Annotated in this window: 39 protein-coding genes and 1 pseudogene (1 of these 40 cut by a window edge); 22 read left to right on the forward strand and 18 right to left on the reverse strand. The window is 63.4% G+C overall.

All coding sequences use genetic code 11. The features are described 5' to 3' along the window. Window positions 1-604 carry the beginning of an alkaline phosphatase family protein gene (locus LB543_RS21895; protein ID WP_224615519.1) on the reverse strand. Its footprint begins 956 nt before the window's first position, so the window shows 604 of its 1,560 coding nt (coding positions 1-604); its start codon is at window positions 602-604; its stop codon lies beyond the left edge, outside the window. 222 nt (window positions 605-826) lie between these two features. Here LB543_RS21895 and LB543_RS21900 point away from each other — a divergent pair, with 222 nt between their 5' ends. The 4 genes from LB543_RS21900 to LB543_RS21915 all read left to right on the forward strand — a co-directional run bounded on the left by LB543_RS21900 (window position 827) and on the right by LB543_RS21915 (window position 3,843). After that, a complete protein-coding gene (locus tag LB543_RS21900) occupies window positions 827-1,759 on the forward strand; it encodes a VOC family protein (protein ID WP_224615520.1) in 933 nt (310 codons plus the stop codon). Window positions 1,760-1,763: 4 nt separating this feature from the next. Continuing rightward, entirely contained in the window at window positions 1,764-2,384 is a 621-nt protein-coding gene (locus LB543_RS21905; RefSeq protein ID WP_224615521.1) for an alpha/beta hydrolase, read from the forward strand. 2 nt (window positions 2,385-2,386) lie between these two features. Next, complete coding sequence (locus LB543_RS21910) at window positions 2,387-2,686, forward strand: GNAT family N-acetyltransferase (protein ID WP_006200562.1); 300 nt, start codon at window positions 2,387-2,389, stop codon at window positions 2,684-2,686. A gap of 98 nt (window positions 2,687-2,784) precedes the next feature. Further along, complete coding sequence (locus LB543_RS21915; RefSeq protein WP_224615522.1) at window positions 2,785-3,843, forward strand: dipeptidase; 1,059 nt, start codon at window positions 2,785-2,787, stop codon at window positions 3,841-3,843. Window positions 3,844-3,950: 107 nt separating this feature from the next. Here the strand turns inward: LB543_RS21915 and LB543_RS21920 are convergent, their stop codons facing one another. The 5 genes from LB543_RS21920 to LB543_RS33930 form a co-directional block, all read right to left on the reverse strand. Further along, complete coding sequence (locus LB543_RS21920) at window positions 3,951-4,211, reverse strand: hypothetical protein (protein WP_224615523.1); 261 nt, start codon at window positions 4,209-4,211, stop codon at window positions 3,951-3,953. 2 nt (window positions 4,212-4,213) lie between these two features. Then, window positions 4,214-5,440: an aminomethyltransferase family protein gene (locus LB543_RS21925; protein WP_224615524.1), complete on the reverse strand. Its 1,227-nt coding sequence runs from the start codon at window positions 5,438-5,440 to the stop codon at window positions 4,214-4,216. A 51-nt stretch (window positions 5,441-5,491) separates the two neighbouring features. Further along, window positions 5,492-7,072, reverse strand: a complete 1,581-nt coding sequence (locus tag LB543_RS21930) for a phytoene desaturase family protein (RefSeq protein WP_224615525.1) — start codon at window positions 7,070-7,072, stop codon at window positions 5,492-5,494. Then, window positions 7,059-8,678, reverse strand: coding sequence for a phytoene desaturase family protein (locus LB543_RS21935; protein WP_224615526.1), 1,620 nt, complete (start codon window positions 8,676-8,678; stop codon window positions 7,059-7,061). Before LB543_RS21935 ends, LB543_RS21930 begins: the two co-directional genes overlap by 14 nt. Window positions 8,679-8,843: 165 nt before the next feature. After that, a complete protein-coding gene (locus LB543_RS33930; protein ID WP_263498789.1) occupies window positions 8,844-9,170 on the reverse strand; it encodes a hypothetical protein in 327 nt (108 codons plus the stop codon). Here LB543_RS33930 and LB543_RS34175 point away from each other — a divergent pair. From LB543_RS34175 to LB543_RS21960, 6 genes and pseudogenes are all read left to right on the forward strand, one after another. Then, window positions 9,120-9,356, forward strand: a complete 237-nt coding sequence (locus tag LB543_RS34175) for a hypothetical protein (protein ID WP_411908774.1) — start codon at window positions 9,120-9,122, stop codon at window positions 9,354-9,356. The two genes, LB543_RS33930 and LB543_RS34175, sit on opposite strands and share 51 nt — an antisense overlap. After that, complete coding sequence (locus LB543_RS21940) at window positions 9,302-9,730, forward strand: hypothetical protein (protein ID WP_411908775.1); 429 nt, start codon at window positions 9,302-9,304, stop codon at window positions 9,728-9,730. Before LB543_RS34175 ends, LB543_RS21940 begins: the two co-directional genes overlap by 55 nt. 6 nt (window positions 9,731-9,736) lie before the next feature. Then, window positions 9,737-10,450: a transcriptional regulator BetI gene (gene betI / locus LB543_RS21945; RefSeq protein WP_224591328.1), complete on the forward strand. Its 714-nt coding sequence runs from the start codon at window positions 9,737-9,739 to the stop codon at window positions 10,448-10,450. A gap of 43 nt (window positions 10,451-10,493) precedes the next feature. Next, entirely contained in the window at window positions 10,494-11,576 is a 1,083-nt protein-coding gene (locus LB543_RS21950) for an ABC transporter substrate-binding protein (protein ID WP_224615527.1), read from the forward strand. A gap of 118 nt (window positions 11,577-11,694) precedes the next feature. Continuing rightward, window positions 11,695-12,770, forward strand: a pseudogene (locus LB543_RS21955) (extracellular solute-binding protein). Further along, window positions 12,767-14,077 (forward strand): flavin monoamine oxidase family protein, encoded by a 1,311-nt coding sequence (locus tag LB543_RS21960; protein WP_224615528.1) that lies wholly within the window; start codon window positions 12,767-12,769, stop codon window positions 14,075-14,077. Before LB543_RS21955 ends, LB543_RS21960 begins: the two are co-directional and overlap by 4 nt. On the opposite strand, the gene LB543_RS21965 is transcribed toward LB543_RS21960, so the two are convergent. Genes LB543_RS21965 through LB543_RS21975 form a run of 3 tightly spaced genes read right to left on the reverse strand, consistent with a single transcriptional unit; the run spans window position 14,041 to window position 16,905 of the window. Next, on the reverse strand, window positions 14,041-15,114 hold the full coding sequence (locus LB543_RS21965; RefSeq protein WP_224615529.1) for an ABC transporter ATP-binding protein: 1,074 nt from the start codon (window positions 15,112-15,114) through the stop codon (window positions 14,041-14,043). The genes LB543_RS21960 and LB543_RS21965 overlap by 37 nt on opposite strands. Window positions 15,115-15,166: 52 nt before the next feature. Next, window positions 15,167-15,988 (reverse strand): ABC transporter permease, encoded by an 822-nt coding sequence (locus LB543_RS21970; RefSeq protein WP_224615530.1) that lies wholly within the window; start codon window positions 15,986-15,988, stop codon window positions 15,167-15,169. Further along, a complete protein-coding gene (locus LB543_RS21975) occupies window positions 15,985-16,905 on the reverse strand; it encodes an ABC transporter permease (protein WP_224615531.1) in 921 nt (306 codons plus the stop codon). Before LB543_RS21975 ends, LB543_RS21970 begins: the two co-directional genes overlap by 4 nt. Window positions 16,906-17,161: 256 nt before the next feature. Between LB543_RS21975 and LB543_RS21980 the strand changes: the two genes are divergently transcribed. Continuing rightward, window positions 17,162-18,580: an aminotransferase gene (locus LB543_RS21980; protein WP_224615532.1), complete on the forward strand. Its 1,419-nt coding sequence runs from the start codon at window positions 17,162-17,164 to the stop codon at window positions 18,578-18,580. Between the two features lie 252 nt (window positions 18,581-18,832). Here LB543_RS21980 and LB543_RS21985 read toward each other — a convergent pair whose 3' ends face one another. Then, entirely contained in the window at window positions 18,833-20,035 is a 1,203-nt protein-coding gene (locus tag LB543_RS21985; RefSeq protein WP_224615533.1) for an aromatic ring-hydroxylating oxygenase subunit alpha, read from the reverse strand. Between the two features lie 457 nt (window positions 20,036-20,492). Between LB543_RS21985 and LB543_RS21990 the strand changes: the two genes are divergently transcribed. Next, entirely contained in the window at window positions 20,493-20,900 is a 408-nt protein-coding gene (locus LB543_RS21990) for a hypothetical protein (protein ID WP_140754475.1), read from the forward strand. Between the two features lie 130 nt (window positions 20,901-21,030). Here LB543_RS21990 and LB543_RS21995 read toward each other — a convergent pair whose 3' ends face one another. Both LB543_RS21995 and LB543_RS22000 read right to left on the reverse strand, forming a co-directional pair. Continuing rightward, a complete protein-coding gene (locus tag LB543_RS21995; RefSeq protein WP_224615534.1) occupies window positions 21,031-23,118 on the reverse strand; it encodes a PAS domain S-box protein in 2,088 nt (695 codons plus the stop codon). 79 nt (window positions 23,119-23,197) lie between these two features. Continuing rightward, window positions 23,198-23,971, reverse strand: coding sequence for a response regulator (locus LB543_RS22000; protein WP_224615535.1), 774 nt, complete (start codon window positions 23,969-23,971; stop codon window positions 23,198-23,200). A 45-nt stretch (window positions 23,972-24,016) separates the two neighbouring features. On the opposite strand from LB543_RS22000, the gene LB543_RS22005 reads away from it, so the two are divergent. After that, the gene (locus tag LB543_RS22005) at window positions 24,017-24,718 is read left to right on the forward strand and encodes a response regulator transcription factor (RefSeq protein ID WP_224591307.1); all 702 of its coding nucleotides are present in this window, start codon (window positions 24,017-24,019) and stop codon (window positions 24,716-24,718) included. Between the two features lie 71 nt (window positions 24,719-24,789). Here LB543_RS22005 and LB543_RS22010 read toward each other — a convergent pair whose 3' ends face one another. Together LB543_RS22010 and LB543_RS22015 are read right to left on the reverse strand one after the other, a co-directional pair. Continuing rightward, window positions 24,790-24,957: a hypothetical protein gene (locus tag LB543_RS22010; protein ID WP_224615536.1), complete on the reverse strand. Its 168-nt coding sequence runs from the start codon at window positions 24,955-24,957 to the stop codon at window positions 24,790-24,792. Between the two features lie 41 nt (window positions 24,958-24,998). Then, complete coding sequence (locus LB543_RS22015; RefSeq protein WP_224615537.1) at window positions 24,999-25,331, reverse strand: hypothetical protein; 333 nt, start codon at window positions 25,329-25,331, stop codon at window positions 24,999-25,001. A 339-nt stretch (window positions 25,332-25,670) separates the two neighbouring features. Between LB543_RS22015 and LB543_RS22020 the strand changes: the two genes are divergently transcribed. After that, window positions 25,671-26,126, forward strand: a complete 456-nt coding sequence (locus LB543_RS22020; RefSeq protein WP_224615538.1) for a L,D-transpeptidase — start codon at window positions 25,671-25,673, stop codon at window positions 26,124-26,126. Window positions 26,127-26,231: 105 nt separating this feature from the next. Here the strand turns inward: LB543_RS22020 and LB543_RS22025 are convergent, their stop codons facing one another. Then, the gene (locus LB543_RS22025; RefSeq protein ID WP_224615539.1) at window positions 26,232-29,315 is read right to left on the reverse strand and encodes an efflux RND transporter permease subunit; all 3,084 of its coding nucleotides are present in this window, start codon (window positions 29,313-29,315) and stop codon (window positions 26,232-26,234) included. Further along, window positions 29,312-30,661: an efflux RND transporter periplasmic adaptor subunit gene (locus tag LB543_RS22030; RefSeq protein WP_140809585.1), complete on the reverse strand. Its 1,350-nt coding sequence runs from the start codon at window positions 30,659-30,661 to the stop codon at window positions 29,312-29,314. The genes LB543_RS22025 and LB543_RS22030 overlap by 4 nt, the downstream gene beginning before the upstream one ends. A gap of 146 nt (window positions 30,662-30,807) precedes the next feature. Here LB543_RS22030 and LB543_RS22035 point away from each other — a divergent pair, with 146 nt between their 5' ends. Both LB543_RS22035 and LB543_RS22040 read left to right on the forward strand, forming a co-directional pair. Further along, window positions 30,808-31,341: a TetR/AcrR family transcriptional regulator gene (locus tag LB543_RS22035; RefSeq protein WP_140809583.1), complete on the forward strand. Its 534-nt coding sequence runs from the start codon at window positions 30,808-30,810 to the stop codon at window positions 31,339-31,341. Between the two features lie 177 nt (window positions 31,342-31,518). Then, window positions 31,519-33,129 carry an inorganic phosphate transporter gene (locus LB543_RS22040; RefSeq protein ID WP_140809582.1) on the forward strand — a complete coding sequence of 537 codons (1,611 nt, stop codon included), beginning with the start codon at window positions 31,519-31,521 and terminating at the stop codon, window positions 33,127-33,129. A gap of 250 nt (window positions 33,130-33,379) precedes the next feature. Here LB543_RS22040 and LB543_RS22045 read toward each other — a convergent pair whose 3' ends face one another. Both LB543_RS22045 and LB543_RS22050 read right to left on the reverse strand, forming a co-directional pair. Continuing rightward, window positions 33,380-34,540 (reverse strand): patatin-like phospholipase family protein, encoded by a 1,161-nt coding sequence (locus LB543_RS22045; protein ID WP_224615540.1) that lies wholly within the window; start codon window positions 34,538-34,540, stop codon window positions 33,380-33,382. Next, entirely contained in the window at window positions 34,533-35,321 is a 789-nt protein-coding gene (locus LB543_RS22050; RefSeq protein WP_140809578.1) for an acetoacetate decarboxylase, read from the reverse strand. The genes LB543_RS22045 and LB543_RS22050 overlap by 8 nt, the downstream gene beginning before the upstream one ends. 220 nt (window positions 35,322-35,541) lie before the next feature. On the opposite strand from LB543_RS22050, the gene LB543_RS22055 reads away from it, so the two are divergent. The 6 genes from LB543_RS22055 to LB543_RS22080 all read left to right on the forward strand — a co-directional run. Further along, window positions 35,542-36,330 carry a 3-hydroxybutyrate dehydrogenase gene (locus tag LB543_RS22055; RefSeq protein WP_140809576.1) on the forward strand — a complete coding sequence of 263 codons (789 nt, stop codon included), beginning with the start codon at window positions 35,542-35,544 and terminating at the stop codon, window positions 36,328-36,330. 69 nt (window positions 36,331-36,399) lie between these two features. Continuing rightward, window positions 36,400-37,161 carry a phosphodiesterase gene (locus LB543_RS22060; protein ID WP_224615541.1) on the forward strand — a complete coding sequence of 254 codons (762 nt, stop codon included), beginning with the start codon at window positions 36,400-36,402 and terminating at the stop codon, window positions 37,159-37,161. Between the two features lie 276 nt (window positions 37,162-37,437). Further along, complete coding sequence (locus tag LB543_RS22065) at window positions 37,438-38,766, forward strand: NAD(P)H-dependent oxidoreductase (protein ID WP_224615542.1); 1,329 nt, start codon at window positions 37,438-37,440, stop codon at window positions 38,764-38,766. 2 nt (window positions 38,767-38,768) lie between these two features. Continuing rightward, window positions 38,769-39,797 carry a thiamine pyrophosphate-dependent dehydrogenase E1 component subunit alpha gene (locus LB543_RS22070; protein ID WP_224591288.1) on the forward strand — a complete coding sequence of 343 codons (1,029 nt, stop codon included), beginning with the start codon at window positions 38,769-38,771 and terminating at the stop codon, window positions 39,795-39,797. Continuing rightward, entirely contained in the window at window positions 39,797-40,795 is a 999-nt protein-coding gene (locus LB543_RS22075; RefSeq protein ID WP_224591285.1) for an alpha-ketoacid dehydrogenase subunit beta, read from the forward strand. The genes LB543_RS22070 and LB543_RS22075 overlap by 1 nt, the downstream gene beginning before the upstream one ends. Before the next feature lie 3 nt (window positions 40,796-40,798). Beyond that, window positions 40,799-41,475, forward strand: a 677-nt coding sequence (locus LB543_RS22080) for a biotin/lipoyl-containing protein (RefSeq protein ID WP_224615543.1), incomplete at its 3' end; no start/stop codon positions are given.

Genomic DNA, 41,475 nt, shown 5'->3' on the forward strand with positions numbered 1-41,475 from the left:
CTTGCTCGCCCAGCCAGCGGATGAATTCGCCGGCAAGGAAGGCCGTCGGCGTCTGGTCCTTCGAGTAGACGGGCGGCGCTTCAGTCACCGCGCTGTCCGCCTCGCCCACGGGACGATGGATGCCAGGACTTCCAGCGCCGGCATCGATGCCCTGCTGCTTCAGCCAGGACAACCACTGCTTCTGATGTTCGGGAAGTAGTTGGCGCACCGTGAAGCCGGGCAGCACGCCTTCATAGCTGTGCAGCCGTGGATCGGCCGGTGCAAGCTGGCGCGGGTCGAGCGACACATCGGTATAGCCGAACAAGGTCGGATCGTAGCCCACGCTGCGCGCCGCAAGCGCAATATTGCCATGGCGGGCATCGAGCGGCGTGCCGTTGCGGCAGACGCGGTTGTTCATCTGGTAGAGGCCTGTGTAGAGGCAGGCACGCGCCGGCGAGCATGGAGCCGAGCCGCCGTAATGGCGCTTGAACAGCACACCTTCGGCGGCCAGCGCATCGGCATTCGGCGTCTTCACCTGGGGATGGCCGGCAGCCGACAGGCAATCGCCGCGCCACTGGTCGCAGGTGATGAGGAGGACATTTGGCCGCCTGCCTTTTCCAGTCACTTTGCTCTCCCCTCCAGTACGTTCGGTGAGCACATGGAACCGATTTCCATCAACCGCGCAAGACCAGGCTGTTGACCGGATGGTGAACAAGAATCCGATTATTGTTCACTTATACAGCACAGTCCATTCTGTGTTTGCCGCCTTTGCCGTGGATGCAGGTATCCTCATATTGGCGTGGACAGCGGCGAGGGCCGCACAAACACCAAGGGAGGAGCAAAGACCATGCTCGACCAGATCAAGGGCCTGCATCACGTCACCTCGATGGCCAGGGATGCACGGCAGAACAATGATTTCTTCACCCACAAGCTCGGCCTGCGCCGGGTCAAGAAGACGGTCAATTTCGACGCGCCGGACGTCTATCACCTCTATTACGGCGACGAGGTCGGAACGCCGGGTTCGGTGATGACCTATTTTCCGTTTCCCAACATCGGTAAGGGCCGCCATGGGGTCGGCGAAGTCGGTACCACGGTCTATTCCGTGCCCGAAGGCACGCTCGCCTATTGGGAAAAACGCTTCACCGACGAAGGCGTAACCAACGTCTCCCGCGAGGAAAGCTTTGGCGAGAAGCGGCTCGGATTTGCCGGTCCGGACGGCGACGGCTTTGCCCTTGTCGAGGACAAGGCCGACAGCAGAGCGCCCTGGGTGAAGGGCGGCATTCCGGCAGACGAGGCGATCCGCGGTTTTCACTCGGTTTCGCTCAGGCTGAAAGATGGTGGCGCCACCGAGGAGCTGCTGAAGTTCATGGGCTACGAGGAGGTCGACAAGTCAGGCAATGTCAGGCGGCTCGCCGTCAAGAACGGCAACGGCGCCGATGTCGTCGACATCGAATCACTGCCTACCGCGCCCTTCGCCGATCTCGGCGCCGGCTCCGTCCACCATGTCGCTTTTGCCGTCGAGAACCGCGCCAAGCAGCTCGAAGTGGGCAAGGCGCTGATGGATACGGGCTATGGCGTGACGCCGGTGATCGACCGCGACTATTTCTGGGCTATCTATTTCCGCACGCCGGGCGGCGTGCTGTTCGAAGTGGCCACCAACGAGCCGGGCTTCGACCGTGACGAGGACACCGCTCATCTCGGTGAGGCGCTGAAGCTGCCCACGCAGCATCAGCACCTGCGGCCCTATCTCGAACAGCATCTGCAAAAGCTGGAGGGCTGAGGCGATGAGCAAGGACGCTTTCATCCACAAGGTGCTACCCGGTTCGCCAGGCGGTCCGCTGCTCTTCGTCTTCCATGGCACGGGCGGCGACGAGAGCCAGCTTGTATCGCTGGGGCGCGATCTCGCGCCCCAGGCGACCATCATCTCGCCGCGCGGCGATGTCTCCGAACAAGGTGCCGCGCGTTTCTTCCGCCGCACCGGCGAGGGCGTCTACGACATGGACGACCTGGCGCGGGCGACGGCCAAGATGGCTAAATTCGTCAAGGCCCATGTCGAGGCGGCGACGCCATCGGCCGTGCTGGGCCTCGGCTATTCCAACGGCGCCAATATCCTGGCTTCGGTGGTGTTCGAAGCCCCTGGTCTGTTCGATGCCACGGTGCTGATGCATCCGCTGATCCCGTTCGAACCTGAGGTCAAAGGCAGCCTTGCCGGCCATCACATCCTGGTGACCGCCGGCAGGCGCGATCCGATCTGCCCGCCGAACCTGACGGCGCGGCTCGAAGCCTATTTGCGTGCCGATGGTGCCGATGTCACAGTGGAGTGGCACGAAGGCGGGCACGAGGTGCGGCCAAACGAAATCGAGGCGGCGCGGCGGCTTTTTGCCGGTGTCGCCCAAGGAGTCTAGAGATGCCCGATCAACTGCCAGAGATCGAACTTGAAGATCGCGGCTCCAAGGGTCGCTACTTCCTGCGCGGCCCCGGCGGCGCCGAGGCCGAGATGACCTTCACCAAGATCGGCGAGCACCAGCTCATCATCGACCACACCGAAGTGCCGGACGCCTTTCGCGGCCAAGGCGCCGGGCTTCGGCTCGTCACCCGCGCCGTCGAGGACGCGAGGGCTGCGGGCAAGAAGATCATCCCGCTCTGCCCGTTCGCCAACGCCCAGTTTCGCCGCCATCCGGAATGGGCCGACGTGCTGAAGCAGTAGGGTCGGACAGGCTTTGTCATTTGCGCGGGTAGCACATCTTGCCTAAGTGGGTATGATGCATCGCTCCCGCGCCGATGAACGAACCGAATGACCCCCCTATGACAGAATCCGACCTCGTCCCCGTCTTCGACGGCCATAATGATACGCTGCTGAGGCTCTATCAGTCCAAGGACAGTGACGTCGAAAAGCTGTTCATCGAAGGGAAATCGGGCGGCCATATCGACCTGCCGCGCGCCAGGGCCGGCGGATTCGCCGGAGGCATGTTCGCCATCTTCCCGCCGCCGGTCGAGAAAGCGCGGCGCAGCGCCGTGCCTTCGGCGCCGAGCGCTAGTGAGCCGCTGCCGCCCGAGGTTCCGCGCGCCGATGCGCTCAACTCGACGATCGCCATGGCGTCCATCCTGTTCCGGCTGGAGCGCGCCGGCGCATTGGCGATCTGCCGCAGTGCCGACGATGTGGGCAACGCCATGGCGCAAGGCACGATTGCCGCGGTGTTCCACATCGAGGGGGTCGAGGCGATCGATCCCGAACTCACCATGCTCGATGTGCTGCATGCCGCGGGCCTGCGTTCGCTCGGCATCGTCTGGAGCCGGCCGAATGCGTTCGGCAATGGCGTGCCGTTCCGCTTTCCGTCCTCGCCCGACACCGGACCTGGCCTGACCGATGCCGGCAAGGCGCTGGTCAAGGCCTGCAATGAACTGAAGATCATGATCGACCTCTCGCATCTCAACGAGAAGGGCTTTCGCGATGTCGCAGCGCTCAGCGATGCGCCGCTGGTCGCCACCCACTCCAACGTGCATACGATCTGCGGCCACTCGCGCAATCTGACCGACTGGCAGCTCGGGGCGATCCGCGAAACCGGCGGCATGGTCGGCCTCAACTTCGCCACCGGCTTCCTGCGCGAGGACGGCCGCATGAATGCCGACACCAGCCTCGACATCATGGTGCGCCATATCGATTCCCTGTTGCAGGCCTTGGGCGAGGACGGCGTCGGTCTCGGTTCGGATTTCGATGGCGCCATGATCCCGGCCGTCATCGGCGACGTCGCCGGCCTGCCGAAACTCATCGATGCGCTGGCAGCGCGCGGTTTCGGCCGGGCGCTGATCGAAAAGATCGCCTACCGCAACTGGCTGAGCATGCTGGAAAGAACGATAGGTTAGAGCAGTTCCAGGAAAAGTGCGTAGCGGTTTTCCGTCCGGAATTGCGTAAAACAAAGAGTTAGACCGGTTCAGCGATTCCACCAATCGCTGAACCGGTCTAAAGTGGCTTATTCGAAGCCCATGCGCTTCAGCCAGTCCTTGCCAACGCCACGATCGCGAATGATCGGCAAGGGGTTTTCCGCATCCAACCGCGCGCAGATGCGATAGACTTCGAGCGTCTCGGCGCTCATCTCGCCCTGCTTGTAGAAGAACATGGCGGCGGCATAACGCGTGCGGCCCGACCATTTCTCGCCGAGCGGCGTGTTGACCAGTTGCCACTGTTCGGCGGCTTCGCCATCTTCCTGCTGCTTGTCCGCTTCCTCGGTCATGCTCAAAAATCCGCCGGCGGGTTGGCGGTGCGGCGGTCGAGCTTTATGAAGGGTCGCGCCACGACCTTGGCCCGTTTCATTAGCTTCTGGTACTGCAGCTCGCGCATGGCGTAGATTTCGACCCAGAGGTCCTCCGTCACAGTATCACCATAGGGCCGCGCCAGCGAGGCGATGGCGATGTTGCGCTTGACCATCGGCGACCACATGGCGGCGCTGACTAGGCCGACCTCCTGGCTCTTCCTGTGGTAGACGATTGCGTGTTCGGCGGGGATGTTGCCCTCGATCTCCAGCCCGACCAGCACATGGCGCAGCTTGCGTTTCGCCCTTGCTTCGAGGATGGCGCGACGGCCGTTGAAATGCTCCTTCTCCAGATCTATCATGAAGCCGAGCCCGATCTCGTCGGGCATGCGTGGGCGGTCGGCGCGGATGGCGTGTTCGGCGGTGGTGAAATCGGCATTGGCGACGATCAGTCCGGCCTCGAGCCGGGCGCGGTTGAGCGCGGTATAGCCGATGGCGCGGATGCCGCGCAGTTCGCCTGCCGCCATCAGCCGATCCCACAGGCTCAGCGCCTTATCGGCCGGAACGAACAGCTCGTAACCGAGATCGCCGGTAAAGCCGGTGCGTGAAATGATGACCGTGCCGCCGTCATGCGGGAACTCCGCAAGGTCGAATATTTTCAGCTTCTCGAGACCGGCGAAACCGGCATCGCGCAGCACTGCGAAGGAGGTTGGGCCCTGCAGGGCGAGCCCGGCGACGGCCTCGGTCTCTTCCTCGACAATGACGTCGAAACCAAGGGCACTGTCCAGCAGCCACGGCAGATGCCGTTCCTGCGAACACAGCCGAAAGCGGGTCGGCGAGAGACGGAACAGCGTGCCGTCGTCCAGCACAAAACCTTCGTCGTCACACCACGCGGTGTAATGAATGCGGCCGGGCCTGAGCCTCGTGACATCGCGCAAGGTGACGCGGTCGAGGAAGGCTTCGGCGTCCGGTCCCTCGATCCGGTATTTGGTCATCGGCGAGATGTCGAACAGTGCTGCCTGGCTGCGGACGGCGAAATATTCCAGCTCCTCGTCCCAAAGCGAATGCGGCGCGCGGTAGCCGGCCCAATTGTACCAGTCCTGGGTCTTGGCCAGCGCATCGAGGCGCGGCTGGAACGGCGTCCCAAGGCGCAGCGTGCGGAAGTGGGATTGCGCCAGGGTGCGGGCCGCGTTGTCGAGCTGACCGGTCATGGCAGCGTTCCTTCGCCGGAGAATGCGGTGTCGGTAAGCTGAAGCATCACGTCACCCTTTCATCGCGATGATGCGCCGCGCGGCGTTCAAGCCGGGCGCACCCGAAACACCACCGCCGGGATGCGAACCGGCGCTGGCCAGGAACAGCCCGTCGAGCGGCGTGTCGTAACCCGACCAGCCGGAGACGGGGCGCGAGATCAGCATCTGATCGGCCTGCAATTCACCATGGTGCCAATGACCGCCCGGCATGCGGTAGCGCTTCTCGATGTCGGCAGGGGTGAGCAGTTCGGCGTGAACCACCGTCTTGCCGATGCCAGCCGCGTAGGCTTCCAACTGAGCCATGATTGCCTCGAGGAATTTCGGCTTGCCGGCATCCCAGCCTTCCTTCAGTGCATAGGGCGCGTATTGCACCACCGCCGACAGCACGCAGGCGCCGCCTGGCGCCAGCGACGGGTCCGCAAGGCTGGGCAGGGTGATCTCCATCACCGGCTCGGGCGAGAACGCGCCATATTTGGATGGATTGAAGGCGCGCTCGACATGGTCGGGGGAGGGCGCAATGACGAGCCGGCCCTTATTGCCGGCGGCATGGACGCCGACAAATTGCGGCGGCCGGTCGAGCGCCAAATGGAGCTTGGCGGCATCGCCCTTCATGCGGATATTTCTGACCTTGCGCATGAAGCCGGTGTCGATCGCGCGCGGTCCGACAAGATCGAGGAAGGTGGTCGCCGGGTTGATGGCGGAGACGATCGTCCTGGCACGAAGCTCCTCGCCATTGTCGAGGACGACGCCGACGGCGCGGTCTTTCTCGACAATGATCCTTGCGACGGGCACCGATGTGCGGATCGTGACGCCAGCCCTTTCGGCAGCAGCGCGGATGGCGGCGACCACAGTGCCCATGCCGCCCTGCGGTAGCAATTGAGCTCCGGCCGTACCGCCGATCTCTCCGGCCAGACGATAGTAAAGGCCGAGCAGCGAGGTCGGCGAGCGCGGGCCAAGATGGCTGCCCAGCGTGGCGTCGAAGGCGAGCAGGCCCTTCAGCCTGTCGTCGGCAAGCTGCTCGTCAAGCAGGTCGGCGACGTTCATCAAAAGCACGCGCAGGAAGTCGCGCATGTCTTCCTTGCCGAGTTTCTTCAGCGCCAGCGCGGTCTGGCCGAGCGAAGCGGCCTCCAGCAGCGACATGCCGCCGAGATCAGGCGGCCGGCGCGACAGGAAGGGCTTCAGGATGCCGGCGTAGCGCAGCAGTTGCGCGCGCAATTCCTTCCAGGCGGACTGTTCAGACGAACTGGCGCCGGTGAGCACCTCGCCATAGGCGCCATGCAGGACAAGCGGCGGTCCATCTTTCGACAATGCGACCGACGGGATGAAGTCGGTGCGAGCGATTTGCAGCCCGTGTTTTTCCAGCTCCAGCGTCTTCATCACATCGGGATGCAGCCGGTTCAGCACATGCGCGACCGACGAGACGCGAAAGCCGGGTGCGAATTCCTCGGTGCGCGAGGCGCCGCCGAGTTCGGCTCCGGCCTCCAGCACCAGTACCTTGCGGCCGGCCTTCGCCAGCGTGCCCGCGGCGACAAGCCCGTTGTGGCCGCCGCCAATGACAAGCACATCCCATTTTGGGGCATCAAATGACGTCATGGGCCGGGCTCATATGCGAGGTGGATTTTGCGAGATCGCGCAGGATTTCAGCCGCGGCGTTGCGTCCGGGCGCACCCATGACACCGCCGCCGGGATGGGTCGAGGAGCCGCACATATAGAGGCCACCGAGCGGTGAACGATACTGCGCATAGCCCGGCACCGGGCGGTTGAACAGCAGCTGGTCGAAGGTGAGTTCGCCCTGAAAGATGTTGCCTTCGGTGAGGCCGACCTCGGCCTCGATTTCGCGCGGCGTGCGCACCTCCATGTGTACGATGCGGTCGCGGAACCCCGGAGAGTATTCTGATATCTGCGCAATCACGCTTTCAGCAAAACCGTCGCGATCGGCGTCCGTCCACTCGCGACCAGCGATCCTGGGCGGCGCGTATTGGACAAAACAGCTCATGAAATGTTTCCCCGGCGGCGCCATGGTCGGGTCGAGCGTGGTCGGGATGACCATGTCGAGGAAGGGATCGGCGGACCAGCGGCCGGCCTTCCAGTCGTCATAGGCGCGCTCCATGCGCTCCATCGAATCGGTGAAATGCATGTCGCCGCGATAGACCGGCGAGTCCTTCGGCAGCGCCGGGAATTCCGGCAGCGAATCGAGTGCGATGTTGACCTTGCCTGAGGAGCCACGGATCTTGAAGTTCTTGACCCGGCGCAGGAAGATGTCGGGCAGTTCCTTCTCCTCGACCAGCTTCAGGAAGGTGCGTTTCACGTCGGCATTGGAGACGACCAGCTTGCCGTAGATCTCCTCGCCGCCGGCCAGCACGACGCCCTTGGCCTTGCCACGGCTCACCAGCACATGGTCGACCTCGGCGCCGGTGCGGATCGTGCCGCCGGACGCCTTGAAGGAGGCTGCCAGCGCCTTGGTTACCGCGCCCATGCCGCCACGCGCATAGCCCCAGGCGCCGACCGAACCGTCGACCTCGCCCATATAGTGGTGGAGCAGGACGTAAGCCGTGCCTGGCGACATCGGCCCGAGTGCCGTGCCGATGATGCCGGACAGCGCGAAATTCGCCTTGATGACGTCGGTCTCGAAATATTCGTCGAGGAATTCCGAGATCGACATGGTCCAGAAGCGCAGCGTCAGCGCCATTTCCTCGGCGGAGAGACCCGCGAATTTCTTGCCGAGATAGAGCAGTTCGCCTAGGTCGCGCGGCTTGAGGCTGGTGGGGTCGGGCGCGGTGCGCATCAACAGCGGCTGGATGAAACGGCACTGCCGCGTCACGTCGCGAGAGTAGCAGCCATAGGCCTCGGCATCCTTTTTGGAGAAACGGGCGAATTCGCGCCGGTGCGCGTCGTGGTCGCGGTAGTTGGCGAGATAATCGCCGTCGCGAGTGAACACCGCGCCGCCCTCATAGGAAATCACCTGCAGGCCGAAGCGCGGCAGCTCGAGATCGCGCATGATCTCGGGGCGGAACAGCGAGCAAACATACGAGCAGTTGGAATAGAGGAAGCCCGGCGTCAGCTCACGACTGGTGGCAGCACCGCCGACCCAGTCGTTCCTCTCCACCACCAGCACGTCGAGACCGGCGCGCTGCAGGTAACAGGCGTTGACCAGGCCGTTGTGTCCGCCGCCGATGATGACCGCATCCCAAGCTTTCATTTTGGCTCAGTCTTCCCTGTTTTGCGCAATTCCGGACGGAAAACCGCTCACACTTTTCCTGGAATTGCTTAGGCGATCCGCTTTTCATTTTTGCGTGATCTGTTCCCAAATGCGTGGAATTTGGCATGGCACCAGCCGTTCTGTCCACTCGTACTGAATGAATGTTCAACAAATGATATTGCGTTTTTTTGAACTTGGGTTACGCTTTGCCGGCGTTCGAAACAGGCATTCGTCGATTGGGGCCGAGGGCTGATGATCGAAACGGTGGAAGCCGAGCCGGAATATGACGATACCGCCATCCGCTTCCTCGAAGCGCTGTGGGGCGATGGCTACCTGTCGCCGGGCGGGCCTGAAGAGGTCGACCGGGTGGTCGAGGGGCTTTCTCTCAAGGACAGGACCGTCCTCGATATCGGCTGTGGCACCGGCGGCATCGCGCTGCATCTGGTCGAACGCCATGGCGCTGCCCACGCCACCGGTTTTGATGTCGAACACCCGGTGATCGTGGCGGCCAGACAGCGTGCCACGGCGCGTGCGCTGGCGGAGAGGACGAGCTTCATCCAAGGGCCGCCGGGCCTCTGCCCTTTACCGATCGCTCCTTCGATGTCGTCTTTTCCAAGGACGCGCTGTTGCATGTACGTGACAAGGACGCCTTGTTCGCCGAGATTTTCCGCGTGCTGAAACCAGGCGGGGTCTTTGCCGCCTCCAACTGGATGATCTCGCATGACGGCGAACCGTCGGCCGAGATGAAGGCGTATGTCGCCGCCGAGGGGCTGTCCTTCGCCATGGCCTCGCCGGCGCGCTATGCCGAGGCGATGCGTGGCGCCGGTTTTACCGATGTCACCGTCAGGGACCGCAATCCCTGGTACCGCGAGGTCGCGCGCGGAGAACTCGAAAGGCTGAAAGGGCCGCTCTATCCGGCCGTTGCCGCCGTGGTGGGCGCGGCCTATGTCGACAAGAACATTCGAACCTGGGAAGCCATGCAGAAGGTGCTTGACAGCGGCGAGCACCGTCCCACTCATCTTCGCGGGTGGAAGCCGGATGCAGAGGGATAGCCGGCGATGCTGGAGACCATCACACGCATGAAAACGGCAGACGCCAGGGACGCGCTCCTTGAATCGGCGCGGAAAGCCGAATCCGACAAGCGCGGGCGCAAGGCCTCGAAGGAGGTCAGGCAGCTTCAGCTCATCGAGGCGACGATCGATTCGCTGGCCAAGCGCGGCTATTCGGAAACGACGATGGCCGATGTCGCCGATGGCGCCGGCCTGTCGCGCGGCATCGTCAACTTCCATTTCGAGAGCAAGGAAAAGCTGCTCATCGCGACCTTGCAGTACATGTATGACGAATACTCGGCGCATTGGCGCAATGCCCTGCAGAAGGCAGGCGATGATCCTGCCGACCAGCTTCAGGCGCTGGTCGCGGCAGATTTCGACCGCTCGATCTGCAACAAGCGCAAGCTTGCCGCCTGGTGCGCCTTCTGGGGCGAGGCCAAGTCGCGGCCGACCTACCAGGCGTTGAGCAGCGCCCGCGATATTGTCTATCAGGACATCTTCATCGAACTCTGCGCGACGCTCAAGCAGAGCGGCGGCTACGGCTATGAGCCGCAGGTCATGGCATTGGCGCTTAGCGCCATGCTGGAAGGGCTTTGGCTGCGGCTGATGATGGGGACCGAGAACACGACCCGCGAGACCTCTTTGCAGGCGGCGAACGAATTCCTGTCGGCGGCTTTCCCGAAGCACTACCCGCGGAAGGCGGCCGGGCCAACAAAATCATAAGAAAAGACGAAGCCATAAGAAAACCGCAGAGGATGGAACAGCAATGAAGACACTGGCAAGACGCCTGACACTGACGCTTGCGCTGACTGGTGCACTGGCGGCTTCGGCCGCGGCACTGGCGATCGCCGCCGACAAGGACCTGATCGTGTTCGACTGGTCCGGGTATGAGGCCCCGGGCTTCCACCCGAAATATGTCGAGAAGAACGGCGATTCGCCGACCTTCGCCTTCTTCGGTGACGAGGACGAGGCGTTCGAGAAGGTCCGTTCCGGCTTCAAGGCCGACCTTGGCCATCCCTGCTCGCAGAGCGTGACGAAGTGGCGCGAGGCTGGCCTGCTGCAGCCGCTCGACACCTCCAGGATCACGGGCTGGAAGGACCTCAATCCCGGCATCATGGCGATGAAAAATCTCGCCACGACCGATGACGGCAAAGCCTGGTTCATGCCCTGGGACTGGGGCAACACGCAGCTAACCTACAATTCCTCCAAGATCGACGAGAAGGACGTGCAGTCGCTGAAGGCGTTCGCCGATCCGAGGTTCAAGGGCCGGGTGTCGATCGGCGACAATGTCGACGATGCCTATGCGCTGGCGAGCCTCGCTATCGGCCTGAAGGACTGGACCAAGATGACCGACGACCAGTTCAAACAGGCGTCCGACTTCCTGCGCCAGGTGCACAAGAATGTCCGCTCCTACTGGACCGACACCACCGACGTCGTCCAGCTTCTGAGCGGCGGCGAGGTCGACCTCGCCTGGGCCTGGAACGATGCGACCGTGCAGTCGGTCGCCGCCGGCGTGCCGATCAAGTCGAAGAAGGACACGGCCGAAGGCATCTCGACCTGGGTCTGCGGCTATGTGCTGTTCAAGGATGCGCCCGGCAATACCGACAAGGCCTATGACTATCTCAATGCGGTCAACGATCCGGAGATCGCCAAGGTGCTTGTCAAGGACTGGGGCTACGGCCAGGCCAATGCCAAGGGCATGGCCGGCGTCGATCAGGCCGTCCTGAAGGAAAAGGGCTATGACGACGTGCAGAAATTCCTCGACAAGACGCTGTTCCAGCAGCCGCTGCCGTCCGATCTCAAGCTCAAGATGATCGCCGAGTTCGAGAAGATCAAGGCGGGCTATTAAGTCTCTGCCTGTCGAGCCCGTCCGTGCGCCGCTGCGGCGGCGGATGGGCTCGCCAAAGCGCGTGAATTTGCCTAACCTCGCTCCCGACATCTTTCGCGATGGGGGAGTTTTTCGCGCCATGAAATCCGTGCTTCGCCGCCTCGTCATCGCCACTGCCTGCACGCTCGGCGCCGGCGCGGTTTACGCACTCGCCGAAGGCGGCGGCGACCTCGTGGTGTTCGACTGGTCGGGCTATGAGGATCCGCTGCTGCACCCGGCCTACACGAGCAAATACGGCGCCGAGCCGACCTTCGCCTTCTTCGGCGACGAGGACGAGGCGTTCGAGAAGATGCGGGCGGGCTTCAAAGCCGATATCGCGCACCCCTGCTCGCAAAGCGTGGTGAAGTGGCGCGAGGCCGGCTGCTGCAGCCGCTCGACACATCCAGGATCGCCGGCTGGAAGGACCTCAATCCCGGGATCATGGCGATGAAGGATCTCGCGGTCACCGCCGACGGCGAGGCCTGGTTCATGCCATTCGACTGGGGCAACACCTCGCTGCTCTACCGTACCGACAAGGTGACGGCCGAACAGGCACAGTCGCTCAGGATTTTCGCCGATCCGCGGTTCAAGGGCCGCGTCACCATCGGCGACAATGTCGACGACGCCTATGCGCTGGCGAGCCTGGTCATCGGTCTCAAGGACTGGACCAGGATGACTGACGACCAGTTCAAGCAGGCTTCCGCTTTCCTGCGCGACGTGCACAAGAACATCCGTTTCTACTGGACCGACGACACCGACCTCAATCAGGCCTTTATCGGCAACGAGGTCGATCTCGTCTGGGGCTGGAACGAGACCTTCGTGACGCTGAAGGGACAGGGCCTGCCGATCGCCATGAACCGCGAGACCAAGGAAGGGATTTCAACCTGGGTGTGCGGCTATGTGCTGATGAAGGATGCGCCAGGCAAGCTCGACGAGGCCTATGATTTCCTCAGCGCCGTCAATGCGCCCGGCGTGTCGGACTATTTGGTCAAGACCTTCGGCTACGGCCACGGCAATGGCGCCGGGATGGCTGATATCGACCACAAGGTGCTGGCCGACCGCGGCTTCGACAATCTCGACAAGTTCCTCGACAAGACCCTGTTCCAGCAGCCGGTACCGCCGGAGCTGAAGAAGCGCATGATCGACGAGTTCGAGAAGATCAAGGCTGGCTATTGAACGACAAGACCGAAAGGACCGACGTCGTCATCGTCGGGGCCGGCTTCACCGGTCTGTCGGCCGCGATTGAATTGAAGCGCGCCGGCGTCGATTTCGTGGTGGTGGAAGCCCGCGATCGTGTCGGCGGCCGCGTCGAGGCCAGGCGAAACGGGCTTGGCGAGCGCATCGACAGCGGTGGCCAGTTCCTGTGCGAGGACATGCCGCAGTTGATGGAACTGGCGCGGGCTCGCGGCAAGACCCTCGTCGAGACTTACGTCGAGGGTCATTTCGTCACCTACCCGTCAATGTCGGTCGGCCGGGCCGAGCGGACCTATCACGCCTCGATGGCAATCCGCGAACGCATGAACAGGATCGAGCCCTACGATCCTGCCATTGCGGGATTGACCGTTGCCGAGTGGCTGGAGAGGCAGGATGACGCGGGCGAGGCAAAGACGGTCTTCCGGTCGATGATCGAGGGCCTGTGGTGCCTGGCGTTGGAGAAGGTGCCGCTGTGGTATCTGATCGACAATGACCGGCGCATCACCAACGAGGTGCCGGAGCTGCAATATTCCCTGCGCGAGACCATGCAGTCGTTGGCCGATGATCTGGCCGAGGACCTCGGCGGCCGGGTGAGGCTCGGTAAACCGGTGACCCGCATCGAATGCGGTCCGCCAGGGGTTCGTGTCGTCTCGAGCAATGGCGTGATCGAAGCGCGCGAAGTTCTGGTCGCCGTGCCACCGGCGACAGCCGCGAAGCTCGATTTTACGCCCGCCTTGCCGGCAGCCCTGGAAACGGCGCTCGGCGCCTGGGAAAGCGGCGCGGTGATCAAGATCCTGGTGCGCTATCCCAAGCCATTCTGGCGCGAGCGGGATTTGAGCGGAATGGTGATGTGGCGGGACCTGCCGGGGCTGTTTGCCTGTGACGCCAGCAGGGATTCCGATCATGCGGCGCTTGTCGTCTTCGTTGGCGGGCCGCTGGCGCTGCGCTGGCACGAACTCGGCGAGGCGGATCTCCGGGCGCAGGTGACGACGAGGCTCGTGGAGGCGCTCGGTCCGGAAGCGGCGGATAGCCTCGATTTCAACCGCCGCGACTGGACGCATGACGGCTGGAGCGGCGGTGCCTATAGCGACCTGATCGTCGATGTGACGGCGAGGGATGCCGAGCGCACCATTCTTGCCGGTGCGCCGCCGGTGCATTTCGCCTCGTCGGAATTGTCGCCGTCATTCCCGGGCTATGTCGAAGGCGCGATCGTGGCCGGACGCATCGCGGCGCGCAGGATCATCGCCGATGTTCAGTCGGCCATCGCGACCAGGGCTTCGGGATCATAGGCGAGGCGGATCGAGGTGCCGACCGGGATATCGTCGGCGCCGAAATCGTTGGTCTCTGTCACCGACAGCGGCTTTTCCAGGCCGGGGATCTCGACGATCAGATGGGTGATCTCGCCGAAATAGTGACGCTCGACCACCTTGCCGGCGACCTCGAAATTGGCTGTCGCATTGTCCCACAGTACGCGCAGGCGCTCCGGCCTGATGCCGAGCGTCGCGCCGCCGCCGTTGCGAATGAAAGCCTTCGGCTTGTCGGTCTTGATGCGACCGAATCCCAGCGTGTCGACGATCAGCGTGGCGCCGTTCTCCTCGACGATCTCTGCCTTGACGAAATTCATGCCGCCAAGGAAGTCGGCGACCTGGCGGTCGACCGGGCGTTGGTAGATCTCCTTGGGGGAGGCGACCTGGGCAATCTTGCCGCCGAACATCACGGCGATGCGGTCGGACATGGCGAGCGCTTCGTACTGGTCGTGGGTGACCAATACGAAGGTGATGCCGACCGCCTGCTGCAGGCGGCGCAACTCGACCTGCATCTGCTCACGCAGCTTCTTGTCAAGCGCCGACAGCGGCTCGTCGAGCAGCAGAACTTTTGGCCGCATCACCAGGGCACGGGCAAGCGCGACACGCTGGCGTTGGCCGCCGGAAAGCTCGGTGGCAAGCCGCTTGCCGAGGCCGGTGAGCGAGACCTGCGCCAGTGCTTCCTCAACCCGGCGCTTCTCCTCGCCGCCCTGCAGCTTCAGCCGCTTCAGCCCGTAGGCGACGTTCTGCTCGACATTGAGGTGCGGGAAGATCGCGTAGCTCTGGAACACCATGTTGGTCGGCCGGCGGTTGGCCGCGATGCCTTCCATGGGCTGGCCGCCGACCGCGATCGAACCGCTGGTCGGATTGTCGAAGCCGGCGATCATGCGCAAAAGCGTGGTCTTGCCGCAGCCGGACGGGCCGAGCAGCGAGAAGAACTCGCCTTCCCTGATGGTCAGGGAGGCGTCGTCGAGTGCCTTGAACGCTCCGTAGCTGCGGGTGACGTTACGGATCTCGATCATCGGTCTTTCGGATTGGATCCTGTCCACGTGAGGGCGCTCGATCCGCGGCTGCTCAGGCATAGAGGCCTCCCTCGCTCTGGGTGCGTCTGGCCGCGCGGCGACGCAGGATTTCGGCGATTGTCATCAGCAGGAATGAGGCAACCAGCAGCAGCGTGCCCAGCGCCAGCACGCCGGGCAGTTTCGACGCGAAGCGCAACTGGCCCCAGATGTAGATCGGTAGCGTCGCCTCGGTGCCGGTCAGGAAGAAGGCGATGATGAATTCGTCCAGAGAGATGGTGAAGCAGACCAGCAGGCTGGAGATGATCGCCGGCGCCACCATCGGCAGCGTCACGCGCCGGAAAGTGCCGAACGCGCTCTCGCCGAGGTCGGCGGAGGCTTCCTCGAGGCTGCGGTCGAAACCCTCGAACCCGGAAGTCAGCACCGTCATCGAATAGGGAATGCAGATCAGGACGTGGCCGAGCACGACGGTGAACAGCGACAGGCTCAAGCCAAGCTGCAGCATCACCAGCAGCATGGAGATGGCAACGATCACTTCGGGCAACACGAGCGGGGCCATGATCAGACCGTTGATGGCGCGGCGGCCGGGATAGCGGTAGCGGGTGATCGAGCGGGCGGCGAGGATGCCGAGCACGGTGGCGAGCAAGGAAGCCGAGACGCCGACGATCAGGCTGTTCCAGGCGGCGTCTAGCAGCGCCGGCGTGCGCGGCAGGTCCTCGTACCATTGCAAGGTGAAGCCGGTCAGCGGGAATTTCGGCGTCGCCGCCGTGTTGATCGAGAAGATCGGCAGGAAGATGACGGGCAGATAGAGGAAGACGATGTAAAGGCACGCATAGGCCGACAGCCAGCCGCCCGGCAGGAAGCGCCGCGCCCTCATCGCGCCATCCTTTGCAAGGTGCGGATGACCAGCACCGTGGCGCCGGCCATCAGGGAGACGATCAGCATGGTGGTGACGGAAAGTGCGGCACCGAGCGGCCAGTTGGCGGCCTTGCCGAACTGCGCCTGGATGGCGTTGGCGATCATGACGCCGTCCTTGCCGCCGACGAGCTTTGGCGTCACATAGTCGCCGACCGTCGGGATCATGACGATCAACGCCGCGGAAATGACGCCCGGCGCCGACAGCGGCAAGGTCACGCGCAGGAACGAGCGCAAGGGACCATCGCCAAGGTCGGTGGCGGCTTCGACCAGTGTGCGGTCGACCTTCTCCAGGGACACGAAGATCGGCAGGATGGCGAAGGCCGCCGCCCAGGCATGAGTAAGCGTGATGATGACGGCGCTCGAATTGTAGAGCAAGGCTGTCGACGGTTCGTCGATGATGCCGAGGCCCATCAGGCCGGAATTCAAGACGCCATTATAGCCCAGGATGACCTTCCACGACATCACGCGCAAGAGATAGCTGGTCCAGAACGGGATGGTGATGAGGAACAGCCACAGGCTCTTGTGACGGCCGCCATGGAAGGAAATGAAGTAGGCGATCGGGTAGGCGAGGACGACGGTGAACAGGCTGACCGTCAGCGAGATGTAGAGCGAGCGCCATAGGAGATCGCGGTAGATCGGCTCGGCCAGCGCGACGCGGTAGTTTTCCAGTGTGAAGGTGCGGTCGATGGTCAGGTAGTGCTGCGTCCAGAAGGAGTGGGCGATGACCACCAGGATCGGCAGGACCAGCAGGATGAGCGCGTAGAGGAAGGTCGGGCTGATCAGGGCAAAGCCCTGTACGGGCTCTGATTGCAGAAGGGCATTTCGTCTGGCCCGCGTCATGCGCAACGGGGGCGACCCTTCCGCAGCCACCGTCATTGGAGGGCTCCGGGTGTGATCTCGGTTGCTGGCCTGGACTGTCCCGCCATACGGCATCCCATTGGGCTGGCGCCGGCTATTGTTCCCCTTGCCGGCTTTCTTTCATCATGCGCGCATCCGCGGATTGAAATCAAGCGCAAATTCTGCAATATTGATTGAACGGACATTCAAAATCATGTGAGCAGGGCGACGATTTTCGCCGTGGCGAACCAGATTGATGCCCGGACAAATTCGATGGGATGATGTGGAGACGACGATGGCGGCTGTGAGAGATCTGAAGGCACGCGAAACGGCTGGCCCTGGCGACGACGATGCGGTCGAACTGGCCAAGCGTCATCTCATCCAGCCTTGGCCTTATGCCGGTTCCGTCGGCACCGAGGCACGCGCGCTGATCGGCGAGGGCGATGGCATCTACATTACCGACAGCACGGGCAAGCGGCTGATCGATGGGCCTGCCGGCATGTGGTGCGTCAATGTTGGCCACCGCCGCGAGGAACTCGCCAGGGTGATGTACGACCAGGCGATGGCGCTGTCCTACAACACGCCCTGGTACACGATGAACGCGCCGTCGGCGGAGCTTGCCAAACGCATAGCCGGCCATGCGCCTGGCGACCTCAGCCACGTCTTCTACACCACCGGCGGTTCCTCGGCCGTCGAGACGGCGCTGCGTTTCATGCAGTTCTACAACAATGTGCGGGGCCGGCCGGAAAAGAAGCTAATCCTGAGCCGCGGCGGCGCCTATCACGGCTCGACCTATCTGTCGGCCTCGCTCAATGGCCGTCCGCGTGACCGCGACTGGATGGATGGCGCCGACGAACTGGTGGTCAAGCTCTCCTCGCCCGACCCGTTCCGCCGGCCGAAAGGCATGACCATCACTGCCTTCACCGATTTCCTCGTCGACCAGTTCCGCGACACGGTCGCGCGCGTCGGCGCCGACAGAATAGGCGCGTTCGTCGGCGAACCCATACAAGCATCCGGTGGCGTCATCATTCCGCCGGACGGCTACCTCAGGCGCATCCGCGAGATCTGCCGTGACAATGATATCCTCTATATCTCCGACGAGGTGGTGACGGGCTTTGGACGCCTGGGCCACGTCTTTGCCTCGGGCGACGTGTTCGGTATCGATCCCGACATGATCACGTTCGCCAAGGGCGTCACCTCAGGCTATTTCCCGCTCGGCGGCGTCATCATTTCCGAGCGGCTGCTGGAGGAATTGCGCCGTTCCAACCATCCCGACGCCATGTTCGGTCATGGCCTGACCTACACCAGCCATCCCGTCGGCTGTGCGGTGGCGCTGAAAAACCTCGACCTGCTGGAAGAAAGCGTGCTTGCCCACGCACAGGCGGTCGCGCCCTATTTCCAGGCGCAGTTGAAGACGCTGGAAGAGCTGCCGCTGGTCGGCGAGGTGCGCGGCGTGGGGCTGATGGGCTGCGTGGAATGCGTCGCCGACCGCGAAAGCAAGGATCCGCTGCAGCTCGACAAAGATGTCGGCAAGCGCATCGACGCCCACTGCCACGAACTTGGCCTGCTCGTGCGGCCGCTGATCAATATGTGTGTGATGTCGCCGCCGCTGATCATCACGCGCGAGCAGATCGACGACGTGGTCGGCATCCTGCGCGAAGGCATTTCGCGCACCATGGACGATCTCAGGAAAGAGGGTGTCTGGCGGGGGTGAGTTTCTTCCTTCTCCCGGTCTTACGGGGAGAAGGTGCCCGGAGGGCGGATGAGGGGCGGCGCTGACATCGGCAGTTGGCGTCCATGCCGGCCGCGTGAAGCGATAACCTTACAAGCTCGGCGCTGCCCCTCACCTGCCTGCCCGTCCTCCGCAGCAGCTGCGCTGCAGCTGCGGAGGGTGGACCGGCATCCTCTCCCCGTAGAACGGGGAGAGGGGCGCTATCATCGGCGGCTTCGCCAATTACCAGCGTTCTTACCCTCGTGACCGCAGCGCGTCGTTCAGGTTCCACATGTCCTTTTCTTCCGGCGCTGTTTCCAGGCCGAGCACCGGAATCTGCTTGCGCAGATGGTCGTGGTGGGTGCGCACGCCATATTCGAGGTCGGAAAGGTAGAAACCCTCGAAGGCCTCGGACAGCATGGATTCGTTCGACCAGACCGAGAGCTGCACATCTTCCGACATGGTTTCACGATCGATGCGGAAGGAGAGATAGCGGGCGGCTGCCTGCTCGCGACTTTCGTCGCGGTAGCGATAGATGGCGCCACGCAGCAGCGTCTCACCCGTCGACAGCGGAAACTCCTGATAGAACTGCACCGATTCCGGCATCACCGACAGAACGGCGTTCGGGAAGATGCCGTAATAGACCCAGGCCTTCCTGAGATGATCCGGCAGATGCGTCGGCTCCGGCGCGATCTTGACGTAGTTCCTGACGCTCCAGCGGCGGCCGGCATGCGGGTTGTAGGTGGCGAAGGAGCGCGAGACGCCGTTGATGAACGGCTCGTCGAAATAGGTGGCGCCGTAGAGATCCTGCAGAGCCGGATGCGCCATGGCGACATGATAGCCTTCATTGTCGACATCGCGCACCGACTTCCAGTTGACCGGTGTCTTCTGGGTCCAGATACCCCAGGACGGCACCATGTCGGCGGCCTTGTAATGCGCGAATTCGGGTTCGATCGGCTTCAACAGTTCGGCGACGGAAGGCTGTGGCCCGCCATTGCGGAAGCGAATGAAGATGAAGCCCATCCAGACTTCGAGATCGAGCGGCATCAAGCCGAACTCGGTCTTGTCGAGGTCGGGGAAGGAGCGCGGGCGGGCGGCGCCGCGCAGCGTACCGTCGAGATTGTAGACCCAGCCATGGAACGGGCAGACTAGCGCGTTCTTGCAATTGCCCTGGCTGTCGGCCACGACGCGGCTACCGCGGTGGCGGCACATGTTGTTGAAGCCGCGCACGACGCCGTCCTTGCCGCGCACGATCAGCGCGCGCTCGCCAATGACATCCATGGTGAGGTAATCGCCGGCGTCAGGTATGTCGCAGACATGCCCGGCAATCTGCCAATGATTGCGGAAGACATGTTCCTTCTCCAGTTCGAGTAGGGCGGTGGAATGGTAACTCCAGCCCGGCAATCCCCGCCGGTCCCAATCGTTCGGGATTGCCACGTCACGGAGGTGCGGGTTCATGAAACGTCTCTTCTTTTTATTGAATATGCATTCAATATAATCATATTTTGCGTTGAAATGCAATGATTTGTGGAAATTGGCAGGTTTCGCGGCGAAAATGTCAGCCCCGGCTCCAGCGGAATCCTGCTGCGCCGCGGACTTTGAAAACCCCGGAAAATCCGGGTGTTAGCCAGAGTTCCATAACCTCCACCCGTCGCCCGTTCACGCTGCAAATCGGGCCCTTCGGACAAGTATTCCGCTGGCAGGAAAAAGCCCTGCCGTTCGCGTCGGCCGCCTGCGGTGTACGCAGGTAACCCGCCACCTCGACGCAAAAGAGTCGATGCCCGATTTTGACCGTTTCTGCCCGCACCGATGTTTCAATCCCGTTACATTGCCGGGTTCTCGTCACCTTTGCACCGTTACAAAGCGCGATTAAATTCGTTTTATCGCAAAAAGAAAATCAACGAAGGGGATGATGATGCATGCGAAAGTCCAGATCACCAGCAGCAACCGCTTTCAGGCTCCGGAGCGCGCTGACCGCCGCCCGAAGCTGGCGCTTCGCCAGCGTGCCAGCGACCACCCGATGGCAATGTTCATGGCGTTGGCTGCTTGCGCCTTCGCCGGCATGGCGTTCACGCCGACGGTCGGCCCAGCCTTCGCTTCGTTGAATCCGCCCGCCAACATCATCGATGGGGCGCCGACCACGACCACGACAGCCCGCCTGCCGATGCCCGCGATCGATTTCGCCTGCAAGGGGCAGGCCTGGGGCGCCGAGAGCGTGGATTGCCTGCGCGCCATTGCCGAGCAGTCCGGAACGCACAAGGCCCGCGCGATCCGGATGATCGCCAACGCCGCGCCGCTGACCAGCACGCCCAACATCTTCTGATTTCTGTCTCTGGATTTGCCTGGCATGATCCCGAAAACCGGTTCGCGTTTGGGGATCATGCCCTGACCTCCCCGAGCGTCCTCCAGCGCTCCTTTCGGCTCCCGCCGCGATGTCGGCCGGGGGCCTCTTTTTATGCTTTCAAAGCGGCCTGCTCGGCAATGGTCGAAAGCACGCTGCGCACGTCCAGCGTGCTGAACGGCTTTTCGAGGATCTGTGGTCGCTGCTGCGCCGGCAAGGCTTCGATTTCAGCCTTCGCGCCGATGAGGTCGCCGGTGACCAGCACGAAGCGCCGCGCCAGGTCGGGCCGCTCGGCGAGCAGTTCGCGGTAGATAGAAATGCCTGATGTGCCGGGCATGCGCAGATCCGAAAAGACGATGTCCGGCGGCATGTGACCGCTCAAGGTGGCGGCGCCCGATTCCCATACCGGCGCGATCCGCGACTTGATGCCCATCAATTCGAGAATGTCGGACAAGGAGCCGGCGACGTCAGGCTCATCATCGATGATCAGCGCATGGCGCAGGCCGCTCGATCGTGGCTGGCTTTCGCCAGCGGCGGCGATGCCCGCCGAGATGGCCGGCAACTGGACGACGAAACGCGCGCCTCTCGGCTGCACTTCCTCGAACCAGACATTGCCGTTGTGCCGCTCGATGATGGATTTCGAAATCGACAGGCCGATCCCGGTGCCCACACCGACCGGCTTGGTGGTGAAATAGGATTCGAAAATGCGCGAACGGATGGCTTCGGGAATGCCGGGCCCGTTGTCCTCGACCGAGAAGCAGGGATTGCCCCGGTCGCCGCGGAAGCTCCGCACCTTGATCAGCCGGTCGCCGGCGATGCCAGCCAGGGCATGCTGGCTGTTGATGAGGAAATTGGCCGCCACCTGCGTCACGTGGTCGGCGTCGGCCATGGCCAGCAGGGGACCCGGCGCGAAATCGGTGTCGATGATGATGCCGCTCGAGCGCGCGCCGTAGGCGGTCACCTCGAGAGCGGCGCGGATCACCTGGTTGAGATCGGTCTCGGTCTGCGCCGCGGGATGGAGGCGGACCATCGACAGGAAGCTCTTGACGATGCGCCCGCAGCGCTCGGCGGCGGCGCGCACTTTTTCGGCACGGACCTTGGTCTGCGGGTCCGAGGCGAATTCATGCAGCAGCGTCGATTGCGCGACCACAACCGCCAGCGGGTTGTTGAGCTCGTGCGAAACGCCCGCGAGCAGCGAGCCCATCGCAGCCATCTTCTCGTTCTGGTGCAGCTTCTCGCGCTGCCGGTTGATCTCCTCCTCGGCGCGCAGCCTCTCGCGCAAGTCGCGGATGGAGCCGAAGATCAGCCGGCGGTCGGCGACCCGCATCTCGGTCGCCGTCAGCTCGATTGGGAAGACCTCGCCGGCGGCATTCTGCGTCACCGTCTCGAGCCGCTGGCCGACCATCGGCGCTCCGCGGCCGGACATGTAGTCGGCGCCTGAGGCATAACCCTTGCGGTAGTATTCCGGAACGACGGTGTCGAGCAGGTCCTTGCCGAGAATGTCGCTGCGCTGGAAGCCGAACATCTTTTCCGCGGCCGGATTGAATTCGATGATCGACCCGGCCTCGTCGATGACGATGATGGCATCGAGCGAGGCCTGCAGCATGGTGCGGCGGATCACCTCGCTGGCGTGGGCGTCGGAGGGGGAGTGTTCGATGGCGTCGCCGATGGCGAGCGCGATGATGTGCAGCGTCGCCTCTTCCTCGTCGGTCCATTCACGCTCCTCGACGCAATCATTGACGGCGAGCGTGCCCCACAGATGGCCGTGCGCGAAGACGGATACCGACAGGAACGACTTGATGTTCTGCTTTTCGAAATCGGCTCTCAGGAACCCTTCGAGATCGCGCGTGTGCCCGGCGAAGACCTTGCCCTGTCGCTCATCCTCGGCCAGCCGCTCCAGCAGCGGATCCGAATTGACGATCGACTGCATGATGACGGTCGGTGAGGCCAGTTCGCCGCCGAAATCGGGGTCGATCCAGTAGGCGGCGACCGACTGGGCGAAACCTTGGCCGGGCAATTCGCGCAGGCGGAACAGGATACCGCGCTGGCACTCCATGGCGTCGCACAGCGTTTCCAGTATGCCGTCCATTTCGCGCTGCCAGTCGCCGGCCTCGCGCAGCCGGCGCACGACACGCACGGCCGCCATGGCCGCGCCTTGCCTGAAGCCCTGCATATCCGTGCTTGCTGTCTCGCCCGTCATTGTCAGCCGTCATTCCAGAGTCACGTCAATTCGATCGGCTGGCGACGGCTGCGGAGTGGAAACCCTGTGGGTCTGACGCTCAGTTGCCGTCGCCGGTCGGCAGCGAGAAGATATAGCCTTCGCCGCGCACCGTGCGCAGGAATTTCGGGTTGGCCGGATCAGTCTCGATCTTCTTGCGCAGCCGCATGATGCGGATATCGACGGCGCGCGATGATTCCGGATCCTCGGTGAAGCCGATCGCCTCGGAGATCGCGGCCCTGGTCAGCAGCCGGTTGGCGCGGGTCAGGAAAACCTCCAGCACGTCGAACTCGCTCTTGGCCATGTCGATCACCGTGCCGTTGGCGCCGGTGACCAGCCTGCCGTCGAGATCGGCCTGGAAGGAACCGAAAGCGACGGAGCGGCGGTCGGTCCTGGCTTTCCCGTCCTGCGGCTCCGTCGGCTGCGGGACACGGCGCAGCACGCTACGCACCCTGGCCAGCACTTCGCGCAGTTCATACGGCTTGACGATATAGTCGTCGGCGCCAAGCTCCAGCCCGACGATGCGGTCGAGCGCGGTGCCGGCGGCGGTCGCATAGATGATGCCGATCGGCATTTTCGAGCGCAGCCAGCGGCCGAGCGACAGGCCATCCTCGCCCGGCATGGCGATGTCGAGGATGGCCAGATGGAAGGGCTGCGTCTCGATCAGGCTGCGCGCGGCGGCCGCGGTTTCCGCGGTCGCCACGTCATAGCCGGCGGCGCCGAGATACTCGGCGACCGCGTCCCTCAGGTCGGGCTCGTCCTCGACGATGACAATTCTTGCCCGCACGATGCTCTCGCTCCCACTTTCAGTGGAAAGTAGATTGGGTATAAACATGATGTCCAGCACTCATATCCGGTTGCCAGGGAACGGTTGGAAAACATGGCCGCACGAGCCGTCATCGCGCTTGTTTCCGTCGCCGACGTCGTGGCGACCGAGCTTGCCGACCATCTCGAGCGGCGCGGTCATGACGTGCGCCAGGCGCGGCAGCCCTGGGAGGCGGAATCGCTGCTGGCGGGCGGAGGCATCGATGTCGTCGTCGTCGGCGACAGCCTCAGCCAGGCGGAAGGGCGGGATCTGCTCAGGCGTTATGGCGGCCAAGGCGGGGGAAGCGCGTATGGACCGGATTTCATCCTGATATGCCGGCCGGCCGATCTCCTCGACAAGGTGCTGGCGCTCGAACTCGGCGCCGCCGACGTCGTCGAAAGTCCACTCAATGTCAGGGAACTCGCCGCGCGTGTCGGCGGCCTGCTTTCGCGGCGCGGCAGGGGCACCCAGGAACTGATCGTGCTGGAGAACGCGACCGTCGATCTGAGATCGGCGATCGTCATGCATCGCTCGGGTACGCAGGAGCAGCTCTCGCCCGGCCAGGTGGCGCTGCTCAGGCTGTTCCTGGCGAGCCCGCGCAAGGTGCTGACGCGTGACGACATTATCGCAGCCGCGCCGGCCGAGAATGCCGACGCCTTCGATCGCTCGATCGACTCGCGTATCGTGCGGCTGCGCCGCAAGCTCGACACCGAGACCATCACCACCATACGCGGCGCCGGCTACAGGTTCGATCCGCCACGGCAGTTCGCCGACTGACGGCTGTCTTTTCCAGCTGGCTCCCCGGATCAGCATCGGACTTTCCATTTCCGCGCCGATGCCCGCGAGATTCAGCGCACCACCAGCAATGACGGGCCCGAGGCCATGTCGCCGCCGGCGGCGAACTCGCTTGCGTGGGCGCGCTCCTTGAGGAGCACGCTGGCGAGCGCGGCAAAGCCGAGCAGGCCCTGCGCATAGAGCAGCGCGGAAAGCACGGAAGCTGCGAATTTTGTTTTCATGATTGGATTTCCCCAAAAAGATGACTGTGTCGCGGGTCGCTTCAGGAAACTCCCGAAGTGCCCGCGCCGCCCACGGAGCCCCCCGTCACGGCGCGGGCCTTCGGTCCTCTCGGCAGCAAGTTGCCGGAGGGGCCGCGCAATGCCAGCAGCCGAAGGCCAACCCGCCAGAGGGCCTTCAACCGGGCGATGCGCAGGCTGGAAACGATCCAGACCGTGGCGCAAAACAGAGCGACGTGCAGGGTCGAAATCTCACTCGAACTCATCGCCGCCAGCTTCGCCACTTGCCCGCCGGCAATGGTGCCGACGCCGCCGATGGCCGCCGCAGCGATGCTGATCCTGAAGAGCCAGGACCGCGTGTTCGTTTTCGTTCCCATGGTCGTTGCCGTCTGTTTTCGTTGCGTCAACTTTTGCCTCCGGTCCGTATCCGGATCATGCCGCCAAATCCGCGCTTTGTTGCAGTTTGGTTTCGAAACCGGCCTGGATCCTTTCATATGGTGGAGTTCGAACTTTCGTTTCGGGGCGAATAACTATGTGCGTCGTTCTCGATCCCTTATTTGGGGTGCGGGCAATGCCGACGATGCGGGTCGGCTTGTTAACCAGAGGAAACAAATTCGAAACACAAACGAGCATTTCGCGAAATCCCGCCGAAACATGCCGCATGGATAAGCCGCTCATCGAATTGGAGCCGGCCGGCCGGCAGAGAGAGGGACGTCATGCGCACCACCATTTCCGCAAAACTCATCAACATCACCGCCGCGGCGCTCATGGGCAGCGCGCTTCTGTTCGGCGCCAACGCCGCTCATGCCGCCAACAGCATCGTGGCGCGCGTTTCGCTGTCGCAGCAGGTCATGGAAGTCTCGGTCGACGGCCGGCCGACGTTCGCCTGGAAGGTTTCCACCGGCGACAGGGCCCATGTCACGCCGACCGGCTCGTTCAAGCCGACGCGCATGCATGAGATGTGGTATTCGAAGAAGTACGACAACGCGCCGATGCCGCATTCGGTCTTTTTCAGCGGCGGCTACGCGGTTCACGCCACCTATGCCATCAAGCGTCTCGGCCAGCCAGCCTCGCATGGCTGCGTACGGCTGCATCCGGACAATGCCGCCGATTTCTACCAGCTCGTCGAGACCTTCGGAGCGGCCAACACCAGCATCGTCATCGTCAAGTAGCAGGCAGGTTGCCGCATTCGGACATGTGCCGGAGTTGCTGGAGCGACCGCCAAAAAAAGAGGCCGGGAAAATCCCGGCCTCTTTTTGTTTCTTGCGCCTTGCGCCTCAGCTCGGCAGTGCCGGCATCAGCTTCGGATCCGGCTTTTCCGCCAGATTCGGCAGGTCCTTGCTGGCGATGAAGGTGTAGAACATGGGCACGACGAAGAGCGTGAACATGGTGCCGACCAGAATGCCGGTGAAGATGACCAGGCCCATCGAATAGCGGGCCGCGGCACCGGCGCCGCTGGAAACGATCAGCGGCACCACGCCCAGCGCCATCGCCGCCGTCGTCATCAGGATCGGCCGCAGGCGCACCTTGGCCGAGGCGATGATGGCATCACGCCGCCGCATGCCGTGGATTTCGCGCTGCTGGTTGGCGAATTCGACCAGCAGGATGCCGTGCTTGGTGATCAGGCCGATCAGCGTGATCAGGCCGACCTGGGTATAGATGTTGAGCGTGCCGAGGCCCAGATTGAGCGGCACGATCGCGCCGAAGATCGACAATGGCACCGCCATCATGATGATCAGCGGATCGCGGAAGCTTTCAAACTGCGCCGCCAGCACCAGGTAGATGACGATGACGGCCGCGCCGAAAGCAATCAGGATCGTGTTGCCCTGTTCCTTCTCCTGCCGGGATTGGCCGGAATAGTCGATGAAGAAGGTATCGGGCAGGCTCTCCCTGGCAATGTCCTCGAGGACTTTCAAACCGTCGCCCGTGGTGACGCCGGGCAATGGCAGCGCCGAGATCGTCGACGAGTTCAACTGGTTGAACTGCTCGATCGCCGCCGGCGAGGCATTGGTCGAAATCTTCACCACGGCCGACAGCGGCACCATCTCGCCCGTTACGCTGCGCACGAAGTATTCGCCGAGCTTTTCGGGGTTGTCGCGGAACTCCTGCGGCACCTGCGGGATGATGTCATAGCTGTTGGAGTCGCGGTCAAACTGCGCCACTTCGGCGCCGCCGACCAAAAGCGTCAGCGTCCGGCCGATATCGGCGATCGGCAGGTTGAGCGCGGCGGCGCGGTCGCGGTCGGTGGTCACCGTTACCTGTGGTGCGTCATAGGCCATCGAATTCTGCACGACGATGAAGCGGCCCGAGGCTTGCGCCTTGTTCTTGATCTTCTCGGCTTCCTCGTACACCTGAGCGGAATCGCCGATCGAGCGCACCACCATGGAGATGGGCAAGCCACCGCCGGAGCCCGGCAACGTCGGCGGCGCGAAGACAAACGCCTGGACGCCCGCCACCTTGGCGATGCGAGCCGTGATGTCGGCCTGCAGCTGCTTCGAATTGCGCTTCCGCTCCGCCCAATCCTTGAAGGCAAAACCGACGAAGGCGCTGTTGGTCGTGCCGCCGAACGCGACGGCCGAGAACTGCGCCCGGGTTTCGGGAATATCCTTCACCAGGCCCAGGATCTGGTTGACATAGGTCTCGGTGTAATCGGAAGTCGCATAGCGCGGCGCCGTCACGAGCGAGAGCAGGAAGCCCTGGTCCTCTTCCGGCGCCAGTTCCGTCGAGGTCTTGGTGAACATGAAGCCGGTCACGCCGACAAGCGCCAGCACGATGAGCAGCGTCAGCGGGCGATAGTTCAGAGACCCGGTGACGGCGCGCTCATAGACGTGCTCGACGCGCGAGAAGGTGCCGTCGACGATACGCTGGAAACGACCGGCATTGCCGGGCTTCAGCAGGCGCGCCGACATCATCGGCGTGATGGTGATGGCGATGACGCCCGACAATACCACCGACCCGGCAAGCGTCACCGCGAATTCGCGGAACAGGGCGCCGGTCAGGCCGCCGGTGAAGGCCAGCGGCGCGAACACCGCCGCCAGCGTCATGGTCATGGCGACGATGGCCGACGCGATCTCACGCATGCCGCTGAAGGCCGCCTGCATGGGCGGCATGTTGTCTTCTTCCATGTGGCGATGGATGTTTTCCACCACCACGATGGCGTCGTCAACGACAAGACCGATCGCCAGCACCATGGCCAGCAGCGACAGAAGGTTGATCGAATAGCCCACCGCGAACAGAAGGAAGCAGACGCCGATCAGCGACAGCGGGATGGTGATGATCGGCATCATCACCGAGCGGAACGAGCCGAGGAACAGGAGGATGACGACGACGACGATGGCAACCGCCTCGGCGATGGTCTTGAACACCTCGTCGATCGAGGCGCTGATCTGCCCGGTCGCGTCGTAGACGACCTCGATCGTCATGCCTTTGGGCAGCGTTTCCTGGATCTGCGGGACGAGCTTGGTGAGCGCCGCCGCAGTGGTCAGCGGGTTGGCCGCCGGGGTCGGGAAGATGGCGAGGAAGGTCCCCGGCTTGCCGTTGAAGGAGACCCTGGTGTCGGTGTTCGCGGCTGCCAGTTCGACACGAGCCACGTCGCGCAGGCGCACGACATTGCCGTCGGTCGAGCGCAATGGCAGCTCGGCGAAGGCCTGCGGTGTCTGCAGCGTCGAGCGCACGGTGATCGAAGAGACAACATATTCGTTCTGGGTGTTGCCCGGCGCCGACAGGAAGTTGGAATTGTTGATCGCCGTCAGCACTTCGGCTGCCGTCACGCCGCGCGCGGCAAGCCTGACCGGGTCGATCCAGACGCGCATCGAGTATTCCTGGGCGCCGAAGATCTGCACATCGGCGACGCCTTCGACGGTCGACATGCGGGGCCTGATGACGCGCTCGATATATTCGGTCAGCTGCTCCTTGGTCATGTTCGGATTCTGCATCGAGATGTACATCATCGCGAACTGCTGACCCGTACCCTTGACGATGACCGGGTCCTTGGAGGCGTCCGGCAAGGTGCCGCGCACGCCCTGGACCTTGGACAGCACTTCGGTCAGCGCCACGTCAGGGTTGGAGCCGAGCTTCATCTGCACCGTCACGGTGCTGGAGGACGGACGGCTGGACGATGTGACGTAGTCGATGTTCTCGGTCGAGGCGACGGCGCGCGCGATCGGGGCGGAAATGAAGCCCTGGATCAGGTCGGCGCTGGCGCCCGGATAGGCCGTCGTGATGGTGATCGCCGTTTCGTCGACCTTCGGATACTGCCGGATCGACAGGTTGAAGATGCCCTGGAAACCGAGCAGCAGGATCATGCAGGCAAGGACTGTCGAAAGAACGGGCCGGCGGATGAAGAGATCGGAAAAGCTCATTGCTGGTCGGCCTGCTTGTTCGCCGATTTGGTCGGGTCGATGGTGTTGTCGACGTTGACGGTCATGCCGTTGAAGAGGCGGTTCTGGCCCGCGGTGACGACCTCGTCTCCGGCCTTCAGCCCTTCGACGATCTCGACCATGCCCTGATTGCGGCGGCCGGGCTTGACGAAGACCTGCGACAGCACCAACACGGGCTTGTCGCCTTCCGCCGCCGGCTTGGCCGGATCGGTCGCTGCTGGCTTGGCTGCGTCTGCCGGCTTGGTGGCATCAGCCGCCGGCTTCATGGCATCGGCCGGCTTCATTGCGTCTGCAGGCTTAGCGTCTGCAGGCTTGGCGTCAGCCGGCTTGTCGGTGGCCGCCGCGGCTGGCTTTCCTTCCGGCTTGGCTGGCTGCGCCGGGGCAGCGCCGGCGGGTTTCGCCGGCTGCACCACGAATATGTAGTCGCCATAGAGACTGGTGGTCAGCGCCGTCTGCGGCAGGGACAGCACGTTCTGCTCCTCCGGCAGTTCGACGCGCACCTGTACGAACTGGCCGGGGGTCAGCTTGCCGTCGGGATTGGCGACTTCCGCCCGGATGTTCACCAGCCGGCTGGAGGGGTCGATCTTGGGGTCGATGCCGCGAATGGCACCGGCAAAGGGCATGTTGTCGCTGCCGCCAAGGCCCAGGCGGACCGTCTGGCCGATCTTGAGCAGCGGCAGCTGCTGTTCGGGAACCGAGAAGTCGACTCGCATCGTGTCGAGGTCCTGCAGCGTCACCACCGCGGTGCCGGGCGACAGGTACTGGCCGAGGTCGATCTTCGGAATGCCGACCGTGCCGGTGAAAGGCGCGGTAAGCTGCTTCTGGTCGAGCACGGCCTGCAGCCTGGTGACCTGGGACGCCGAAGCGGACGCCGCCGCGCGCGCGGTGTCCAGCGTCGAGTCGGAGCCGACACCACGCTTTGTCAGTTCGATGGCGCGGGTCAGCGTGGTCTGATCGAGCGCCGCCTGCGCCTTCTGCGCATCCAGATCGGCGCGCTCGACGGCGTCGTCGAGTTGCAGCAGCACCGCATTGGCCGTCACCTTCTGGTTGGCATGGAAAGGGATTTCCTTGACGATGCCGGCGGTCTCGACCGTCAGGTCGACACCGCGCACGGCCCGCACCGTACCGATCGCCTCGACGCCGGGCGTCCAGCTCGACGGCTTGACGATGGTCGTCGACACGGTCGCCGCCGGCGGCTTCATGGTGGCGAAATACTGCTTGATGCCGTTGTCGCGCAGGAAGTTGAAGCCGACGATGCCGCCGACCACAATGACGAGCACGGCAAGGACCACAATAATGATAAAGATACGGAGTATGCGCTTGAACAAGGAAGTCCCCTCAGTCGAAAATCCGGCGCGTAGCACGGACATCGGGACACATACCGACTGCGGGTCCCGATTTCCAATGGTGGCGGTCTTACTGTACCGTCTGGACGGTCTTGTCAATTGGGCCTAAGCTTGCGATGGGAGGCGCCATGAAAGCCCAAAGACCGAACTCGCGCGAGAAGATTCTCGCTGCGGCGGCTGATGTTGCCCGGGAATCCGGGCCCGGTAGCCTGTCGCTCGATGCCGTCGCCAGCCGCGCCGGCGTGTCGAAGGGTGGGCTGCTCTACAATTTCCCGACCAAGGCCAAATTGATGCAGGGCCTCGTCGAAGACTATCTGCGCGATTTCGAGCAAGCGCTGGAAACCGCGAACAGCAACGACAATGGCAAAAATCCCCTCGCCGTCTATATCAGGCTGTCGGCAGAGGATTGCGAGGAGAAGCAGCCGTCGGCATCCTGGATCTTTTCCGCGATCGCCGAGGATCCCGATTTCATGACGCCGATAAAGACATTCAAGCGGCAGCTTTTCGAGCGCCTGAAGGGCGAGGCGCCGGACCTCAAATCGCTGCTGGTCTGCTATCTCGCCATCGAAGGACTGCGCAGCATGAACCTGTTCGATTCGGACGTGCTGTCGAAGGACGAACGGGAACTCTTGGTATCGTCACTTCTCGACATCGCCAAATAGCGCCAGTCCGAAGACCCCTGGTCGATCGCGCTTGGCGCGGCGATCCTAAAGACACGCTCCGGTCCCGCTTGAAGGAGACCCCCCGCAAGGCAGAGCCTCTCCCGGCGTCACACAGGGTTCATCGTCCGGACATAGCGTCTTTTCCAGTTCTTTGCTGCAATGCAACAGGAGTGGGACATGGTGGACATAGTTTCCAGTGAGGCGGGCATTCCGAGGCCGGATCATCCGCTGGACAGTTCGGGCGGCGCGAAGTGGTTCCTGCCGGCCTTCGGTATGCTGGTGCTGGTCGGCGTGGTCTATGTCGGCTACGCGCTGAGCCAGGATCTAGCGGTGGCCAAGACCGTGCCGTGGATCCTGCTCGGCATCGCCTTGCTGATCGCGCTCGGCTTCGAGTTCGTCAATGGTTTCCACGACACCGCCAATGCGGTGGCGACGGTCATCTACACGCGCTCCCTGCCGGCGGAATTCGCCGTCATGTGGTCCGGCGCCTTCAATTTCCTCGGCGTTCTCACCTCCAGCGGCGCGGTCGCCTTCGGCATCCTGTCGCTGCTGCCGGTCGAACTGATCCTGCAGGTCGGCTCTTCCTCCGGCTTCGCCATGGTGTTCGCACTGCTGGTGGCCGCGATCCTGTGGAACCTCGGCACCTGGTTCCTCGGCCTGCCGGCGTCGAGCTCGCATACCATGGTCGGCTCGATCATCGGCGTCGGCCTTGCCAACCAGTTCATGGCACCTGCCGGCAGCGCCACCAGCGGCGTCGACTGGTCGCAGGCGACCAATGTTGGCGTGACCTTGCTGGTGTCGCCGATCATCGGCTTCTTCGCCGCCGCGATCCTGCTCTATGCGATGAAGCTTCTCGTCCGCAATCCGGCGCTCTACGAGGCGCCGAAGGGCAATGCGCCGCCGCCCTGGTGGATCCGCGCGCTGCTGATCTTCACCTGCACCGGCGTCAGCTTCGCGCATGGCTCCAATGACGGACAAAAGGGCATGGGCCTGATCATGCTGATCCTGATCGGCGTGGTGCCGACCGCCTATGCGCTGAACCGTACCCCCGACATCAACTATCTCGAAGCCTACAAATCGGCTTCGGTCAGCGTGGAGACCGCGCTGGGCAAATATGTGAAGCCCGGTGCCACCGTCGCCGACGCGAAGGATGCCAAGGCAGCCGTGCAGGATGCCGTGCGCACCCGGACCTGGAGCGACAAGACGACCGTCGCGCTGCAGAGCTACATCCATAGTACAACGGCCGAGCTGCAGCCTTACGCTTCGGTCGACACCGTGCCGACCGATCTGGTGAGCAACGCCCGCAACGACATCTATCTGATCGGCGAGGCGCTGAAACTGATCGACAAGAAGCAGTTGCTGCCGATGGAGGCCGCCGATCTCAAGGCGGTCACCGATTATCACAAGGCCGTCGACAATGCGACGAAGTTCATCCCGATATGGGTGAAGGTCGCGGTGGCACTGGCGCTTGGCCTGGGCACCATGGTCGGCTGGAAACGCATCGTCGTCACGGTCGGCGAGAAGATCGGCAAGAGCCACCTGACCTACGGCCAGGGCGCTGCCGCCGAACTCGTCGCGATGGTCACCATCGGCATGGCCGACCGTCTGGGTCTGCCGGTGTCGACGACCCATGTGCTGTCATCCGGCGTCGCCGGTACGATGGCGGCGAACGGCTCGGGCCTGCAATGGTCGACGGTTCGCAATCTGCTGCTCGCCTGGGTGCTGACCCTGCCTTGCTCGATCGCGCTCGCCTTCGTGCTGTTCATCGTCTTGCGTCAAGTGTTCTGAGCGGGCGACTTAAGCGACGACAGTACAGACGGCGCCAAGTTGGCGCCGTCTCGTTTTCCAGGGCTGGGCTATGATCGCTGCAATTCGGATGGCCGTAATGAACGACGCATCGCATCTGATCTTGTTTCGAGCTGGCGCTGCTGATCGTGGGGCGACCGGCCGTTCTACTGGCTCTTGCTGCGGACCGGCGCCAAGCTAAGATTCTGAACCGGGCTCAGTATTCCGAGCCTGCCGTTTCCGGCCTGAAAGTTCAGGTCGGATCTTCGCGATGCAGATCGTGGATGGTGACGCCGTCGGCATTGGTCGGCAGCATCAGCCACTTCTTGTGGCGCAGCGTGCGCTCGGTATCCTCGAGGCCCATCTCCCAATGTTCGCGCATCGAGGTGCCCGAAAACTCGTAGTCCTTGGCGTGGCCCTCATAGCCTTTGTGCTGGTAGATCAGGTGGACGATGTTGACGACGCCGGCGTCGGAATAGTCGGCGATCAGCTCTTGCTCGCCGTCCTTGAGCTGCTCCGGCGGCACGCGCTTCAGCGCATCGAGCAGCTTCATCTTCAGCGCATGGATGCGCTCGAAATTGTCGGTGTTCTGCCGCGTGCGGCTCGAATACATGATGTCCTTGTGGCGCGACAGCACGTCGGCCATGCCGCGCGGCAGCACGCCGCGGGCACTGAACAGATCGACCTGGAAGACCAGCGAGGAACGGTCCTCTTCCTGGTCGAGCAGATATTGCAGCGGGGTGTTGGAGACGATGCCACCATCCCAGTAATATTCGCCCTCGATGCGGATCGAGGGGAAGGCCGGCGGCAGCGCGCCGCTGGCCATGATGTGCTCCGGCTCGATACGCACCTTCTCGGTGTCGAAATAGACGAAGTTGCCGGTCCTGACATTGACCGCGCCAACGCTCAGCCGCTTCCTGCCGTCGTTCAGCACGTCGAAGTCGATCAGGCTCTCCAGCGTGTCCTTCAACTCGGCGGTGTCGTAGAAGCTGGTGGCGCCTTCCGCTCCCGACAGCTGGAACCAGGGATTGGGATTGCGCGGTTTGAAGAAACCAGGCTGGCCCATCGTCATAGTCATCAACGACGAGGTCTGGTTGCGGATATCGCGGTAGATGTCACCTTCGGGCGTGTAGGACCAGATCTTGCGGCCAGAAATCGTCTGCCAGAACTGTTCAAGCCGCTGCAGCCGGCGGCTCGGTTCATTGCCGGCGATGATCGCGGCATTGATGGCGCCGATCGAGACGCCGGATAACCAGCTCGGTTCGCAACCGGCGTCGGCAAGCGCCTGATAGACCCCTGCCTGATAGGCGCCGAGCGCGCCGCCGCCCTGAAACACCAGCGCAATGCGGTCATACTGCGCCGTGATTTCCTCGATGGTGGCGGCGGCTGCCTTGTTGCGGTTACGCTCAAGCACTGACTCTCTCCAGCTGGGTTGCGCTGGCAGCGGAGCGGCCGTGGTCAGCGAGGTAATCATGCACGACTTCGCCCAGGCCGAGCGTCAGATCGGCCTTGAAATGAACCGCCGACACGATGTCGAGCACGGGCAGCTTCGCCACGTCGGCCATGACATGGGGCCGCAGATCGAGCGCCGCCGGTGCCGTCCAGGCTTCCTTCAGCGTGATATCGGTGAGGTAGTAGCGGACCAACTCGCAGATGCGCGGCGTGCCGTCGACATGCGGGATGATCTTGATCAGGAAATTGGGGGTGGCGAGCGAAGCGAGCACCTGGTCATGATCAGCCTCGCGGTGCTTGTAGCCCATCGTGCCGGTGGCGCAGAGCACGCTGCCATAGTGCAGCGTGCCGACGATCACCTCGCCTTCATGGACGATCTTGGGATTGGCGAGCTTTTTCGGGAACCCCCACAGCTCACGGCCGCCGGCGATCGGCGCGTCGTCGTCGAGATACATCGAGTGGACGTAGCCGCCATGCTGGCCCTTGTAGCGTACCGGGATGACCTGGCCGGTCTCGGTGTAGTCGCCGAAGCCCGTGGAGTCCGGCATGCGGATGAACTCGTACTTGACCAGCGGCTCGTCGATCTCCAGCGGCGCCGGCACGACGGCTTCGAGCGCTTCGCGTGTCGTGCGATAGGTGATGATGATATATTCGCGGTCGAAGAAACGATAGGGGCCTGGCGGGAAGGAGGGATTGGTGAGCGGCATCGCATAGGCGCGCTTCACGACATCGGCGATTTCCATCCAGGTGCCCCCAACGGTTCGAAAATGACCCGCGCGAATGCGCTGGCAAATATGTTGCACGGCACCATGACAACGCCGTGTCACCTCGAAGACGCCCTTTCGCGGAGCCGGCAAAGGCCATCGCGGGGCTGTAATCGACCCGACATATGGCCGTGGCATTGTCGTGTTGCGCCGCACAAACTATTCTCAACAGTCCCTCCCACCTCTTGCGAGATCTCCCATGGGTTCCCTGTCTTCGAAGAATGCGCTTGTCACCGGCTCGACCAGCGGCATCGGCCTGGCAATCGCCCGCGCCTTTGCCGCCGAGGGCGCCAACGTCACCATCAACGGTCTTGGCGACGCCGCTGCCATCGAGCAGGAGCGCGCAGGCATCGAGAAGGATTTCGGCGTCAAGTGCCGCTACTCCGATGCCAACATGATGGATGGCGCCGCGGTCACCGCCATGATCCACGACGCCGAAGAGGCGTTCGGCAGCCTCGACATCCTGGTCAACAATGCCGGCATCCAGCATGTGGCGCCGATCGAGGCGTTTCCCGACGACAAATGGGAAGCCATCATCCGCATCAACCTGCTTGCCGCCTTCTACGCCATCAAGGCCGTGGTGCCGGGCATGAAGAGCCGCAAATGGGGCCGCATCATCAACACGGCCTCGGCCCATGCGCTGGTCGCCTCGCCGTTCAAGTCGGCCTATGTCTCGGCCAAGCATGGCATATCGGGCCTGACCAAGACGGTGGCGCTGGAAGTCGCGCAGGACGGCATCACCGTCAACGCGATCGCGCCCGGCTATGTCTGGACGCCGCTGGTCGAAAAGCAGATCCCCGACACGATGAAGGCGCGCGGCATGACCGAGGAACAGGTCAAGCACGACGTGATGCTTGCCGCGCAGCCGACCAAGGAATTCGTCACCGTGGAAGAGCTTGCGGCATTGGCATTGTTCCTGTGTTCGGACGCGGCCAGGCAGATCACCGGCACGACCTTGCCGATGGACGGTGGCTGGACAGCACAGTAGAGCTGGTCGAAACATGTCGCCTTCAGGGCGCCGCCAAGGGGTAACGGCAGGAAGGCAGTGCGCGGACCCATGAAAATCATCCAGCTCTCCGATCCGCATCTGATGACGCCGGGAGGCCTTCTCTACGGCTCCGATCCGCTCGCCCGGCTGGTGGCCTGCCTGGCGGATATCGGCAGGAACCATGCCGATGCCGATCTGGTGGTGATATCAGGCGACCTGACCAATGGTGGCGAGCGCGCCGCTTATACGGCGTTGCGGGAGGCATTGGCGGGGTTCGCGCCGCCTTGCCGGCTGATGCTCGGCAACCACGACGACAGGGCACTTTTTCTCGAGATGTTCCCGCAAGCGCCAGCCGAGCGCGGGTTCGTCCAGAGCGTTTTCGACGGCAGCGACGGCCGCCTGATCCTGCTCGACACGCTGGACAGCGGACATGTCGAGGGCAGGCTGTGCTCGGCACGGCTGGGCTGGCTGGACGAGAAGCTGCAGGAGGCGCGCGACCGGCCGGTCTTCGTCTTCATGCACCACCCACCGTTCCGGATCCACATGCCGGTGCTCGACGAGGTCAGGCTCGCCGACGCCGATGCCTTCGATGACATTCTCCGGCGCCACGGCAATATCGGCCACATTTTCGCTGGCCACGTCCATCGACTGATCGCCGGCAGTTGGCGCGGCATACCCGTCAGCACGCTGCGCAGCACCAACCATCAGAGCGCGCTCGATTTTTCGGACAGCTGGCGGCTGGGTCACGAGCCACCCGCCTATGCCGTGATCTTCATCGAAGCGGAGGGCGTTATCGTGCATTTCCACGATTTCCTGGACGGCAGCGCCTAGCGCAAGCCCGCGCCGCCGGCGCCGCCTGTTCCTGCGTCGGCGCTGCGAGGCGATGCAATTCGTTCCAGCCTGGAGATACCGGTCGGCGCTCGCACATGCCGAGCCCGACAGATTGCGCGGTTGCCGGCTTTCCACATCCTCTTTTCCGCCTCGCCAGGCGCGCCGGGAAAGTGCTGCAAAAGCTCTTGAATTTGGACATTAGTCTTGACAGAAATACAGATGTTCAATACCCGTCAGGCAATTGAACAAGCCTGCATTATGGGAGGATTGAGTGGTATGGCTTCCAATGTTTCGTTGACGGGCCTTGCCCGCGATCTCGAGGAACGCGGCAAATCGGGCAAGCCGATCCGCATCGGTCTGATCGGGTCGGGCGAGATGGGAACCGACATCGTCACCCGTGTCGCCCACATGTCGGGCATCGAGATCGGCGCCATCTCCGAGCTGAACCTGCCCGCCGCCAGCAAAGCGGTGGACATCGCTTTCCAGGAAACCGGCCATGCGCGCGAAGTGTCGAACGCTTCGGCGATGACGGCTGCGATGGAGGCCGGCAAGGTGGCGGTCACCAACGACGCCAGCCTGGTCATCAACAACGATCTCATCGATGTCGTCATCGATGCCACCGGCGTTCCCGCCGTCGGCGCCGAGATCGGCTTGCGCGCCATGGAGCATGGCAAGCATCTGGTGATGATGAATGTCGAGGCCGACGTCACCATCGGCGCTTATCTCAAGAGCGAGGCCGACCGGCTCGGCGTCACCTATTCGCTGGGCGCCGGCGATGAGCCGTCCTCCTGCATGGAACTGATCGAATTCGTTTCGGCCATGGGCCACCCGATCGTCGCCGCCGGCAAGGGCAAGAACAATCCGCTCAACATCGACGCCACGCCGCCAGCCTATGAGGAAGAGGCCCGGCGCCGGCACATGAATGTGCGCATGCTGGTCGAGTTCGTCGACGGCTCCAAGACCATGGTCGAGATGGCGGCGATCGCCAACGCCACCGGCCTGGTGCCCGACAAGGCCGGCATGCATGGCCCGGCCGCGACGCTCGGCGAATTGAACAAGGTGCTGGTGCCGCAGAAGGACGGTGGCGTGCTGTCGAAGGTCGGCGTCGTCGACTATTCGATCGGCAAGGGTGTCGCACCCGGCGTGTTCGTCGTCGCCGACATGTCGCACCCGCGCATCTCGGAGCGCATGGAAGATTTGAAGATGGGCAAGGGCCCGTACTTCACCTTCCACCGCCCCTACCACCTGACCTCGCTCGAAGTGCCGCTGACCTGCGCCCGCGTCGTGCTCTACGGCAAGGCCGACATGGTGCCACTGGCCAAGCCGGTGGCCGAAGTCTGCGCGGTAGCCAAGAAAGACATGCAGCCCGGCGAGAAGCTCGATGCGATCGGCGAATATTGCTACCGCGCCTGGATCATGACGGCGCCGGAAGCGCATGCCGCGAGGGCCATTCCCTGCGGCCTGCTGCAGGGCGGTTCGGTGACGGCGCCGATCAAGAAGGGCGAGTTGATCACCTACGCCAATGCCGCCCCGGCCCCGGGCTCCAAGATCGCCGAATTGCGCGCCCGCCAGGACAAGCTCGTCTACGGAACCGTGGAGGCGTAGTCATGGCTGGAGCCAGCAAAGCCGTCGCGGACAGCCGCGCCAACCTGCCCTTCGTCTATCGCCAGTACAGCGCCGAGCAGCTGAAGCAGGTGCTCTACAAGATGTACCTCATCCGCCGCTTCGAAGAGGGCGCGGAGGAAAGCTACACGCGCGGCCTCATCCACGGCACCATGCATCTGTCGATCGGCCAGGAGGCCAGCGCCATGGGCATATGCATGCCACTTGGCGAGGATGACCAGATCACCTCGACCCATCGCGGCCATGGCCATTGCATCGCCAAGGGTGCCGAGGTCAAGCGCATGTTCGCCGAGTTCTTCGGCAAGACCACCGGCTACTGCAAGGGCCGCGGCGGCTCGATGCACATCGCCGATGTGGCCAAGGGCAATCTCGGCGCCAACGGCATTGTCGGCGGCGGCATTCCGATCGCGGTCGGTGCGGCGCTCTCCTCCAAGATGATGAAGACCGGCAAGGTCGTGGTGTCCTTCTTCGGCGACGGCGCCAACAATGAAGGGGCCTTCCACGAGGCGCTCAACATGGCCGCGGTCTGGAAGTTGCCGGTGATTTTCGTGTGCGAGAACAATGGCTACGGCATGTCGACATCGACGGCCCGCTCCACCGCGGTCAAGAACATCGCCGATCGCGCCGCCGCCTATTCGATGCCGGGCGTCATCGTCAACGGCAACATATTCTCCGAAGTCGCCGAGGCCTCGCACAAGGCTGTCGAGCGCGCCCGTGCGGGCGAGGGGCCGACGCTGATCGAGTCCAAGACCTACCGCCATCGCGGCCATTCCAAGAGCGACCGCAACCGCTACCGCACCAAGGAAGAGATCGAGGACTGGATGTCGAACCGTGACCCGATCACGCTGTTCGAGAACGAGCTGCGGGAATTCGGTTTCATCGACGACAAGGGCATAGAGGCCATCCGCGAGGCGGTGGCGCGGGAGATCGCCGACGGCATCGAATTCGCCAAGGCAAGCCCCTCGCCCGACGTCAGCGAGACCGGAAATTACGTGTATACGGAGCAGGCGTGATGGACGCGATGGTGCGTGAACTGAGCTACGCCCAGGCGATCCAGGAAGCCATGGCGATCGCCATGGACATGGACGAGCGCGTCTTCCTGATGGGCGAGGATATCGGCGTCTATGGCGGCGCCTTCCAGGTGACGGGCGACCTGGTCGAGCGCTACGGCACTGAGCGGGTGATGGACACGCCGATCTCGGAACTGGGCGGCGCTGGCGTCGCCGTCGGGGCGGCCGTCACCGGCATGCGGCCAATCTTCGAATTCCAGTTTTCCGATTTCGCCACGTTGGCCATGGAACAGATTGTCAACCAGGCGGCCAAGATGCGGTTCATGCTGGGCGGCGAGGTTTCGGTCCCCGTCGTGATGCGCTTCCCCGCCGGCTCCGGCACGGGCGCTGCCGCGCAGCACAGCCAGAGCCTGGAAGCCTGGCTCGGCCATGTGCCGGGCCTGAAGGTCATCCAGCCGGCGACGCCCTACGATGCCAAGGGCATGCTCCTGGCGGCCGTCGCCGATCCCGATCCGGTGATGATCTTCGAGCACAAGCTGCTCTACAAGATGAAGGGGCCGGTGCCGGAAGGATATTACACCGTGCCGATCGGAAAGGCCGACATCCGCCGCGAGGGCCGCGACCTCACCATCGTCGCCACCTCGATCATGGTGCGGAAGGCGCTCGACGCCGCCGCCACGCTGGAAGCCGAAGGCATCGACGTCGAAGTCGTCGACCTCAGGACCATCCGGCCGATGGACAGGCAGACCGTCATCGACAGCGTCAAGAAGACGTCGCGGCTGATGTGCGTCTATGAAGCGGTCAAGACCCTGGGCATCGGCGCCGAGGTCAGTGCCATGATCGCCGAGAGCGAGGCGTTCGATTATCTCGATGCGCCGATCGTGCGACTGGGCGGTGCGGAAACGCCGATCCCCTACAATCCGGAGCTGGAAAAGGCCACGGTGCCGCAGGTTCCCGACATCATCACCGCCGCGCGCGACCTCGTCAAAGGGGTTCGCTGAGACATGCCGACCGAAGTCATTCTTCCCAAGGTCGACATGGACATGGCGACCGGACAGATCTCGCGCTGGTTCGCCGAGGAAGGCGCGCACGTCAAGAAGGGCGACGTGCTGTTCGAGATCGAGACCGACAAGGCAGCGATGGAGATCGATGCGCCGGCCAGTGGCGTGCTTCGCGACGTGACCGGCAAGGAAGGCGTCGACATTCCGGTCGGCGCCCCGGTTGCGTGGATCTATGCCGACGGTGAGGTTTATGGGAATAAGGCGCCAATCTCCCCCCTCGCGGGGGAGATGTCGGCCAAGCCGACAGAGGGGGGCGCTGTCCCGCCAACTGCCGGGAGCGAGGCGCCCCCCTCTGGCCTGCCGGCCATCTCCCCCACGAGGGGGGAGATCGGCCAATCACCGGGCGGCCGCGCGACGCCGCTGGCTCGCCGTCTGGCGCGCGAGGCGGGCCTCACCCTTTCAGCCATATCCGGCACCGGCCCGCATGGCCGTGTGGTCAAGGCGGACATCGACGCGGCGATTGCCAAGGGCGGCGCCAAGGAAGTTCCAGCGGTCGCGTCCGAAGCTCCCGTCCCTGCCGCATCCGAGCCGGCGGTGAAGCCGATGTCGGACGACCAGGTGCTGAAGCTGTTCGAGCAGGGCTCTTATGACCTCGTCCCGCATGACGCCATGCGCAAGAC

It is taken from the genome of Mesorhizobium sp. ESP7-2, assembly GCF_020164715.1.
Taxonomy (GTDB): Bacteria; Pseudomonadota; Alphaproteobacteria; order Rhizobiales; family Rhizobiaceae; genus Mesorhizobium.

What these genes read in the sequence shown, in the direction of transcription:
- LB543_RS21900 (WP_224615520.1), top strand. Translation starts at nt 827, where the DNA reads ATGCTCGACCAGATCAAGGGCCTGCATCACGTCACCTCGATGGCCAGG.
- LB543_RS21905 (WP_224615521.1), top strand. Translation starts at nt 1,764, where the DNA reads ATGAGCAAGGACGCTTTCATCCACAAGGTGCTACCCGGTTCGCCAGGC.
- LB543_RS21910 (WP_006200562.1), top strand. Translation starts at nt 2,387, where the DNA reads ATGCCCGATCAACTGCCAGAGATCGAACTTGAAGATCGCGGCTCCAAG.
- LB543_RS21915 (WP_224615522.1), top strand. Translation starts at nt 2,785, where the DNA reads ATGACAGAATCCGACCTCGTCCCCGTCTTCGACGGCCATAATGATACG.
- LB543_RS21920 (WP_224615523.1), bottom strand. Translation starts at nt 4,211, where the DNA reads ATGACCGAGGAAGCGGACAAGCAGCAGGAAGATGGCGAAGCCGCCGAA.
- LB543_RS21925 (WP_224615524.1), bottom strand. Translation starts at nt 5,440, where the DNA reads ATGACCGGTCAGCTCGACAACGCGGCCCGCACCCTGGCGCAATCCCAC.
- LB543_RS21930 (WP_224615525.1), bottom strand. Translation starts at nt 7,072, where the DNA reads ATGACGTCATTTGATGCCCCAAAATGGGATGTGCTTGTCATTGGCGGC.
- LB543_RS21935 (WP_224615526.1), bottom strand. Translation starts at nt 8,678, where the DNA reads ATGAAAGCTTGGGATGCGGTCATCATCGGCGGCGGACACAACGGCCTG.
- betI (WP_224591328.1), top strand. Translation starts at nt 9,737, where the DNA reads ATGCTGGAGACCATCACACGCATGAAAACGGCAGACGCCAGGGACGCG.
- LB543_RS21950 (WP_224615527.1), top strand. Translation starts at nt 10,494, where the DNA reads ATGAAGACACTGGCAAGACGCCTGACACTGACGCTTGCGCTGACTGGT.
- LB543_RS21965 (WP_224615529.1), bottom strand. Translation starts at nt 15,114, where the DNA reads ATGATCGAGATCCGTAACGTCACCCGCAGCTACGGAGCGTTCAAGGCA.
- LB543_RS21970 (WP_224615530.1), bottom strand. Translation starts at nt 15,988, where the DNA reads ATGAGGGCGCGGCGCTTCCTGCCGGGCGGCTGGCTGTCGGCCTATGCG.
- LB543_RS21975 (WP_224615531.1), bottom strand. Translation starts at nt 16,905, where the DNA reads ATGACGGTGGCTGCGGAAGGGTCGCCCCCGTTGCGCATGACGCGGGCC.
- LB543_RS21980 (WP_224615532.1), top strand. Translation starts at nt 17,162, where the DNA reads ATGGCGGCTGTGAGAGATCTGAAGGCACGCGAAACGGCTGGCCCTGGC.
- LB543_RS21985 (WP_224615533.1), bottom strand. Translation starts at nt 20,035, where the DNA reads ATGAACCCGCACCTCCGTGACGTGGCAATCCCGAACGATTGGGACCGG.
- LB543_RS21990 (WP_140754475.1), top strand. Translation starts at nt 20,493, where the DNA reads ATGCATGCGAAAGTCCAGATCACCAGCAGCAACCGCTTTCAGGCTCCG.
- LB543_RS21995 (WP_224615534.1), bottom strand. Translation starts at nt 23,118, where the DNA reads ATGACGGGCGAGACAGCAAGCACGGATATGCAGGGCTTCAGGCAAGGC.
- LB543_RS22000 (WP_224615535.1), bottom strand. Translation starts at nt 23,971, where the DNA reads ATGTTTATACCCAATCTACTTTCCACTGAAAGTGGGAGCGAGAGCATC.
- LB543_RS22005 (WP_224591307.1), top strand. Translation starts at nt 24,017, where the DNA reads ATGGCCGCACGAGCCGTCATCGCGCTTGTTTCCGTCGCCGACGTCGTG.
- LB543_RS22010 (WP_224615536.1), bottom strand. Translation starts at nt 24,957, where the DNA reads ATGAAAACAAAATTCGCAGCTTCCGTGCTTTCCGCGCTGCTCTATGCG.
- LB543_RS22015 (WP_224615537.1), bottom strand. Translation starts at nt 25,331, where the DNA reads ATGGGAACGAAAACGAACACGCGGTCCTGGCTCTTCAGGATCAGCATC.
- LB543_RS22020 (WP_224615538.1), top strand. Translation starts at nt 25,671, where the DNA reads ATGCGCACCACCATTTCCGCAAAACTCATCAACATCACCGCCGCGGCG.
- LB543_RS22025 (WP_224615539.1), bottom strand. Translation starts at nt 29,315, where the DNA reads ATGAGCTTTTCCGATCTCTTCATCCGCCGGCCCGTTCTTTCGACAGTC.
- LB543_RS22035 (WP_140809583.1), top strand. Translation starts at nt 30,808, where the DNA reads ATGAAAGCCCAAAGACCGAACTCGCGCGAGAAGATTCTCGCTGCGGCG.
- LB543_RS22040 (WP_140809582.1), top strand. Translation starts at nt 31,519, where the DNA reads ATGGTGGACATAGTTTCCAGTGAGGCGGGCATTCCGAGGCCGGATCAT.
- LB543_RS22050 (WP_140809578.1), bottom strand. Translation starts at nt 35,321, where the DNA reads ATGGAAATCGCCGATGTCGTGAAGCGCGCCTATGCGATGCCGCTCACC.
- LB543_RS22055 (WP_140809576.1), top strand. Translation starts at nt 35,542, where the DNA reads ATGGGTTCCCTGTCTTCGAAGAATGCGCTTGTCACCGGCTCGACCAGC.
- LB543_RS22060 (WP_224615541.1), top strand. Translation starts at nt 36,400, where the DNA reads ATGAAAATCATCCAGCTCTCCGATCCGCATCTGATGACGCCGGGAGGC.
- LB543_RS22065 (WP_224615542.1), top strand. Translation starts at nt 37,438, where the DNA reads ATGGCTTCCAATGTTTCGTTGACGGGCCTTGCCCGCGATCTCGAGGAA.
- LB543_RS22070 (WP_224591288.1), top strand. Translation starts at nt 38,769, where the DNA reads ATGGCTGGAGCCAGCAAAGCCGTCGCGGACAGCCGCGCCAACCTGCCC.
- LB543_RS22075 (WP_224591285.1), top strand. Translation starts at nt 39,797, where the DNA reads ATGGACGCGATGGTGCGTGAACTGAGCTACGCCCAGGCGATCCAGGAA.